The 43,610-nt window shown below is 67.4% G+C and carries 43 protein-coding genes, 4 tRNA genes and 1 pseudogene; 27 read left to right on the top strand and 21 right to left on the bottom strand.

Features of this window, described 5'->3' with window-relative positions; genetic code table 11:
* Positions 1–126 precede the first annotated feature (126 nt).
* Complete coding sequence (locus TU34_RS17840; protein ID WP_045824257.1) at positions 127–1,608, bottom strand: aminotransferase class I/II-fold pyridoxal phosphate-dependent enzyme; 1,482 nt, start codon at positions 1,606–1,608, stop codon at positions 127–129.
* Between the two features lie 138 nt (positions 1,609–1,746).
* Here TU34_RS17840 and TU34_RS17835 point away from each other — a divergent pair, with 138 nt between their 5' ends.
* From TU34_RS17835 to TU34_RS17825, 3 genes are read left to right on the top strand one after another with little or no spacing between them, the layout of a single operon-like run.
* On the top strand, positions 1,747–2,109 hold the full coding sequence (locus tag TU34_RS17835; RefSeq protein WP_045824256.1) for an ArsR/SmtB family transcription factor: 363 nt from the start codon (positions 1,747–1,749) through the stop codon (positions 2,107–2,109).
* A complete protein-coding gene (gene arsB / locus TU34_RS17830) occupies positions 2,106–3,191 on the top strand; it encodes an ACR3 family arsenite efflux transporter (protein ID WP_045824255.1) in 1,086 nt (361 codons plus the stop codon). The genes TU34_RS17835 and arsB overlap by 4 nt, the downstream gene beginning before the upstream one ends.
* A complete protein-coding gene (locus TU34_RS17825) occupies positions 3,188–3,595 on the top strand; it encodes an arsenate-mycothiol transferase ArsC (RefSeq protein ID WP_045824254.1) in 408 nt (135 codons plus the stop codon). The genes arsB and TU34_RS17825 overlap by 4 nt, the downstream gene beginning before the upstream one ends.
* Before the next feature lie 15 nt (positions 3,596–3,610).
* Here TU34_RS17825 and TU34_RS17820 read toward each other — a convergent pair whose 3' ends face one another.
* The 5 genes from TU34_RS17820 to TU34_RS17800 form a co-directional block, all read right to left on the bottom strand.
* Positions 3,611–5,071: an HNH endonuclease signature motif containing protein gene (locus tag TU34_RS17820; RefSeq protein WP_082080406.1), complete on the bottom strand. Its 1,461-nt coding sequence runs from the start codon at positions 5,069–5,071 to the stop codon at positions 3,611–3,613.
* A 158-nt stretch (positions 5,072–5,229) separates the two neighbouring features.
* On the bottom strand, positions 5,230–6,318 hold the full coding sequence (locus TU34_RS17815) for a phosphotransferase family protein (RefSeq protein ID WP_045824252.1): 1,089 nt from the start codon (positions 6,316–6,318) through the stop codon (positions 5,230–5,232).
* Positions 6,315–7,055 (bottom strand): SDR family oxidoreductase, encoded by a 741-nt coding sequence (locus tag TU34_RS17810; protein WP_045824263.1) that lies wholly within the window; start codon positions 7,053–7,055, stop codon positions 6,315–6,317. Before TU34_RS17810 ends, TU34_RS17815 begins: the two co-directional genes overlap by 4 nt.
* Positions 7,056–7,063: 8 nt before the next feature.
* The gene (locus TU34_RS17805; RefSeq protein WP_045824251.1) at positions 7,064–7,912 is read right to left on the bottom strand and encodes an SDR family NAD(P)-dependent oxidoreductase; all 849 of its coding nucleotides are present in this window, start codon (positions 7,910–7,912) and stop codon (positions 7,064–7,066) included.
* A complete protein-coding gene (locus TU34_RS17800) occupies positions 7,909–9,168 on the bottom strand; it encodes an acyl-CoA dehydrogenase family protein (protein ID WP_045824250.1) in 1,260 nt (419 codons plus the stop codon). Before TU34_RS17800 ends, TU34_RS17805 begins: the two co-directional genes overlap by 4 nt.
* A gap of 40 nt (positions 9,169–9,208) precedes the next feature.
* Here TU34_RS17800 and TU34_RS17795 point away from each other — a divergent pair, with 40 nt between their 5' ends.
* Complete coding sequence (locus TU34_RS17795) at positions 9,209–9,817, top strand: TetR/AcrR family transcriptional regulator (RefSeq protein WP_203225489.1); 609 nt, start codon at positions 9,209–9,211, stop codon at positions 9,815–9,817.
* On the opposite strand, the gene TU34_RS17790 is transcribed toward TU34_RS17795, so the two are convergent.
* From TU34_RS17790 to TU34_RS17780, 3 genes are all read right to left on the bottom strand, one after another.
* Positions 9,784–10,503 carry a GAF and ANTAR domain-containing protein gene (locus TU34_RS17790; RefSeq protein WP_045824248.1) on the bottom strand — a complete coding sequence of 240 codons (720 nt, stop codon included), beginning with the start codon at positions 10,501–10,503 and terminating at the stop codon, positions 9,784–9,786. The two genes, TU34_RS17795 and TU34_RS17790, sit on opposite strands and share 34 nt — an antisense overlap.
* Positions 10,504–10,603: 100 nt before the next feature.
* The gene (locus TU34_RS17785) at positions 10,604–11,053 is read right to left on the bottom strand and encodes an SRPBCC family protein (RefSeq protein ID WP_045824247.1); all 450 of its coding nucleotides are present in this window, start codon (positions 11,051–11,053) and stop codon (positions 10,604–10,606) included.
* A gap of 140 nt (positions 11,054–11,193) precedes the next feature.
* Positions 11,194–12,270: a spore photoproduct lyase family protein gene (locus TU34_RS17780; protein ID WP_203225488.1), complete on the bottom strand. Its 1,077-nt coding sequence runs from the start codon at positions 12,268–12,270 to the stop codon at positions 11,194–11,196.
* Between the two features lie 100 nt (positions 12,271–12,370).
* Between TU34_RS17780 and TU34_RS17775 the strand changes: the two genes are divergently transcribed.
* Both TU34_RS17775 and TU34_RS17770 read left to right on the top strand, forming a co-directional pair.
* Entirely contained in the window at positions 12,371–13,798 is a 1,428-nt protein-coding gene (locus TU34_RS17775; protein WP_238981371.1) for a Na+/H+ antiporter NhaC family protein, read from the top strand.
* A 121-nt stretch (positions 13,799–13,919) separates the two neighbouring features.
* Complete coding sequence (locus tag TU34_RS17770) at positions 13,920–14,810, top strand: alpha/beta fold hydrolase (RefSeq protein WP_045824245.1); 891 nt, start codon at positions 13,920–13,922, stop codon at positions 14,808–14,810.
* 168 nt (positions 14,811–14,978) lie between these two features.
* Here the strand turns inward: TU34_RS17770 and TU34_RS17765 are convergent, their stop codons facing one another.
* Positions 14,979–15,557: a TetR/AcrR family transcriptional regulator gene (locus TU34_RS17765; RefSeq protein ID WP_045824261.1), complete on the bottom strand. Its 579-nt coding sequence runs from the start codon at positions 15,555–15,557 to the stop codon at positions 14,979–14,981.
* Between the two features lie 177 nt (positions 15,558–15,734).
* Between TU34_RS17765 and TU34_RS17760 the strand changes: the two genes are divergently transcribed.
* From TU34_RS17760 to TU34_RS17735, 6 genes are all read left to right on the top strand, one after another.
* Complete coding sequence (locus TU34_RS17760; RefSeq protein WP_045824244.1) at positions 15,735–16,457, top strand: SDR family oxidoreductase; 723 nt, start codon at positions 15,735–15,737, stop codon at positions 16,455–16,457.
* Positions 16,454–17,335, top strand: coding sequence for an alpha/beta fold hydrolase (locus TU34_RS17755; RefSeq protein WP_045824243.1), 882 nt, complete (start codon positions 16,454–16,456; stop codon positions 17,333–17,335). The genes TU34_RS17760 and TU34_RS17755 overlap by 4 nt, the downstream gene beginning before the upstream one ends.
* On the top strand, positions 17,332–18,330 hold the full coding sequence (locus tag TU34_RS17750; protein ID WP_045824242.1) for an NADP-dependent oxidoreductase: 999 nt from the start codon (positions 17,332–17,334) through the stop codon (positions 18,328–18,330). The genes TU34_RS17755 and TU34_RS17750 overlap by 4 nt, the downstream gene beginning before the upstream one ends.
* A gap of 80 nt (positions 18,331–18,410) precedes the next feature.
* Positions 18,411–19,634 carry a sensor domain-containing diguanylate cyclase gene (locus TU34_RS17745; protein WP_160298548.1) on the top strand — a complete coding sequence of 408 codons (1,224 nt, stop codon included), beginning with the start codon at positions 18,411–18,413 and terminating at the stop codon, positions 19,632–19,634.
* A 48-nt stretch (positions 19,635–19,682) separates the two neighbouring features.
* Positions 19,683–20,174 (top strand): DUF2231 domain-containing protein, encoded by a 492-nt coding sequence (locus TU34_RS17740; protein ID WP_045824240.1) that lies wholly within the window; start codon positions 19,683–19,685, stop codon positions 20,172–20,174.
* Positions 20,175–20,307: 133 nt separating this feature from the next.
* Positions 20,308–21,300, top strand: a complete 993-nt coding sequence (locus tag TU34_RS17735; protein WP_045824239.1) for a GGDEF domain-containing protein — start codon at positions 20,308–20,310, stop codon at positions 21,298–21,300.
* Between the two features lie 6 nt (positions 21,301–21,306).
* On the opposite strand, the gene TU34_RS17730 is transcribed toward TU34_RS17735, so the two are convergent.
* Complete coding sequence (locus TU34_RS17730; protein WP_045824238.1) at positions 21,307–22,026, bottom strand: TetR/AcrR family transcriptional regulator; 720 nt, start codon at positions 22,024–22,026, stop codon at positions 21,307–21,309.
* 93 nt (positions 22,027–22,119) lie between these two features.
* Between TU34_RS17730 and TU34_RS17725 the strand changes: the two genes are divergently transcribed.
* A complete protein-coding gene (locus tag TU34_RS17725) occupies positions 22,120–23,676 on the top strand; it encodes an MFS transporter (protein ID WP_238981370.1) in 1,557 nt (518 codons plus the stop codon).
* A 10-nt stretch (positions 23,677–23,686) separates the two neighbouring features.
* Here the strand turns inward: TU34_RS17725 and TU34_RS17720 are convergent, their stop codons facing one another.
* Positions 23,687–23,989, bottom strand: a complete 303-nt coding sequence (locus TU34_RS17720) for a putative quinol monooxygenase (RefSeq protein ID WP_045824236.1) — start codon at positions 23,987–23,989, stop codon at positions 23,687–23,689.
* 57 nt (positions 23,990–24,046) lie between these two features.
* On the opposite strand from TU34_RS17720, the gene TU34_RS17715 reads away from it, so the two are divergent.
* The 4 genes from TU34_RS17715 (at position 24,047) to TU34_RS17695 (ending at position 27,442) form a co-directional block, all read left to right on the top strand.
* On the top strand, positions 24,047–24,766 hold the full coding sequence (locus tag TU34_RS17715) for an endonuclease/exonuclease/phosphatase family protein (protein WP_045824235.1): 720 nt from the start codon (positions 24,047–24,049) through the stop codon (positions 24,764–24,766).
* 14 nt (positions 24,767–24,780) lie between these two features.
* A complete protein-coding gene (locus tag TU34_RS17710; RefSeq protein ID WP_052689027.1) occupies positions 24,781–26,133 on the top strand; it encodes a hypothetical protein in 1,353 nt (450 codons plus the stop codon).
* 534 nt (positions 26,134–26,667) lie between these two features.
* Positions 26,668–27,003 carry a hypothetical protein gene (locus TU34_RS23950; protein ID WP_160298547.1) on the top strand — a complete coding sequence of 112 codons (336 nt, stop codon included), beginning with the start codon at positions 26,668–26,670 and terminating at the stop codon, positions 27,001–27,003.
* The gene (locus TU34_RS17695) at positions 26,957–27,442 is read left to right on the top strand and encodes an outer membrane protein assembly factor BamB family protein (RefSeq protein ID WP_150116587.1); all 486 of its coding nucleotides are present in this window, start codon (positions 26,957–26,959) and stop codon (positions 27,440–27,442) included. Before TU34_RS23950 ends, TU34_RS17695 begins: the two co-directional genes overlap by 47 nt.
* Positions 27,443–27,748: 306 nt before the next feature.
* Here TU34_RS17695 and TU34_RS23135 read toward each other — a convergent pair.
* Positions 27,749–28,861: pseudogene (locus TU34_RS23135) on the bottom strand (HNH endonuclease); the annotation flags it as partial.
* A gap of 184 nt (positions 28,862–29,045) precedes the next feature.
* Between TU34_RS23135 and TU34_RS17685 the strand changes: the two are divergent.
* Positions 29,046–29,999, top strand: a complete 954-nt coding sequence (locus TU34_RS17685) for a GTP pyrophosphokinase (protein WP_045824230.1) — start codon at positions 29,046–29,048, stop codon at positions 29,997–29,999.
* A gap of 41 nt (positions 30,000–30,040) precedes the next feature.
* Here TU34_RS17685 and TU34_RS17680 read toward each other — a convergent pair.
* The 4 genes from TU34_RS17680 to TU34_RS17665 form a co-directional block, all read right to left on the bottom strand.
* Positions 30,041–30,114 (bottom strand) — tRNA-Phe (locus TU34_RS17680).
* A gap of 66 nt (positions 30,115–30,180) precedes the next feature.
* Positions 30,181–30,254 (bottom strand) — tRNA-Asp (locus TU34_RS17675).
* 61 nt (positions 30,255–30,315) lie between these two features.
* Positions 30,316–30,388 (bottom strand) — tRNA-Glu (locus TU34_RS17670).
* Between the two features lie 114 nt (positions 30,389–30,502).
* Positions 30,503–32,017: an MFS transporter gene (locus TU34_RS17665; RefSeq protein ID WP_045824229.1), complete on the bottom strand. Its 1,515-nt coding sequence runs from the start codon at positions 32,015–32,017 to the stop codon at positions 30,503–30,505.
* A gap of 103 nt (positions 32,018–32,120) precedes the next feature.
* Here TU34_RS17665 and TU34_RS17660 point away from each other — a divergent pair, with 103 nt between their 5' ends.
* Complete coding sequence (locus TU34_RS17660; RefSeq protein WP_045824228.1) at positions 32,121–32,795, top strand: TetR/AcrR family transcriptional regulator; 675 nt, start codon at positions 32,121–32,123, stop codon at positions 32,793–32,795.
* Positions 32,796–32,839: 44 nt separating this feature from the next.
* Positions 32,840–32,912, top strand: a tRNA-Lys gene (locus TU34_RS17655).
* Between the two features lie 3 nt (positions 32,913–32,915).
* On the opposite strand, the gene TU34_RS17650 is transcribed toward TU34_RS17655, so the two are convergent.
* The 4 genes from TU34_RS17650 to TU34_RS17635 form a co-directional block, all read right to left on the bottom strand.
* Positions 32,916–33,206, bottom strand: a complete 291-nt coding sequence (locus tag TU34_RS17650; protein WP_045824227.1) for a hypothetical protein — start codon at positions 33,204–33,206, stop codon at positions 32,916–32,918.
* A gap of 76 nt (positions 33,207–33,282) precedes the next feature.
* Entirely contained in the window at positions 33,283–33,954 is a 672-nt protein-coding gene (locus TU34_RS17645) for a response regulator (RefSeq protein ID WP_045824226.1), read from the bottom strand.
* Positions 33,954–35,621 (bottom strand): sensor histidine kinase, encoded by a 1,668-nt coding sequence (locus TU34_RS17640; RefSeq protein ID WP_045824225.1) that lies wholly within the window; start codon positions 35,619–35,621, stop codon positions 33,954–33,956. The genes TU34_RS17645 and TU34_RS17640 overlap by 1 nt, the downstream gene beginning before the upstream one ends.
* A 65-nt stretch (positions 35,622–35,686) precedes the next feature.
* Positions 35,687–37,126 carry a CitMHS family transporter gene (locus TU34_RS17635; protein WP_045824224.1) on the bottom strand — a complete coding sequence of 480 codons (1,440 nt, stop codon included), beginning with the start codon at positions 37,124–37,126 and terminating at the stop codon, positions 35,687–35,689.
* Positions 37,127–37,311: 185 nt separating this feature from the next.
* Here TU34_RS17635 and TU34_RS17630 point away from each other — a divergent pair, with 185 nt between their 5' ends.
* The 7 genes from TU34_RS17630 to TU34_RS17600 form a co-directional block, all read left to right on the top strand.
* Positions 37,312–38,220, top strand: coding sequence for an alpha/beta fold hydrolase (locus tag TU34_RS17630; RefSeq protein WP_045824223.1), 909 nt, complete (start codon positions 37,312–37,314; stop codon positions 38,218–38,220).
* Complete coding sequence (locus TU34_RS17625; protein ID WP_203225487.1) at positions 38,199–39,038, top strand: endo alpha-1,4 polygalactosaminidase; 840 nt, start codon at positions 38,199–38,201, stop codon at positions 39,036–39,038. The genes TU34_RS17630 and TU34_RS17625 overlap by 22 nt, the downstream gene beginning before the upstream one ends.
* Before the next feature lie 91 nt (positions 39,039–39,129).
* Positions 39,130–40,602 (top strand): ABC transporter substrate-binding protein/permease, encoded by a 1,473-nt coding sequence (locus TU34_RS23130; RefSeq protein ID WP_082080404.1) that lies wholly within the window; start codon positions 39,130–39,132, stop codon positions 40,600–40,602.
* Entirely contained in the window at positions 40,599–41,414 is an 816-nt protein-coding gene (locus TU34_RS17615) for an amino acid ABC transporter ATP-binding protein (RefSeq protein WP_045824222.1), read from the top strand. The genes TU34_RS23130 and TU34_RS17615 overlap by 4 nt, the downstream gene beginning before the upstream one ends.
* A gap of 51 nt (positions 41,415–41,465) precedes the next feature.
* Positions 41,466–41,972, top strand: a complete 507-nt coding sequence (locus TU34_RS17610) for a nuclear transport factor 2 family protein (protein ID WP_045824221.1) — start codon at positions 41,466–41,468, stop codon at positions 41,970–41,972.
* A gap of 137 nt (positions 41,973–42,109) precedes the next feature.
* The gene (locus TU34_RS17605; protein WP_045824220.1) at positions 42,110–43,102 is read left to right on the top strand and encodes an acyl-ACP desaturase; all 993 of its coding nucleotides are present in this window, start codon (positions 42,110–42,112) and stop codon (positions 43,100–43,102) included.
* A gap of 139 nt (positions 43,103–43,241) precedes the next feature.
* Positions 43,242–43,610, top strand: a 369-nt coding sequence (locus tag TU34_RS17600; RefSeq protein WP_238981372.1) for a tRNA-dihydrouridine synthase, incomplete at its 3' end; no start/stop codon positions are given.

Genomic DNA, 43,610 nt, shown 5'->3' with positions numbered 1-43,610 from the left:
ACACGAGGGCCTCCTGAGGGACGAGCGGATACCTAGGCAGTTCCACTCCACCGCAGGAGGCCCTCCCGCGTCATCACTCAGATTGACGTGTCACAGCCACTCGACCAACGTCTCGGGTCAGTACAACTAGGTCCGGGCCGAGCGGAGCACGACGACGGTCGCGAAGCCGGGATCGCTCGCGCCGTGCAGGCGTGCTCCGCCCTCGACCACCTGCTGGAGGTAGGCGACTGCGTCGGCGGTGATCTCCTCACCGGGTAGGAGCGTCGGGACCCCCGGCGGGTATGCGGCGACCGCCTCGCAGGAGATGCGGCCGATGGCGTCGGCGATCGCGACCCGCTCCGACGCCCCCAGGAACGCGGCGCGCGGCGAGACCGACACCCCGTGACCGAAGATCCCCGTCCCCGCGGACAGGGGGCGCGTCGTCACCCCCGGCCGCGCCAGACGGGTGACCGCCTCCTCGATGTCGCCGGCCAGTCGCCGCAAGGCGGGTGCCGAGTCGCCGAGTCCCACCACCAGCACGATGGTCGCCTGCATCGGCAGCTCGACGTGGACGTCGTAGCTGCGGCGCAGTTCATCGGCGATCTCGTATCCGGTGCAACCGGTTCCGCGGACGTCGAGCACGATGCGCAGCGGATCGTAGGCATGCACCCCCATCCGCCCGACCAGTCGCTGGTCCACCAGGTCGACACCCGGGATCGTGCGCAGTTTGGCGTGGGCGAGTTCGATCGCCTCGAGCGTCTCGTGCAGCAGCTGCTCGCCGTGCATCGACAGTTGCCGTCGGGCGCTGTCGAGGGAGGCGATCAGCAGCGACGACGGGCTGGTGCTGCGCAGCAGGCGCAACACCCGGGCCAGTGCGTCGGCGTCGACACGCCCGGAGTTCCCGACGTGCAGCATGGCGCTCTGGGTCAACGAGCCGGCGATCTTGTGTGTGCTGGTGAGCATGGCGTCGGCTCCTGACGCCAGCGCTGGCGTCGGCAGAGCCGGGTGGAAGCCGAAGTGCGGCCCCCACGACTGATCGACGACGAGCGGGATGTCGCGGGCGTGCGCCACCTCGGCCAGTGCGGCGATGTCGGCGGTCATCCCGTAGTAGGTCGGCGACACCAGGAACACCGCCTGCGCGTCGGGGTCCGCGGCCAGCGCCGCGTCGAGTGACTCCGGCGTCACACAGTGGGCGATGCCCAGATCCTCGTCGTACTCCGGCGCGACGAACGTCGGGATCCCTCCGGAGAGCACCAGTCCGTCGACGATCGATCCATGCGAATTGCGTTGCGCGACCACATGGACGTCGGGTCCGGCCAGCGCGAGACACAGGGCGTGGTTGCCCTGGGTGGCCCCGTTGGTGAGGAAGAACGACCGGGCGGCGCCGAACGCATTGGCCGCCAGCGTCTCCGCTCGTTCGTACGCCGACGGCGACTGCCCGATGTCGATGCCGTGGATGTCCTGGGGGACGTCGGCCGCCAGAGCATCGACCCCGATCGCCTTTCGTAGCGCGGGATCTGCTCCGGGACCGCCCTTGTGGCCGGGGACGTGATAACGCGCCGGACCACGGAACGCGTATGCGACCACCGCGTCGAGATACGGCGCACTGTGCTGCGGTTCGGGAACCATGGCGGGATGGTATCCGTGCAACCGGACCAGCCGCGTGAAAGCGCAGCCGACCCGCGTTCGCGATCCTGGGTCACGGTGAACCCACGGGCGTGCCCCCCACGGTTTGACCGCTGCATCGACAGCCGTCAATATAGACAGATGTCGAAGCAACAGGCGCGCGGCGCCGACGGGTGCGACGGGCAGCTGGTCCGGGAGCCGCTGAGCGAGAGCGATTCCGCCGAGCTCGCGCGGATGTTCAAGGCCATCGGCGACCCCGTGCGGTTGCGGTTGGTGAGCCTCATCGCGAGCCATGACAACGGCGAGGCCTGCGTCTGCGACATCTCCGACACCTTCGACCTGTCGCAGCCGACGATCTCCCACCACCTCAGGGTGTTGCGCGACGCCGGACTCCTGGACTGCGAACGACGTGGCACCTGGGTCTACTACCGCGTGATACCCGTTGCGTGGGAGAAGCTGTCGGCCGCCGTCGACACCGTCGGCCGAGTCGCGGTGTCCGCGTGAGCACTGTCGAGGCCTCCCCCGCGATCGTCGCGAAACTCTCGGTTCTCGACCGCTTCCTCCCGGTGTGGATCGGCGTGGCGATGGTCGGCGGCATCCTCCTGGGCCGCGGCATTCCCGGCCTCGACGACGCCCTGTCGACCATCTCCGTCGACGGCGTCTCGCTGCCGATCGCGATCGGGTTGCTGATCATGATGTACCCGGTTCTGGCGAAGGTGCGCTACGACCGACTCGACTCGGTGACCGGCGACCGGAAACTGCTGCTCGGCTCGCTGGCCCTCAACTGGATCCTGGGTCCCGCGTTGATGTTCGCGCTCGCCTGGTTGTTCCTGCCCGACCTGCCCGAGTACCGCACCGGGCTGATCATCGTCGGTCTGGCGCGCTGCATCGCGATGGTCATCATCTGGAACGATCTCGCGTGCGGTGACCGCGAGGCCGCCGCGGTCCTGGTGGCGATCAACTCGGTGTTCCAGGTCGTGATGTTCGCGGTGCTCGGCTGGTTCTACCTGTCGGTGCTGCCCGGGTGGCTGGGCCTGGAGCAGACCACGATCTCGACCTCGGCCTGGCAGATCGCGAAATCGGTGCTGATCTTCCTCGGCATCCCCCTCGTTGCCGGCTACCTCTCGCGACGAATCGGCGAGAAGACCAAGGGGCGCGAGTGGTACGAGCGGGCGTTCATCCCGCGTATAGGTCCGTGGGCGCTGTACGGATTGCTGTTCACGATCGTGATCCTCTTCGCGCTCCAGGGCGATCAGATCACCTCACACCCAATCGATGTCGTGCGCATCGCGCTGCCGCTGCTGGTGTACTTCGCGGTCATGTGGGGCGGTGGATACGCGTTCGGTGCGGCCATCGGACTCGGTTACGAACGCACCACCACGTTGGCGTTCACCGCGGCCGGCAACAACTTCGAACTCGCCATCGCCGTTGCGATCGCCACGTACGGCGCTACGTCGGGTCAGGCGTTGGCCGGCGTCGTCGGTCCGTTGATCGAGGTGCCCGTGCTCGTCGGTCTGGTGTATCTGTCGCTGGCCCTGCGGAAACGGTTCCGTGCTGACGCGACGACAGCGGGATCGCAGCGATGAGCACGACGCCGAGTGTCCTGTTCGTGTGCGTGAAGAACGGCGGCAAGTCGCAGATGGCGGCCGGGCTCATGCGGAAGGTCGCCGGCGAGACCGTCGACGTCCACTCGGCGGGGACGAGACCCGGCTCGGTGGTCAATGCCCAGTCGGCCGAGGCACTGCTCGAGGTCGGTGTCGACATCTCGGCCGAGCGTCCGCGGGCCATCGACCCCGACCTGCTGGCGCGGATGGACGTCGTCGTCACCCTGGGCCGTGAAGCCACGGTCGATTCCGTGCCGGGGCCGGTGTTCGAGAACTGGGACACCGACGAACCGTCGACCCGCGGGATCGAGGGCATGGAGCGGATGCGGCTGATCCGCAACGACATCGCCGCGCGCGTGGACGACCTCGTTCGCCGTCTCGTCTAGCCCAGGGGCGACATCTCACGCTGCGTCGTCGATGACCATGTCTGGCCACGCGATGTCGAATCGCCGACCCACCACCGGAGTGGTGTCGGATGGGTTCCGATGTCGCTCGAGGAGTTCGTCGATGCGGTGTAGGTGGTTGGCGCGGAGCTTCTCGGGTGGGTCGGTGTTGCGTCGCCAGCCGTAGCGGCCCTTGTCGGGGCCCTCAGTGATCTTCTCCGTGATCCACTGATGCGGTTCGGATCCGACGGCCCGGTTGTGCCGTCCGCACGCCGGAGCCATGTGTGGCGCATCGGTGAGTCCACCGTCGGCCCAGTCCTGCTCTGCGTGGTGCATCTCGGTGTGCGCGAACGGTGTCGTGCAGTCATCCTTGCTGCAGCCCTTGTACTGCGAGAAGGCCATCAACCGCTGCGCTTGCGACGCGAGGCGCCGGCCGCGGCCGAAGAACAGTGGCTCGCTGGTGACATCGCTGAACACCGCGAGATGCGACTGTGCGTCGGAGGCCAGCTTGATCACGTCACTGATCGGGAGATCGCTACCGGCGGCAGTGCGCGCGACGCCGGCGTGCTCGCGCAGTTGGGCGTCGGTGATGGAGACGATGATCTGGGGCGGCAACCCACGATGTGAGCCGCCGAGGAGACCACCGTTCACCGCGGCGTCCAAGAGGGCCTTGAAGGCGTCGTGGTTGCGTTGGGACTGGCTGCGCCAATCCCGATCAGCGGCATCTTTGAGCAATTCCGGATCGGCGTCGCCGTGATCGCCTCTCGGGGATTGGTCGTCGTCAGGGTTGTTCATCCCGGGTGCGGCCCACTTCGCCAACACGACGTCGAACAGGGCGCGCGTGATCGGATCCAACGTCGCGGTCAGCTTCGACATCAACTGCGAGTCCTGGCACCCGACATTCAGTTTCCGGTTGCGTGCTCGATCGCGGTCGTCGGTGAGGGTTCCGTCCGGGTCAAGGTGCGCCAGGATCCGCACCCCGGCGGCGCCGATCTCTTTGGGCGTGAGTGTGGTTGCGAATTCGGCCAGGACTTCCTCGGCCCGCGCTCGCTGATCCGTGTCGACGGCTGACGGGATCTTCTTGATCGCGTCGAGTACCGCGTGGACGTGGTCGGGACCGATCGAACCGGCCGCGAGTTCGCGGGCGGTGTTCGGGCACGCCGGTGGCAGTTTCTCGCCGGTCATCGCGTGCATCGGTTCCAACGATCGGATTGCGTCGAGGCGTTTCTTGGGGTGGGTGATGCGCGATTCGGTGCGCAGGAACTCGGTGACCGTCACGGACCCGACTGTCTTGTGAGCATCCCGGTCGGAGACGTCGAGGATTCTGCGGTTGCCGATGGACTCCATGCGGCGGGCGATGCGTTCGTGGCGGATGGCGAGATCCGCGACGGTCTCGTCGGCGCATGAGTTGGATTCGGCGGCAGCAATTCTGTCCACAATCTGTTCCAGGGCAGCGTAATCCGACTCAGGATCATTCATCGCTGTCCCCCTCCCCAGGTGTGACTGTACATCTAGCCTAGCACATATGTTCGATGGGTGGGTGATTGATGTCAGTGAATAGTGTTGAGCGCTGGCATATTTCGGATCGACAGTCGTGGCGCACTGGCTGTGGCCTGGCTACGCCAGGCACTCTCCCGTCACCGACCGGCCTGCTTGATCAGCCGACGACAACGGAACTCGAGCAGGATGACCAGCTTCCCGAAGTGCTTGAAGGCGGGGTTGGTGGTCTGCTTGCGGTGGTAGCGGTACCAGATCTGGGCGATGATCACCGCGAGGCGGAACAGTCCGAAGACCTCGTAGAACGCCCACTCGCGGTCGGAGAGCGTGCGTCCGGTGCGTTCGCAGTAGTACGCGACCACCTCACGTCGCGTCATCATCCCGGGCAGATGCGTCGGCTGTCGCCGTGTCCCGCGGAACACCCGGCCGTCGTCGGCCTGCACCCAGTAGGCCAGTGCCCCACCGAGGTCCATGAGGGGATCGCCGATGGTCGCCATCTCCCAGTCGAGCAGACCGATCGGGTGGGTCGGATCGTCCGGGTCCAGCACGACGTTGTCGAGCCGGAAGTCGTTGTGGATGAGGCAACTCCCGCTGTCGGGGGGCTGGTTCTCGTCGAGCCACCGCATCACCGACTCGAAGGAACCGACATTCCACACCCGCGCCCGCCGGTAACGATCCGACCAGCCACTGACCTGCCGGCCGACATAACCGTCGCCGCGGTTCAGTCCGTCGAGACCGGCGGCCACCGGGTCGACCGAGTGCAGGTCGACGAGCAGGTCGATGACGTTGGTGCACAACGTACGAACCTCATCGGGATCCAGGTCGAGACCCAGTTCGCGGCGGGGGATGTGACCGACGAGTCGCTCCATCACGTAGAACTCCGACCCGATCACCGACAGGTCGTCGCACATCGCGACGGTCGTCGGGACGTGGGCGAACACCGGAGCCAGCTGCGTCTGGATGCGGTATTCGCGACCCATGTCGTGCGCATCCCTGGCCTTCTGGCCGGCCGGCGGACGACGCAGGATCAGGTCCTGATCGGGGTAGCGCAGCAGGTAGGTGAGGTTCGACGCGCCGCCGGAGAACTGCCGGACCTCGGGGGAGACGTCGAGACCTGAAGCATCACCGGCATTGTCGCGCAGCCAGGCCGCGACGGCGTCGGTGTCGAAGGCGTCCTCGTCGCGGACCGGGCGGGCGCCGGCGACCTCGCGGGAAGGCCCGTCGGTCACACCATTCTCCGCACCACCGACAGCGGCAGCACCTTCAAGGCCATCGACACCGGAAGCCACGGCCACGTCGGGACGTACGCCTTGTGGGCGCGCTTCTCGATGGCCGACACCATGGCCTTCACACCGGTCTCGGTGTCGACCATGAGCTTTGTCTTCTGCTCCACGTGGTCGTTCATCTCCGAGCGGATGTAGCCGGGGTAGATCACCGACACGTCGACGCCGCGAATGTTCTCCGACCGCACACCCTCGGCAAGGGCCGCGACACCCGCTTTGGTCGCGGCGTAGGTGGTCATCGCCTTGCGCATGCCACGCAGGGCCGACACCGACGAGATCATGACCAGATGTCCGTGTCCCTGCGCGCGGAACAGTTCGAGGGCGGCCTCGGTCTGGGAGAGTGCCCCCACGAAGTTGGTCATCGCGGTGCGTCGGTTCGCGTGCTGCTTGCCCGTCCCCAGTGCCGCGCCCGAACCCGATCCGGCGTTGACGATCACCCGGTCGATGCCGCCGAGACGCTCGGCCAGGTCATCGAACACGGTGAACACCGCCGCGTCATCGGTGACGTCCAGTGCGGCCAACTCGATCCGACGGCCGGGGTGGGCGGCGAGGATCTCCGCACGCAGCTCCTCGAGCCGGTCGGTGCGGCGCGCGCACAGCGCGAGATCGTGCCCGAGCGTGGCGAACTGGCGGGCCATCTCCGCGCCCAGCCCCGAACTGGCACCGGTGATGAGCGTGGTCATCGACGAGCTCACTGCTTGTTCTCCCCGTGGTCGGCAGCGGCGGGTGCCGATGCGGTGGCTCCGTGGATGCGTCGGGACATGCCCAGCATCTGGCGAGTGTAGAGCGGGCGGGCGAATCGCTTCGCGAAGAACGCTTTCCGGCCCGCGCGGTCGGTGAGGATCACCGGGCGTCGGGCGTCGACGCCGGCGATCACCGCGTCGGCCACCTCGTCGGCTCCGGTGTCGGAGCGATCGATGAGGCGGGCCGCGATCTGGTCGAGCATCCCGTCACTGCCCGCCAGCGACGACGACAGGTTGGTGCGGAAGAACGACGGGCACACCACCGAGGTGGTGATCCCCCACGGTTCCAGTTCGAACGACAGCGTCTCGCTGAGCGCCACCACCCCTGCCTTCACCACGTTGTACGAGGCCATCGCCGGCGGGTGCACGAGACCCGCCATCGACGCGATGTTGACGATCTGCCCTGCAGGCGAACCCTTCTGGGCTGCATCCCTGTGGGCCTGCTCCTTGAGCACGGGGACGAAGGTCTGGCACCCGCGGACCACGCCGAGCAGGTTGATGTCGATGATGCGGCGCCATTCCTCGAGGGTCACCACGTCGATCCGTCCGCCCGCGGCGATCCCGGCGTTGTTGACGACGATGTCGACACCACCCCAGGTGGCCATCACGTGGTCGCGGGCGTCGGCCCAGTCGTCGGCGTCGACGACGTCGAGACGCCGATAGGTGCTGCCCTGCGGACCCGAGTACTTCTCGGCGAGGTCGGTGACGAGAACCCGATCGCCGCGGGCGGCGAAGCGCTCCACCAGGGCTGCACCCAGCCCCGAGGCGCCGCCGGTCACGATGACGCGCCGGCTCATCGCTTCATCCCGTACGAACCCAGCTCGATGCGCGCGACCATGCCGAGGTGCACCTCGTCGGGACCGTCGGCGAGCCGTAGGGCACGGGCGTTCGTCCAGGCCGCGGCCAGCGGGAAATCGTCGGAGAGGCCTGCGCCGCCGTGCATCTGCATCGCGAAGTCGATGACCTCCTGCGCCATCCTCGGCGCGGCGACCTTGATCTGGGCGACCTCGCTCAATGCGTTGAACGGGCCGCCGGTGTCGAGTTTGTACGCGGCGTCGAGGATGAGCAGCCGGGTGGAGTTGATCGCGATGCGCGCCTGGGCGATCCGCTCGCGGTTGCCGCCGAGGTTCACGATCGGCTTGCCGAAGGCGAGCCGCTCGCTGCCACGACGACATGCCAGTTCCAGCGCCTTCTCGGCGAGTCCGACGACCCGCATCGCGTGGTGCACTCGACCGGGACCGAGGCGTCCCTGGGCGATCTCGAACGCCTGCCCCGGACCGGAGATGAAGTTCTCCCGCGGGACGCGGACGTCGGTGAAGGTGACCTCGCCGTGGCCGCCGGGCTCGTCGAAGAAGCCCATCGTGGGAAGCATCCGTGCCACCTCGACGCCCGGTGTGTTGCGCGGCACCAGCACCATCGAGTGCCGGTGGTGTCGATCGGCGTCGGGGGCGGTGAGGCCCATGACGATGAGGATCTCGCATTCCGGGCTGCCCACGCCGGTCGACCACCACTTGCGCCCGTTGAGGATGATGTCCTCGCCGTCGGCGACGGCGGTGAGTTCCATGGTCGTGGCGTCGCTGGAGGCGACATCGGGCTCGGTCATACAGAAGGCGCTGCGGATCCGGCCGTCGAGCAACGGGTCGAGCCACTCCTCGCGCTGGGCATCGGTGCCGTAACGCAGCAACACCTCCATGTTGCCGGTGTCGGGGGCGTTGCAGTTGAACACCTGCGGGGCGAGGAACGACCGACCCATGGCCTCGGCGACCGGCGCGTAGTCGATGTTGCTCAGCCCCACGCCGCCGTCGGTCCCGTACTTCGCCGCGTAGTGCATCTCGTGGCCGGCGGGCAGGAAGAGGTTCCACAATCCCTCGGCGCGCGCCTTCGTCTGCAGTTCGCCCATCAGGGGCAGGGGCTGCCACGGGTCGCCACCACCGTTGCGGAGACGGGCGATCTCCCGGTGATGATCGTGCTCCACGGGCTCTATGTGGGTCTCGATGAAGGAGCGGACACGATCGCGGAGATCGGTGGCCCGTGGTGAGTGGCTGAGGTCCATGGGTTGCACACTAGCGACTTGTTGAGCGATGCTCAATAGCGTGTCGACACCTTCACGGCGCCGGATGTCCCCCGAGGACCGCCGCCGTCAACTGCTCGGGCTCGGCCTCCGCATGCTCGTCGAACGACCGATCCACGAATTGTCGATCGACGCGGTCGCGGCCGAGGCCGGCATCTCTCGCGGACTGCTTTTCCACTACTTCCCCAGCAAGAGTGCCTACTACGACGCCGTCATCGAGGCCGCGACCCGTCGCGTTCTCCGCAACACCGCGCCCGACCCGGACGCCACCGCCGAGGAGGCGCCGACACAGTTCGTGCGACGGTTCCTGGAACAGATCCAGCGCCGCCGCGACTTCTACCTCGCGCTGGTCTACGGAACGGCCTCGGTGGCGCTCGGCGGGGACCGCGTGGTGAGCCTGCGCCTCACCTTCGCGCGGCAGATCGCCGAGTCGGTCGGCGCAACCGATACCGAGATCCCGCTGATCCACGCCTGGACGGCCTACGTGGAGGACCGGGCACTGCAGTGGTCGGATCCCGATCGCACCGACAGAGTCGTGATCGACGACGAGGTCGCCCACTGTGTCGCCGCGCTCACCGCCTTGCGAGGCATCGCCACTCAGGAGCGGGACGATTCCTCACGGGCGGGATGATCGGTCTCGACCAGTTGCCGGGCGAGCTCGGCGAGTTTGATGTTGCCGTCCTGGGACAGTCGGCGCAGCAGCTCGAACGCCTGCACGGCGTCGATGCCGAAGCGCTCCATGATCATGCCCTTGGCCTGGCCGATGATGTCGCGACTGGCCAGCGCACTGGTGAACTGGCTCTTGCGCTCCCGAGCCATCCACGCGTTGGCGACGTGGGCCGCGTACACCAGGCCGATCTCCTCCACGTCGGTGCCGAAGTTGCCGGGGGTGCGGGAGTACAGCGTGAGCGTCCCCAACTTCTCGTCGGCGGTGTAGAGCCGGAAAGACAGGATGGACCGGAACGGCACCGCGCTGCGCGCGTCGACGGCATACCCGGGCCAGCGGTCGTCCTCCCAGAGGTCGTCGATGCGGACCACGGCCTCGTCCCATGCAGCGGCCAGGCAGGGTCCCTCACCGTGCGCGGTCTGGATCTCGTTGTGCCGCGTCGCCAGCGGATCGGTGGAGAACTCCGTGGTCAGCGCGTTGCGGCCGTGCGTGATGGAGATGCTCGCGGCCTCGGCCCCCGGTACGTGGTCGATGGCCCCACCGACGACGTCGCCGAGAACCGCCTCCGCCGGCCGATCGTCCGCCGCGTGCAGACGCCGAGCGAGCTCGGCGATCGCCACGTGCACGTTCGTTGTCGTTTCCTCGCCCATCCCACATCCTCTGTCGATACAGCTCGCTGCAGCGAACTGTATCGACCGGTGCGGGTCAGGGGGTGGGCATCCCACCGTTGGACCGGGTGGGTCTCCCCGATCAACCCTTCTCGGCACCGGCCAATCCGTTGAGCACCTCGGTGAGCTGCTTCTCGGTGTCGACACCGACCTTCTCGAAGACCAGCTTCATCGCGGGGGCGCCGATCTTGGCGATCCCCTGCAGCTCGATCTCGTTGGTGTAGGTGACCTCACTGCCACTGCCGTCAGGGTGGACGGTGATGGTCTCGGTCGAGGTGGCGGTGTCGTTGGTACCGACCAGCACGATGGTGTCGTCGGTGAGAGTCGTCAGCTCGTACGTCAATTCGGTACTCACACCGGCGATCTTGGACTCGTTGTGCCAGTTCGACCCGACGCGGATCGGACCGTCGTCGTTGCGGGTGCAGGTCTGGGTGCCGGGATCCCACTCCGGCGCGTTGCCGAAGTCGGACAGGTACTCGACGACGCGGGCGGGCGGGGCGGTGACGGTAAAGGTGCGTGAGACCGTGGGCATGGTGCACTCCGATGAGAGGTGGGTCGGCGATCAGCCGATCGCCGGGAGCGGGCTGATTCGCTGAACCCACCGGTGGACCACCGTCCACAGTACGGACGCGGATCCTCGGCGTCAGTTGCCGCCGAGTTCGATGGTCGTCGTCATGTCCAGTAGAGAAGGTGCGCCTGGGGCAGCACCGCGTCGAGTTCGCGGGTGAACCAGGACTTCATCTCCGACATCGTCTCGCGGGGGTAGACGTATTTCGCGCCACCGAACTTCGTGCGCTTGACCGTTCGGAGGTCTTCGTCCATCTCCAGCTTCGTACCGGGGTACCAGCTCAGGAGGACGTCCTTGCTCGACGCGGTGAACCGGTGGGTGATGATCTCGGCGGTGAGGTCGAGGTCGTCCACGTCGCTGACAGCGTCTGCGACGTCGGCGAGCAGGCGGGCGTACTGCTCACGCCATCCGGGGATGGGCATGATCGGCGCGATCGTCAGTCCCACCCGATACCCGGCCTGCGCGAGCCGTCGGAGGGCGTCGATGCGCGCGGGCATCCGCGCCGTGCCGCCCTCGAATCGGTGCGCGATGTCGTCGGCGTTGACCGACAACCGCACTCGGGTGCGCCGACGGTGATCGAGCGCGACGAGGTCGGCGACGTCGTCGAACTTCGTGGTGAACCGCACCGACACGCCGTCGCCGTACTCCCCCGCCCCCACGCGCGTGATGGCCTCGGCCAGCGAGCCCGTCACGTGCTCGATCCCCAGGGGGTCGGTGTAGCAGGACAGTTCGAAGGTCGTGCCCTCGTGGCCGCGCTCGGCTGTGCCCGAGGTGATGCTGCCGCGACCGGCGTGCGTGCCGATGCCGGCGAGCACCTCGTCGAGGTTGGCGAAGACCCGAGTGACAGGCGGTCCGGAGAGCGAACCCGCCAGATAGCAGTACTGACAGTGCGCCGGACAGCCCTTCGCGAGGTCGATCCGCCAGTCGGCGCTCGGGGGGATGGGTTGGGGCCGAAGCACACTCGGCGGCGCGACGACCACGGCCAGGGTCTTCTTCGCGATCGCGTACGTCTCGCGTTCGGACTCACCGCGCAGGCCGGTCAGCCGGTCGCCGGACAACACGTCGATGTCGGACACACCCGCGGCCTCACACCGCCGGAGTATCTCGGCGGTGTGCGACAGTTCGGACGCCGAACGGGTCACGACGACACGCGACGGGGTCCAGATCCGGGTGGGGGTCACAAGCATCTCCCCTTCCGCAACGCCGGTCGGCGGTGGATCCTTCCTGGTAGGAAACGCCGACTGCCACGCCCATGACCGATTCGGGGGATATCGTCCTCGCGTGCAGAACACCCTCACCGGCTCGACACCGCGGTCTGAACTGCGACGAATGCCCCCTGTTGCCACCCTTGTGGCGACGACGGGCCTGATCGTCTGTCTGGTCGTCGGGGTGACCGTCGAGAGATCCACGCTGTGGGGGTTCGGACCGATCGTGCTCTACGGACTCCTCGCCGCACTGGGGATGCCGATCCTGCGGGCGACCGTCGTCTCGGTCGTCTCGGGACTGCTGATCCTCCTGCCCGGGGCTCGGATGGCGCTCGACATGGCCGGCGAGGCCGCCACCGATCAGGTGACGGTCATCGGTGTCGTGATCCTGCTCGGCGGGGCGCTCGCGGAGATCCTCCGCGCGACCGGCGCAGCGGCGAGCATCGTCGGCTCCGCCATGCGGTTCGCCGGCACCTCGAACACCACCGCCGTGGCGGCGGGGATCATGGTGACGTGCCTGCTCCTGGTGGGCGCGCTGGGGACGCTCGCCGGCGCACTCGCGGTCGCGGTGCCGGTGCTGCTGCCGATCGCGGCGCGGGCCGGGCTGACTCGCTCGGCCACCGCGTCGGCGATATTCATCGGCGGCTGTGCAGGTTTCGCGGTCGCTCCGTTCGCGTCGGGCAACATCGCGATCATGGGCGCGGCCGACATCGGCTATCTCCACTATCTGCTTCACGGCGGCGGCCCGCTCGCCGCGGTGTCCCTCGTCGTCGGGATGCTGGTGGTGCCGTGGATGCAGCGCCGTACCCGCGACCTCGACGACCACTACGCACCCGAGGAACTCGTGGCGACGGCCACCGACGACGACGCCCCGACCGACCGTCGCGCGCGCCGGGCCGCGGTCGCGTTCACCGTCACCCTCGGCGCTGTCCTCGTCGTCGCGACCCTCACCACGGCGGGCATCGTGTTGCCGATCATTGCGCTACCGCTCATGGCCGTGGCCACCGCTCTCGGGGGCGGCATGTCGCCGAAGGCGTTCGCCGCGAGTGCGTTCCGGGGTGCGTCCGCCCTCGCGTGGCTGTTCGTCCTGTTCTTTCTCCTCGCCGTGCTGTTCACCGCGATCGCCCGCATCAACCCGTTCTCGGTGGTGCTCGGCTCCTACGGCACCGACATCGCGCACCTGTCACCGTTCCTGCTCGCGATGACCGTCGCCCTCATCGGTTGGGTCGGCATCCCCGGCGCCTCGGCTGCGCAGGTCGTGTTGGTGGACAGGGTGTTCGGCGAGCTGGCCGCCGCAGCCGGGATCGGCGCGGGGGTCTGGGTGGTGGTGCTGCTCTTCTCGTCGAAGGCCGACACCTACGGCCCCCTCCCCAACGTGAACATGCTCGGGGTGATGGGACTGTGCCGGTCGGCGAACGTCCGGAACATCCTGATCACCGGCTGGGCGGTGCTCGTACCCGCCGTGATCCTCTACACCGCGATGATCTACCTCGGCACGAGTTAGCGACGCGGTTCCTGTGGCTCATCACTGACACGAGCCCGCGGTACACAGATCTGTTTACACGCGGCGATCGATGCGCTACCTTCGGCGGGTACACCGATCTGTTTACTCGAGGAGACCCGCCATGAACGGCCACGCATCCCAGAACAACCGCTCCGGATCACCGTCTGCGCCCAGCCCGGGATCATCGTGGCGCGTGGTCCCGACCCGCACGATCGCTGTCGACGACACCGAGTTCGCGTACCGCAGCTACGGGCGTCCCGGCGGCGTTCCGGTGGTGTTCCTGCATCACCTCGCCGCGAACCTGGACAACTGGGACCCGCGCGTCATCGACGGCATCGCCGCCGGCCACCACGTCATCGCGTTCGACAACCGCGGCGTCGGGGCATCCGGGGGAACCACTCCCGACACCATCGAGGCCATGGCGGCCGACGCGATCGCGTTCATCGACGCGATGGGACTCACCGAGGTCGATCTTCTGGGCTTCTCGATGGGCGGGTTCATCGCCCAGGTGATCGTCGCAGAGCGACCGGAACTGATCCGGCGGGTCATCCTCGCCGGGACCGGCCCCGCCGGGGGCGCGGGGATCGACAAGGTGACACGGGTGTCCTACAGCGACTCGATCACAGCCGTGCTGACGGGCAAGGACCCCAAGCAGAACCTGTTCTTCACCCGTACCGCGAACGGAAAGAGCCAGGCGAAGGCGTTCATCACGCGGCTGAAGGAACGCACCGAGAACCGGGACAAGGCCGTCACGGTGACGACCTTCCGCACCCAGCTGCGCGCGATTCACGCGTGGGGCACGCAGACGCCAGCCGACCTCGGCACCATCACGCACCCCGTTCTGGTGGCCAACGGCGACGACGACCGGATGGTGCCGACCAGCAACTCCCACGATCTCGCGCATCGCCTCCCCAACGCGACACTCCGGATCTATCCCGACGCGGGACACGGCGGGATCTTCCAGGAACACCGCCAGTTCGTGGCGACCGCGGTCGAGTTCCTCGACTCCTGACCGAGCAAGGCCGCCATCCCTCTTCGAACAGAAAGAAGTCATGACCAGAAAGCCACGCAGGCGCGGAACTCTCCCGGGCCTGCGACATCCGCATCATGGCTGACGGCGACCACGTGATCGGATTGTCGGAGGTGCTGCTCGCGCTCACACCGATCGCCGCCTGGCCTGTCACTCCAGGTCGAGGAGCATCTCCACCATCGCCCGCGCGCGCGCCCACGGCTCCACCGCATCGAGAGACGTCGACAGCGCGGCGGCGCCCTCGTAGACCAGGGCGATACGTCGGCCCAACAGATCGGCGTCGTCGACACCGAGATCACGACAGAGGTCGACGATCGCGGTCGCGAAGGCCTCCTTCTGTCGATGCACGAACTCCGCCACCTCGGGCATCACGGCCGCAGCCTCCACCGCCGCATTGTGAAACGGACATCCGCGCATGAGGCCCCCGTCGGCGACGGGGACCGTGAACAACGACATGATCTGCTCTCGGGGACCGGCCGTATCCGCTTCGCGCATCGCGAGGAACATGTCGAACATGCTGGTGAGATACTGCTCGACGAGATTGACCTTGCTCGGAAAGTATTTGTAGAGAGTCCTTTTCGACACACCCGCCCTCTCCGCGACCAGGTCGACGCCCGTGGCGTTGATCCCCTCTACGTAGAAGAGCCCCATCGCGGCGGCAAGGATCTTGTCGCGCACGCCCCACGAGGCACTGGGGACGGCGCCCGTTTCCGTTGCCGTAGAAGTCATGGTTCTCACCCGGTTCATTCGTGGTCTTCGCCAGTCTCACTCAAGGTACACCGACCTGTTTACGCGGTCGACCCGGTCGATAAACAGATCGGTGTACTTCGTCGCCTCCGTCATCTACAGTGAGCGAGTACACCGATCTGTTTACACCGGGGGTCACCCCCAGAAGAGGTCTTCACCATGACAAACCTGACCCATGCGGTCGTGCTCATCACCGGCGCCAACGGCGGCCTCGGCGAGCAGTTCGTGCACCAGGCCCTCGCACGCGGTGCGCGCAAGGTCTACGCGGCCGCGCGGACTCCGCGCGAATGGAGCGACGACCGCGTGGTCCCTCTGGCGCTGGATGTCACCGACGCCGCGTCGCGGACCGCTGCCGCTGAGGCCGCGTCCGACGTGTCCGTCCTGATCAACAACGCGGGAGTCACGCCGCCCACCGCCAGCTACGTCGAGCTCGACGAGACCGACCTGCGATCGACCATGGAGACCAACTTCTTCGCGCCGGTCCTGCTGGCCAAGGCCTTCGCGCCGATCCTGCGAGCTGCGGAGAACGCCGCCCTCGTCGACGTGCATTCGGTGGCCAGCTGGAGCGCGTTCGGCGGCGTCTACAGCGCCTCGAAGGCCGCGCTCTGGTCGGCGACCAACGCGCTACGCCTCGAACTCGCTCCCGATGGCGTCCACGTGGTCGGAGTGCACATGGGGTATGTCGACACGCCGATGGCGGCCGGCGCCCACGGGCCGAAACTGCGGCCCGAGGACCTCGTCGGCGCGGTGTACGACACCCTCGCCGAGGGTGGGTACGAGGTCATCGGCGATGACCTCACCACCTCTGTGAAATCCGCGTTGAGCGGCCCCATCGAATCGCTCTACACCGATCTCCCCACCCCCGCCGGAGCAACCTCATGACCACCTGGACCGACACCCCCACAGTGACCATCGACGTCCACGGCGTGCGCTTCGCCTACCGCGAACTCGGCCCGACCGGCGGAGTCCCGGTCGTGTTCCTCCACCACTTCACCGCCACCCTCGACGACTGGGATCCCCGCATCATCGACGGACTCGCCTCGGCACACCACGTGATCGCCTTCGACAACCGCGGTGTGGGCGGATCCGGCGGAAGAGTCCCCGCCACCATCGACCAGATGGCAGCCGATGCGATCGCGTTCATCCGCGCGCTCGGTCTCACACAGGTCGACCTGTTCGGGTTCTCACTCGGTGGCGGCGTGGCGCAGGTCGTGGCGCTGCAGGCCCCGGAACTCGTCCGGCGGATCGTGCTGACGGGTACCGGGCCGCGAGGCGGAGGCGGTATCGACAAGATGGCCGGCATCGTCGGTGGCGCCTACCTGAAGGCAGCGCTGAGTCGGAAGGACCCCAGGCACTTCTTGTTCTTCCCGCGGACCGCCGAGGGAAAGAAGGCGGCCGAGGCATATTTCGGCCGGCTCGCCGAGCGACGTGGCGATCGCGTCCGGACGATCTCCCTGCAGGCGCGGCTCGCACAGTTGCGAGCGATCGTGGCCGGCGGCCGGGCAACCCCCGACGATCTGTCGGTGATCACCCAACCCGCACTCGTCGCGAACGGAGACAACGATGTGATGGTCGCCAGTGAGCACTCGGTGGAACTCGCCGAGCGCATCCCCGACGCGCGAGTCATCATCTATCCCCGCTCCGGTCACGGCGGCATCTTCCAGTATCACGACGAATTCGTCCCCGAGGTGCTGGACTTCCTCGGCGACTCCGTCTCGAGCCACCTGACCACTTCTGCGCGAGAGGACCACGACCGGTGAAGGCGTTCGTGATCGACGAGTACAAGGGACCGGTCCACGCGGCCGAGATCCCCACGCCCACTGTGGGACCACACGACGTCCTGGTGAAAGTGGCTGCGGCGAGCGTCAACCCGCTCGACACGCTCATCCGCACCGGCGAGTTCAAGCAGCTGCTGAAGTACCGGATGCCCACGATCCTGGGACACGACGTCGCCGGAACCGTGACCGAGGTCGGCAGCGCCGTGACCGGCTTCGCCGTCGGCGACGAGATCTTCTCGCGCCCTCGCGATCTGCGGATCGGCACGTTCGCCGAACACATTGCGATCGATCACCGCGACGTCGCCCTGAAACCGTCGAACCTGTCGTTCGCCGAGGCAGCGGCAGTACCCCTCGTGGCTCTCGCGGCATGGCAGATGCTCGTCGACAAAGGTCGCGTCGGAACCGGGTCGAAGGTCTTGGTGCACGCCGGCGCGGGCGGCCTGGGGTCCACCGTCATCCAGCTCGCGAACTACCTCGGGGCGCGCGTTGCGACCACCGCCGGGACGAGTTCGGTCGATCTCGTCACGGCCCTGGGTGCCGACGATGTCGTCGACTACCGCAGGGACGACTTCGCCGAGGTGCTCTCCGGCTACGACCTGGCGATCGACGCCGTCGGCGGCGACAACCTCATGAGAACGCTGACCGTCCTGAAGCCGGGCGGACTCGCCCTCGGGGTGACCGGACCACCCGACGCGGGCTTCGCGAAACAGCTCGGTGCGCCCAAGCCGTTCGAGTTCGTGCTGTCGTTGCTCAGCAGGAAGGTACGGGCGGCCGCGAAGAAGCACGGCGTCACCTACGCGTTCTTCTACATGCACGCCGACGGGGCCACGCTCGCGACACTGGCCGCCCTCTACGAGGCGGGACATCTGCGCCCGGTGGTGGACACGACCTTCTCCTTCGACGACACCGTCGACGCGATCGCCTATGTCGACGCCGGCCGAGCGCGCGGCGGCAAGGTCGTGATCACGCACGAGTGATGCGGGCGCTCGCCACTTCGGCCACCTGACGGCGCGCTGTGGGATCATCGCCCGAGCGACGCTGACGGGTGGGGGTGCAGGTGGACGAGACCGGTTCCGACGCCGACATCCTGCGGCGGGTCATCGACAACGTCCCCGCGTTGATCGGGTACTGGGACGCGGACCTACGCAACCTCGCTGCGAACCAGGCCTACGTCGACTACTTCGGCCTGACCCCCGAGAAGGCCCGCGGGATGCACATCCGTGACGCCCTGGGGCCCGAGGTGTACGAGCTCAACCGGCTGTACATCGAGGCCGCACTCGCCGGCACACCGCAGCAGTTCGACCGGACGCTGATCGACGTGCACGGTACGGTGCGGCACACCCAGGCCACCTACGTTCCCGAGATCGTCGACGGCCGGGTGCGGGGCTTCTTCGTACACGTCGCGGAGGTCTCGCGGCGAGTGGAAGCCGAACGCGAGCGCGACGAGGCCATCTCGCTATTCGAGACGTCGATGCACCACGCCGCGATCGGCCAGGCGGTGGTCGGCACCGACGGTCGATGGCTACAGGTGAACCAGGCCCTCTGCGAACTCACCGGGTACACCGCAGAAGAACTGCAGGAGCTGTCGTTTCGCGACATCACCCATCCCGACGACGTGGCGGCCGCCGATCGTCACCTGGCCCAGTTGCTCGACGGCAGCCGAACCCACATCCAGTCCGAGAAGCGCTATCTCCGCAAGGACGGCAGCGTGGTGTGGGTACAACGCAACGCCGTCGTCGTGCGCGGCACCGGCACCGACGGCATCATCATCGCGCAGATACAGGACATCACCCGCCGTAAAGTGGCGGAGAACGAACTCGCGCGGCTCGCCGTCACCGACGCACTGACGGACCTGGGTAACCGACACCTGCTCATGACCGAGATCGACAGCCACACAACCGGTCCGCTCGGCCTGCTGTTCCTCGATCTCGACGGGTTCAAGCGTGTCAACGACACCCACGGACACGGCGCCGGCGACGAACTCCTCGTCGCGGTGGCGCGGCGTATCGCCGACGGCATCGACCCCGCAGATCTGGCGTGTCGGATCGGCGGCGACGAGTTCGTGGTGCTGGTTCGGTCGGCGACTTCGAACGACGACATCGAGCGGTATCGATCGTCACTCAAAGCCGCAGTCACCGGTGTCTATCGCCTTCCCTCCGTGCCGGGCCCCATCACCGTCACGGCGTCGGTCGGGTCGAGTTGGTCGGCCGACGGCGACCACAGCGCCCTGTTGCGCGCGGCGGACAAGCACATGTACGCCGACAAATCCGGCGCTTCGTAGGTTCGTTCTCAGCGTCCTCTCAACGGGGCGTCGCTACCGTCGCCGCTCATGGACAGCGTCAACGGGTTACCCCTACATCCGCTCGTCGTGCACATCGTCGTGGTGATGGTCCCCTTGGCCGCGGTGTTCGCCGTCCTCGGCGTCGTGTGGCCTGCGGCCCGACGCAAGCTCGGCATCGTCACACCGATCGTCGCGGCGATCGCGCTGGCCGCGACGCCCATCGCGACCAGCGCGGGCGAGTCGTTGGAGAAGAAGACCCCGCCGAGCGCGGTGTTGGAGCGGCACACCGAACTCGGCGACCAGATGATTTACTTCGCGGCCCCACTGTTCGTGCTCGCCGTGCTCTGGTGGGTCCAGACCAGTGCATGGTTCCGCGAGAACGACTGGGTCGCCGGTCGCGTTCCGGCCCTCACGCGGGGGCGCTCGCAGACCGTCATCACCGGAATACTTGCCGTCCTCCTCGTGGTGGTCGCCGTCGGCGCGGTCGTCTGGGTGTACCGCATCGGCGACGCCGGTGCCCGTTCGGTGTGGGGCGGCTGAGCGAGGCGCACCGCGAGATCACGGCCGTCTGATCGACCGGTCGCGGTCTCGCCGATTCGGTGTCGGCAGACGTGCGGGCTTTGTTATCTTTGGCCCCCGCTACGAGTACGCGCCACCGAGAACCCGGACCGCCGTGACCCCTGGAACCACCGACGATCGCGTTCCGGACCTGTCCGACCTCATCGCGGGAACGGCCACGGGCAGGGTGCTGCGCCGGAGTGTGGGATTCGGATCGGCCAACTTCGGGATCATCGCGGCGTGGGTCGCGCTGGACACCTCCATCGGACCGACCTCGACACCGCTTCGCGTGCTCGTGGGACTGTCCGCGGTGTTGGCCGTCGCGACCGGAGTGCTGTGGGCCGCGACCGACCGCATGCTGAACCGACTGCCCTGCACGCTGTTCGGCGTCTTCGCGGAGATCGGCACGGCACTGGTCGTGCTCGCCATCCCCGATCCCCGCAACGGTCTGGTGGGCTGCGCACTGCTCGCGGTCCTGGGCGCACAGTTCACGCTGCTGATGGCGAGCAGGTGGCTTTTCCTCCACCTGGCTGCGTACGTTCTCGCGGTCTCCATCCTCACGCCGTGGGGTGCACGGATCGTGTGGACCCGATTGCTGGTCTACGCCGCACGGTCACGCATCGACCCGCTCACGGGGCTGCTGAACCGGGCCGGCCTCGATCACGCGCATCAGCGCCTGCTCGAACAGGCCCGATCCGGCGGCATCGATCCACAGGTGCTCGCGGTCCTCGACATCGACGACTTCAAGTCGGTCAACGACAGTCACTGCCACGTGGTGGGCGACCGGGTGATCCGCGAGGTCGCCATGACACTGCGGCGATTCGCCACGTCGGGACGAGGAGTGGTGGCGCGCACGGGCGGCGAGGAGTTCACGCTGATGATGCCCGCCTCTCGCGGTACGCCGCTCACCGACGTGGGCGGTCGACTTCCGCTGACCACGGTCGGACGCGACGGGCCGTCGGTCACGCTGAGTGCGGGGGTCGTCCCGCTCGAATTCCGGGGCGCCGACAGGTTCGCACTCGCCCATGCCCTCACCGAGGCCGACCGCTTGATGTACGACGCGAAACGCCGCGGTGGCATGCGCGCCGCCGTCCACAGCGCCCGGTGATGACGGTCAGGTGATCGCGTAGGTCCCCGAGGCGCCGGGCCCCTCGCTGTTCCACCACCGCAGGGCGATGGCCGCCGACGTCTCGGCGCGCGCCCGCTCGTCGCCCATGCCCACGAACTGGTGGACCGCCATCGGGGCGAGCACCTCGAAAACCGGGTTGGCGAAGCGGGCGAAGTGCCCGGCACCCTCGAGCGTCACGAACCCGTGGACGAAGCTCCACAGTTCGGCGGCGACCTGGTGGCCGTCGGTGACCGAGATGCGGCCGGTCTCGACCAGCCGGTGGCATGCCCCGGCGAGGACGTCGTAGGCGGTCGCGAACCGCTCGGCGACCATGTTCTCGGCCGCGGGCGTCACTGATCGGTACGTCCCGCGCGTGGAGAGCCCGAACATCATGTCGTAGAGATGCGGGTTGCGCTGTGCGAGATGTCGATTCGAGAGAGCGATGCCGAAGAGCTGCGCACCGGGATCGTCGTCGCACCGCACCGCGTCCTCCATCGCCGCGGTGAGTGCCCGATACCCCTCGGCGACAACGGCGTTCAACAGCTCGGCGACGCCGCCGAAGTGGTGGTAGACGGTGATCGTCGACAGGCCGGCGGCCTCGGTGATCCGACGCACCTTGATCTCTGATGGACCCACCTGGGCCAGCAGCTCGATCGTCGCGGCGACCAGTCGCTCGGGGACGGTTTGCGGCCGGGCGTCGGTCGCGGCGTCGGGCTGTTCGGTCACAAAACAATGATGACACGGCCTCTGCGACCGTGATAGAACTTCGTTATGCAACTCCTCGGGGGACCTTCCGTTCGGACGACGAACAAGACCGCCGTGCTGATCGCACTGTGTTTCGCGGTGTTCGTCGTCAACGTCTCGACGACGATCGTCAACATCGCGTTGCCATCGCTCGTGACCGAACTCGGCGCCACGACGCGCGACCTGTTGTGGATCGTCGATGCGTTCAACCTGGCGTTCGCGGCCCTGGTGCTCGCCGCCGGATCGCTGAGTGACCGCTTCGGGCGGCGACGCTTCCTGCTCCTCGGACTCACCGTGTCGTTGATCGCCTCGCTGGCGGGGGCGTGGAGCCAGACCCCCGACATGCTGATCGCCTGGCGCGCGGTGGCCGGCGTGGCGGCCGCGGTCGTCTATCCGGTCACGCTGTCGATCCTGACCAACGTCTTCACCGCGCGATCCGAACGGGTCATGGCCATCGGCATCTGGGGTTCCGCGACGGGGATGTCGGTCGCGGTCGGCCCCGTCGTGGGCGGGGCCTTGCTCGAATCGTTCTGGTGGGGCTCGATTCTGCTGTTCGGCGCGGTGGCGGCCGGGGTGACGATCGTCCTGACCTTCCTGTTCGTCCCGGATTCCCGGGACCCGTCGACGCCCCCTCTCGATCTCGTGGGTCTCGTTCTGTCGACCGTCGCGTTGGGCGTCCTGGTCTACACGATCATCGAGGCGCCGGATCACGGATGGACCTCGACGGCCACGCTTGTCGGATTCGGTTGTGCAGCGGTTCTTCTCGCAGCGTTCGTCCTGCAGGAGATACGCGTGGAGCACCCGATGCTCGATGTGCGCCTGTTCGCCAACATGCGCTTCACGGCCGCGAGCGGCGCGGTGACCGCGGCCTTCTTCGCACTGTTCGGCTTCATCTTCCTGGTCACCCAGTACTTCCAGTCCGTTCGCGGTTACGGCGCTCTGGAGACGGGACTCCGCATGCTGCCGGTGGCGAGCTCGCTCGCGGTGGCCGCTCTGCTCGGCCCCCGGATAGCCGTCTTCATCGGCTCGAAGCTGGTGGTGGCGTTCGGGTTGCTCTCGCTCAGCGTCGCGTTCGTCTGGGCATCGACGGTGGGGACCGACACCAGTTACCTCGTGGTCGTCGGACAGATGATCTTCCTCGGCGCCGGCATCGGCCTCACCAGCGCCCCTGCGACCGAGGCCATCATGGGCGTGGTCGCCCCGGAGAAGGCCGGTATGGGATCGGCGGTCAACGATGCGACGCGCGAACTCGGGGGAACGTTGGGCGTCGCGGTGATCGGATCGGTCGCCCTGTCGGTCTACCGGGAGAAGCTCGACGGTCTCGCGCTACCGTCCCAACTGACCGATCCCGCACGCGATTCCATCGGCGCCGCGCTCGAGGCCTCGCGGATCGCCGCGGAGCGTTTCGGTGAGGCCGGCGCTCGAGCCGGTGATCAGCTCGCCGGTATCGCCCGCGCCGGATTCGTCGACGGCTTCGCCACCGGATGCATCGTCGCCGGTTGCGTGACCGCGGTCGCCGCGGTCCTCACCCTCGTCTTCCTCCCGGCCCATCCCGGCAACCCCGAGTCTGATGACCAGGCCACCGACGTCGCGGGTCAGCCGTCGGATTCGGCGAAGCAGCCGCTGGCGTGAGGCTCGGCCGTCAGTCGCGCAACGGGATCGTGGTCGACCAGATGGTCTTCACCGGCGCGGCGGCGACGATCTCCCGCAGCCGGCTTGCACCGTCGGGAGTCGTCCGCCACTGCGCGTAGGCAGCGTGATCGGCGGTGGTGGCCCATCGCTCGACGACCATCACGTGGCACGGGTCATCGTCGTCGACATGGACCTCGATCCCCTCGTTGCCGGGCCAGGCCCGGGTCGCGACGAGGGTCTCGTCGATGATGTCCGGCGCGGCGTCACGCTGGGCGGGATCGAGGTGCAGTTCGAGCAGGACGAGGATGGTCATTCCTCCATGGTGCCGTGCCGCGCTCCGCGGAGCGCGGTCGCGTCCTAGGGTTCCGTCATGCAGAGCGACTCGGAGGTCGTCGTCGCGACGTGGAACACCGCGTGGGCGACCACCGGAAGTCGACGAGGCCAGCTGATCCGTCGACGCCTGGCCGATGTCGACGCAGATCTTCCCGTCGTGACCGAGGGACGCCGGGGGCCGCTCCCCGAGGGCGGCCACGTCGCCGACGGTGGTTACGACTGGGGGTACGGCCGCGAGAGTGAACGCCGCAAGGTGCTGGTGTGGTCTCGTCAGCCTCTCGTCGACATCGGTCGCCTCACGATCGGCGCCGGGTCCGGACGACTCGTCACCGCCCTGACCACCACCCCCGAGGGGCAGATTCGCGTTGTCGCCGTCTGTATTCCGTGGAGCCATGCCCGCGTCAGCACCGGGCGCGGAGATGCCTCGGTGTGGTCCGAACATCTGGAGAACCTAGACCACCTCGATGCACTGCTGGCGGGCTTCGACGGAGATGTTCCGAGCGTGATCGCCGGGGATTTCAACCAACGCGTCCCCCGCGTTCGACAACCTGTCCGCGTCGCGTCGCGACTCGGCGAGGTGATGGACCGATGGACCGTCCACACGGCGGGCGACGTCGAACATTGTCCGCTGATCGACCACGTCGCTTCCGATCTCACCTGCACCGGACTCCGCACCTGGCCTGGTCAATCGGCAGATGCACGCCTCAGCGACCATTCGGGTGTCGCCTGCACGCTGACCGATATGTCCGGTAAGTAACGGTTACTGCCTGTATGTACGACATGCCGGACATGAAGGACAAGCGCGCCCGCCCGATGGGACACGATCCGGCGCGCGCTCGCGCCCAGCGTATGTGGACGCTCGGCCTGTGCGCGGTGTCCCTCTCCGCAGTCGGGGTGATCATCGGCGTGGTCCTCCCGTGGCCCGACGGCGACACGACACCCGCCGCGGCACCGGAACCACCGCTGTCTGTCGCGGCACCGGCGAGCACCTCCGCGGTACCGGCGCCGGCAGCGCCGACGATCGTCGAGGAGCCGTTCGACGCGAAGGCACCCATTCCCGGGTGCGCCACAGTCGAGCAGCCCAGCACCGGTGAGCGCTTTGCGATCTCGAGGCTTTCGTCCGGCACCCCGAGCTACGACAACCCCAGATTTCCGTGGTTCAGCGGCCCGAAGGCGACAGCGATGTCGAACGCGGTAGCCGAACAGCTTCCACCGACCGCGACGGTCGACTTCGCGAACCCGGACAGCTCTCTGGTCTTCGGACCCATCTTCGACCTCGACGAATCCGCCCCCGATCCGGTGGGTTCGACCATCGCCTCCGGATCGGTGACGAACGGCGACGCGCACGGATCGGTGTTTCTCACCGTGCAGAAGACATCGGCGTCCGCCCCGCCGTGCGTGGCCGGACAGCTCGACGCCCGACGGTCTTTGCCCGACGGCACGATCGTCGACGTCCACGACACGTGGCGTGAGGTCGACGGGGTGCGCACGAACACACGGTCCGCGGACGCGACCGCGACCGACGGCTCGCGGATCACCGCGAACGCCAGCGACACGCTCGGCAACACCCAGCAGACCCGCAGTAGCACAGTGCCGTTGACCATCGACGACCTCGTTCGCATCGTCGGCGACCCGAGACTCCGTGTGAGCACCCCGGTTCCCCCCGGCACTCCCCCGCCGGCGCAGGGCTGCAGCGACCGATCGTTCGGGACGTCGAACGGGCCTGCGGTCACACGCGACCAGGCACGCAGGCTCGACACAGTTCTGGCGACAATCGACTTCGGCGGCCGACGACCTGCCCCACTGCAGGTCGCCGAAGGTTCCTCGAGCACGCTGTGCACCATCGTTCCCGGTGGGAACGGTGCACCGGCTCGGCAGATCACGATCACCGGCGGGCAGTCCCTGCCGCCGCAGCCGCGCCCCGACCCGGTCTCGAACCCCGGCACGTGGCGCACACTGGCCGACGGATCGGTGGTCCAGACCCAGAACCTCGACACGGTGATCGTCACTCGAACCAACGGGACGCGCGTGACCGTGAGCAACGAGCGCGCACCGCCGGCATCGCTGACCTCTCCAACAACGGAGCTCGAATCGATCGCCCTCACCCCGGGACTGGAATTGTGAGAACTCTCGATCGACAGACGTGGGCGTTGGCGGCCGCAGCGGTCACCGCCGTCGTGACGGTGACTGTCGCGACGATCATCGGGTGACGAACACCGGCTCCGACACCGGCGGCTCGGCATCGCGGTCGGGACCGCCCGCTGTCGCGTGGACACTCGATGCGGCGAAGTACCTCGACCGTCCTTTCGGGCAGTTCTCCGACCCGCGCGGGGGAGCCTCGTTCGGGTCCGGCACGCCCGGGTTCGTCGACACCGGGGACACTCTGGTGACCCTCGCCGGTAGCCCGACGTCCGGGTACCACCTCGACGACGCGGTCATGATCGGCATCGATCCCGACACCGGACAGGTGCGATGGAGGTCGCCCGCCGCCGATCTCGAGGGATGCGGCTCGACGCCCGTCGGCGGCAAGCTCGTCTGCTATCCCTCGAACAGTGGCGGCAAGTACGAGATCGTCACCTACGACATCGAGTCCGGGACATCGTCGAGGGCAGCCCCGAGGAGGACGACGTCCGTGTCCCCTCGGGCACCGTCGAGGACGTGTCGGCCCACTGGACCCACGCTTACGACCTCGGCGCGGCGTGGGAGAGCGTGTACGAGGACCAGGTCCTGACCGTCATCGACGGTGTCGGCCTCCTGGACATCGGCGGGCAGATCGCCCAGTTCGCGGCCGATTCCGGCGCCGAGCGCTGGCGGAGTACCGACTACCGGGCGACCAACGTGACCCTCCGGACCGGCGGCGTGCTGACACAGGCCACCACCGACGCACCGTCGGGCCAGACGGACGGTGAGCCAGGAGCTACGGGGACCGGACGCGACGGTGCGAGCATTGACGAGGGTCCCGGCCGTCCAACGTCTCGACGCCGGACGCGATGACGACGCCGACCGCCCGGTGCTGATGGGTGACGCCGCCTACGACCGCAGCAGCGGGAAACGGCTGTGGCGCAGCGACGATCTGCTCGCCACGCAAGGCAACGGGTTCGGGACCGTGACTGCCGTGACCGAACACGTCGCCTACCTCCGCGACTCCGACAAGAGCGAAACCGGTCTCGACATCAACTCGGGAAAGAGGCTGTGGCGCACCACCTCGGCCCAGCAGTTCGCGCCACTCACGTCGCACGACGATGTGGTCGCCGGCGGCGACGGACAGGCCCTCGCGGCGTTCGACGCGAAGCGCGGTAGTGCGTTGTGGACGATCCCTTTCAGCGCGCTGGATCCCGACCCGGAGACGTTCCGCTCCGGAGGAGCGATGGTCTCCCACAACGACGGATGGGTGTACTCCTCGGATCGCAGGATCGTCGGCCTGGCCACGTGAGAGGTCTGCGCTCCGCGGAGCGCGGTCAGGCGGCGACCGGCGGCGCATGTTGTCCTTGGCGCCATTCCCAGGCCGCATAGAGGACTTCGAGGGTGTAGCCCAGATCGAGCGCCCACCGCCGACGGGTTGTACCGCATCTGCAGCGACGGCAGGGGCGGGTTGCCAGGCTGCGGGGGTCCGTGTGGGTGGCGCGGTCTCGATTCTCGAGCCGTCGGGTCGGTGGAAGGAGAACTGTTGGTTGCCGCGGGCCCGGATCGAGAACTCGCCATGGTGGAGAGCGCGGTGGTGGGTGGAGCACAGCATGATCAGGTTGTCGGGATCGGTGGTGCCGCCGTCGCGCCAGAACCGCACATGGTGTGCGTGCAGGTGCCGCGTTCGCCCGCATGCGGGGTGTCGGCAGCCGCGATCCCGTTCGAACACCAATCGCAATAGAGTTCTGGTCGGGAGGCGACGTTTTCGGCCCCACCGCAACACCACGTTCCTGCCACCTGAGCGCGTTCCTACGACGGCTCGCGTCGATCCACCGCACGACGCCTCATCCACCTCGGCCTCGGAAATCGCGGGTCCGGCATCGAGATGCGCCCCGGTGGAGGAATCGTCGGTTTCGGCATGGATGACGATCTCTGCGACGGGCGCGAACTCGGGCATCGATACCACTGTCGCCATGGAGTCGGCCATCGCGACGACCGCGTCAGCGATGTTCGAGGGCACATGGCGCCACAGATCGGTTCCGGTCGCGTTCCGCGGAACGTCGCCCTCGGTGATGCCGGCGGTGTCGGGGAGGGCGAGGTCGGGGTCATCGGCGGTGCGGGTCCGTTCGTACTCGCTGCGCACGACACCGGCGAGGAACCGCGCACCGTCGACCGGCGCGAGTCGCATCGTCACCGCCAACGTCCCGTCGTCGTTCCACCGCCACCGCGCACTCGATTCGATGTGCCCGCTTGCGGATTCATCCTCACTTCGGTCGATGTGCCTGACCGATCGGACGATCTTCTCGACCTGTGCCGCGGTCGCCGACAGCGCGACCGACACCAGCTCCTCTTCGCGATCCGGCGTGGCGACGCGCATCAGAGCGCGCACCTTCGAGTACGACAACCGACCCTCGGCGAACGCAGCGTGCATCTGCGGCAGCTCATCCAAGGCATGAGCGATGCGCAGGTGATCCTGTGCGGCACGCAGTGACAGACCGGTTCGCCACGACAACCAGTGCGCACAGGAAGCGATTCCTTCGCCGCTCCACACACCGCGATTGTCGAACTCGCGCAGAAGATCGAGAAACCGAGCTGTCAGCGCCGCGATCTGCGAGGCGTAGCCGACCACCCGCTCGGTCAGCTGATCGTCTGACAAACCCTCCGGACTCGACTGGTCGAACACATCGACCGACTCACACTGCGCCGACCTGATAGCGGTAACCGTCATGAATCCCCCGATGAAATGCGGTTATGTACTGACCCGACGGTATCGAGACCCTCCGACAATCGGTCGTGACCGCGCTCCGCGGAGCGCGGTCACGCGTCCGCGGCCGGGGTCGGGCTCGGAGTCTGCTGAGTCCTTCTAGAGTGTTCACAAACCTGGAGAGGGATCACGGCGGAAGGGAGCGGAGATGACCTCGGCCATCGAGCTCTATCTTCGCGACTTCACCCGTTTCCAGGATGTCACCGCAGAGATGGAACGTGCGGTGACGGCGCGACTCACGGAGTCCTTCATCGCGGTCCACGCGGTCCAGTCGCGCACCAAGGAGCCCGATTCCGCGGCGGGTAAGTTCGCCCGACTCGACGAGTCCGGGGTCCCGATCTTCACCGACCCGCTGCACGAGGTCACCGACCTGGTGGGCGTGCGGGTGATCACCTACCTCACGTCCGACATCGATCGCGTCGAACAAGCACTGACCTCGACCTTCGACGTGCGGCAGCGGGTCGACAAGACCTCGGTCACGCAAAGTGCGGGCACCTTCGGTTACGCGGGCACCCATCTGATCCTCCGCGCCGACGACGAACTCGACTTCGAGGTGCAGATCCGCACCGTGCTGCAACACGCGTGGGCCGAGATCGAGCATGGCATCCGCTACAAGGGCTCGCGCACAACGTCTTCGGCGCCCATCGACCGCGCGTTCACGCTTGCCGCGGGTCTGATCGAGCTGGCCGACGCACAGTTCGCGGAGGTCGACACACTCCACAAGAACGACCTCGCGCACGCCCGTGCGACGGAGGAGATCGAGATCGGCACCCTGCAGGAGGTGCTGACGACTGCTATGCCCGACATCAATCCGGCCCGCGCGAACGCCTACGAATGGCTCGTCACGCTGCTCGCCGCGAACGGCATCACCATGCGCGAGGATCTCGACGAGTTCCTCGCCGCCGCCGACGTCGAGGCCGTCATCAGTGCGATGGACTACAAGTTCGCGCCCACGCACGTGCGGTTGGTCGACGACCTCCTACTCGCCCGGTTCGGCAACGACCACATCGAGCGGACGGCCGGTATGACCTCGGACAGGGATCGTGAACCGAAGCTCCGCTACCGGCTCGGGCGGCTCACGCAGGACAGTCAACCGAAGTGATGATTTCGACGAGCAATGGCGTGTGCCTGGAATTCGAAGTGTGGCCAGAGTCGGGATCGAACCGACGACCTTCCGCTTTTCAGGCGGACGCTCGTACCAACTGAGCTACCTGGCCGTACGGCTTGCACCCAGTGGACCGGGCTACTTCGCCGCTTGCGGTCTTCTCGAGAGAAAACCAAAGCGACCCTGACGGGACTCGAACCCGCGACCTCCGCCGTGACAGGGCGGCGCGCTAACCAACTGCGCCACAGGGCCTTGCTTGTACTACACGTGCTCCGGCGTATCTCGAGTTGTCACCTCGAACGCCGAGTCAGCGTACCCCCTACGGGATTCGAACCCGCGCTACCGCCTTGAAAGGGCGGCGTCCTAGGCCGCTAAACGAAGGGGGCCAGTATCTCCGTGGGGAGCTAGATGAGCTTAGGACACTCCCCGATTATTTCTCAAATCAGCTCGTCGCGAGGGCCCGGGGCCGCCGAGCTCGGCAACCCCGGGTCCCGCTGCGATCAGGCGTGCACGACGAGCGCGTCCTCGGGCGTCGCCGGCAGCTTGCCGCTGCGGATGAGCACCGCCGCGATGATGCCACCGATGGCGAAGATGCCCGCGGCCCAGCCGAAGGCTGTGGTGTAGCTGTGTACTGCGGCCAGCTGGCCGGTGTACTGGGGGTTCGAGGCCATCTGCGACGCGTGGTCGGTGAGGTACGAGGTGACAGCGCTCGAGGCGATCGTGCTCAGCAATGCGGTGCCGACGGATCCGCCGACCTGCTGCATCGTGTTGACCGTGGCCGACGCGACACCGGCATCATCTGCCGACACTCCGGAGATCGCGCCCTGCATGGCGGGAGCCATCGACGCGCCGATCCCGAGGCCCATGATGATCAGGCCGGGCAGAATGTGCGCCGCGTAGGTGCTGGTCTCGGTGAGCTGTGTCAGCAAGAGCATGCCACCCGCGGCGACGAGCATGCCGACCGTCATCAGCCAACGCGGACCGAACCGCGGCAAGAATATCGACGTCGACAACGTCGCGGTGACCACCAGGGCGCCGATCATGGGCAGGAACGCCAATCCGGTACTGATCGGGCTGAAGCCCAGGTTCTGCTGCAGGTAGTAGGTGAGGAACAGGAAGATCCCGAACATACCGATACCGGTGATGAACACCATCAGGAACGACCCGCCTCGAGTGCGGTCGAGAACGATACGCAGGGGCAGGAGTGCGTGCGCGGTCTTCGACTGCAGGTACACGAACACCGCGAGGACAACCACACCCGCGATCAGCCAGGTGATGGTGGCCCAGTCGCCCCACCCATTGGTCTCGGCGTTGGAGAAACCGTAGACGATGGAGAACAAGGCGATCGAGACGGTCACGACGCCGGGCAGATCCAGGCGAGGACGCACCTGTGCCTTCTGCGAGCCGATGAACAGCAGCGCACCGACGATCGCGATCGCGGCGATCGCGAGGTTCACGTAGAGACACCAGCGCCAATCGGCCCATTCGGTGAGCACGCCGCCGAGCAGCAGGCCGATGGCGCCGCCGCCGCCGGCGATGGCACCGAAGATACCGAACGCCGTGCCGCGCTCCTTGGGGTCGACGAAAGAGGTGGTGAGCAACGACAGCGCCGCGGGCGCGAGTAGCGCGCCGAAGACGCCCTGACCGGCGCGGGCGATCACCAGCATGTCGAAGTTGACCGCGGCGCCCCCGACGGCAGACATCACAGCAAAGCCGACGAGTCCGATGAGCAAGGTGTTACGTCGACCGAAGATGTCCGACAGGCGCCCACCGAGCAACAGCAGGCTGCCGAACGCGAGGGCGTAGGCGGTGACGATCCACTGGCGGTCGGCGTTGTCGAATCCGAGGGATTCCTGCGCGTGCGGCAGAGCGATGTTCACGATGGTGGCATCGAGCACCACCATCAACTGTGCGAGTCCGAGGACACCGAGGATCACCCAGCGGAGCCGGTGGTGTCGGTCCCCTGCGCTCTCCTCGACACCCTGCGGGTCGACTTCCTTGCTCACTGTGGTCATGGGATTCTCCGTGTTCTGGAATCTAGCGGAGGAAGAACCTCCGGTTACGCAGATCACGGTAGCACTAAGCGGAGGATCAGGCTCCAGTTGATATGGTGTGAGTATGACCACTACCGGCTCGGCTGCAGAGACGGCCGCCCTCAAGCCACTGCGTGCAGACGCCGAACGCAACCGAATGCGGATAATCGCCGCAGCTCGGGAGCTGTTTGCTGAACGCGGGCTGGAGGTGACGCTCGACGACGTGGCCGCTCACGCCGGCGTAGGGGTGGGCACGGTGTATCGCCGCTTCGACAACCGTGATCAGCTGATCGAAGGCGTTTTCGTCGAGCATCTGCATGACGTCACGGCACGCGTGAGCGCTGCCTTGGAATCCCCGGACACCTGGAACGGTGTGGTCACGCTGTTCACATATGTCGGCGAATCGATGGCCGATGATCGCGGCCTCGCCTCGGTGATGATGCGTATCGATCACACCGCCCCGGCCATCGAGAGCGCGAAGAGAACGATGACGTCACTGATCGAGCAGATCCATCGACGCGGGGTCGACGAAGGCATTCTCCGGCCGGAGATCGCGCACGGCGACTTTTTTGCGTTCTTCACCATGCTCTCGGCCATCGCCGACGTCACACAGTCGACGGCCCCCGGCACCTGGCGTCGCTATCTCGAACTGATGCTCGACAGCATCCGCGCGGACGGGACGCGCCACCCGCTGACCGTCCCGGCCATGACCGATGAACAGATCCACGCCGCGCAGGCCGCGCGGTGCCGGACCCGTTGATGCGTCTGTAAACTCCCCCGTGCCGCGGTTCGCCGCAGGCATCAGCCCCTATAGCTCAGTTGGTAGAGCTACGGACTTTTAATCCGCAGGTCGTAGGTTCGAGCCCTACTGGGGGCACCCCTAGTGCGCGTGGCTGGGATGGCAGCAGTCGCAGAGCTCACCGCTCCAGCCGAAACCGCGACCGGCCGAGATCTCGTCGCAGAAGTAGCACGACATGTGGGTGGCGCCGTGGAAGGCCAGCCAGTCCGTCACCCACTCGACAGCGTCGTCGACGGCGCGATTCCAGCGGTAGAGAGTGCGCAGGATCGGCCGGTCGATGAGGGCCGAATGGTCACGATGCACGCGGTGCTCGCAGAGCGGGCAGACCTCGACATCGGACGTCGAGGGCTTTCCGAGCGTGATCAGGGACACATGCGGATTATGTCCCAATCTGCCGCGCTTTTGTACGGAACATTTGAGAAAGCATACGAACATGCGACATCTGCAATCACTCCTCCGGCAGCCTGTACTCCTGCTTCGGACGGCCGGTGGTTCCGTACCGCAGTCTCATCGACAGACGACCATCGGCGACCAGCGTCGCGAGGTGGCGTCGCGCCGTCGGCGGCGAGATGCCCACGGACACCGAGATCTCGTCGGCGAACACGGGCCCGTCGGCCTCGGTGACCGCCGCCAGGATCGACTGCTCGGTCTGTGACATCTCGTCCGAGCGGGGTGCGGCCATCCGTTCGCCGCGCATCGTGGCGATCGCCGAATCCACCTGCGACTGGACCAGATTCGACGCCTCGACGATCCTGCGGTACTGCGCGTACCCGGCGAGGCGGCGCGCGAGTTCGGTGTTCTCGAACGGCTTGATGAGATAGGCCAGCGCACCGGCGGTGAGCGCGTGACGCACGGCGGTGGCGCTGTCTTCCGCCGTGACCACGAAAGCGTCGCAACGCATCTCACGGATCAGCTCGATACCCGATCCGTCGGGCAGGTGGACGTCGACCAGGGCGAGATCGATCTCGGGATGGTCGGTCAGAGCGGTGCGCGCCTCGGCCACGCTCCCGACACGAGCGGTGGTGGTGAAGCCGATCATCGCGTCGGCGATGGAGGCGTGCAGGGCCGCGACGCGGAAGTCGTCGTCGACCACCAGCAACGACAGCTCGGTCCTCGCCATTACACTCCCCCTGACATGGTTCGCGCCGCCCGCAGCACGCCCGGTATGCGCGCCACCATCACCGCTCCACCCAACGGGTTCTCCCCCGAGACCTCACCACCGGGGTCGCCGATGGTCACGTCACCGCCGTGGCCGCGCGCCGACTGACGTGACAGTGCCAGACCCATGCCGCGGCCACCGGGGACCGTCGAGTCGCGGTGGCTGGTGACGCCTTCGACAAACACGTCGTCGCGGTCGTCGAACGCGATGCCGTCGCCGCTGTCGTTCACCGTGACGTGCACGGTGTCACCGTCGGCGACCACCTCGACCTCGACGGTCCGCGGCTCACGAGCACCGGTGGACGCGGCGTCGATCGCGTTGTCGACGAGGTTGCCGACGATGGTGATGACATCGACCGGCGAGGTGAGCTCCCCGTCGATCCACGTCTGCGGCCCGAGCACCAGCGTCACCCCGTGCTCACGCGCCGAGGCGGCCTTGGCGTCGAGGAACGCCCGGAGATGTGGTTCGGCGACGTTGTCGAGCCCGGGCGTCTCGATCGCGAACCGTCCGGTGCCGGCGACCTCGTCGAGGTACTCGAGCGCGGCGTCGGCGTGGCCCTGACGGATGAGGCCGGCCACCACGTGGATCCGGTTCGCCGACTCGTGTCGTTGGGCCCGCAACGCGTCGGTCATCGCCTTGATCGAGGCGACCTCCTGGGTGAGTCCCTCGACGTCGGTGCGGTCGATCACCGACACCACCAGGCCGAGGTCCCGGCCGTCGCGCCGCACCTGTCGCGAGCTGACCAACACGATGCGGTCGCCGACCGCCGCGGCGCGGGGTGTCTCGACCGGGTCGTGGGCGACCTCGAGAACCCGTGGCGTGAGCCCGATGTCGTCGATGCGGTCACCGACGTCACCGGTGATCGCGAGAAGGTCGCGCGCCCTGTCGTTGATGACCCGCACGATGCCGCGCGCATCCGCGGCCACCACGCCGTCCCCGATCGAGTGCAGCACCGCCTCCTGCTCGCGCACCAGCTCGGAGAGCTGGTCGGGTTCAAGGCCGAGGGTGAGCCGACGCCACCGTCGCGACAGCAACACCGATCCGACGATGCCGACGAGCAACGCGGCCGCGGCGAGTGCCGTGGTGGTGACGATGTCGCCGCGGATGTCCTGCCGGACCTGTTCGGTGGAGATGCCGACACTGACGAGCCCGACGATGCGGCCGTCGGACGCCCGGATCGGGGTCTTCGCCCGCACCGATTCGCCGAGGGTGCCGCGTTCGGTGGCGAGGTCGTCGGATCCCGACAGCGCTCGGAAGGGGTCGGTGGACAACGGTTGTCCGAGCTTGTCGACCTCGGGGTGGGCGAGGCGGATGCCGCGGTCGTCGGCGATCACGACGAACAGTGCTCCGGTGCGGGCTGCGACGGCCAGCGCCTGCTGTTCGAGTGGCCCGTTCTCCAGGGCGGCACGCGTCGGGTCGAGCGCACCGGGAGTCAGCCGCGAGTAGCGGGTGACCTCGGAGCGGACCTGTTGATCGCTGGCGACCGACCGCGCGATGGCGAGCGCGCGCTGGGCGTACTCGTCGCGCAGGCGGTCACCGGAACCGGAGATGAGGACGCCGAAGCCGACTCCGAGACTCAGCACGATGACGACGATCTGCAGCACCAGCACCTGGTTGCGCAGCTTCATCCGAAAAGGGTAGGCACCCGTCCTGCGACGGGTGCCCACCTTGGTCGAACTCGGTATCTCCTCGATCAGAACGGGATGACTCCCACGAGGACGCCGACCCCGAGCATCGACAGCGACACCAGGCCCGCCCGCCACAAGACCTTCTTGTGATGGTCGGCCAGCGACACCCCGGCCAGGGCGACGAGCAGCAGGATCGCGGGGACCAGCGGGCTCTGCATGTGGAACGGCTGTCCGGTGATGGAGGCGCGAGCGACCTCGGAGGGATCGATCCCGTACTTGCCGGCGGTCTCCGACAGCACCGGCAGCACACCGAAGTAGAACGCGTCGTTCGACATGAAGAAGGTGAACGGGATCGACAGAACGCCGATCACGATCGCCATGTGCGGCCCAAGGAACGTCGGCAGGACGCCGGTGAGCCACTGTGCGATCGCCTCGACCATGCCGGTTCCCGACATCACGCCGGTGAGGACCGCCGCGGCGAGAACCATCGCGACCACGGAGACGATCGACGACGAGTGCCGGGTGATCGCGGCCTGCTGCTCGGCCACGCGGGGGAAGTTGATGACCAGCGCGATGCCGGCGGCGATCATGAACAGCACCGGGATCGAGATGACGTCCATGCCGAGCACGGCGAGCAGGGCGACGGTGAGACCGGCGTTGACCCACAACAGCTTCGGGCGCAGGGTGGGGCGGTTCTCGTCGAGTGCGCCGCCGGTGAAGCCCGAGTTCGGGGCGGGGGTCTCGTCGATGTCGTCGGGGCCGTCGCCGGTGCCCATCGAGGGCCGGGCCGGCGGGGTGGTGCCGTTGCCGGTACCGGGGCCGTCGAGGACGGCGACCGAGGAGTCGCCGCCGGAACCCGAACGGGCGAGGACGGATTCGCGGATCTCGATCTTACCGATGCGACGACGCTCCATGATGCCGAGGTGGTAGCTGAAGATCATGACCACGATCAGGCCGACCACCAACGAGGGGATCATCGGGACGAACACATCCGACGGGGAGACGCCGAGAGCGGCGGCGGCGCGGGTGGTGGGCCCGCCCCACGGGAGGATGTTCATGGTGCCGTTGGCCAGGCCCGCGACCACGGTGAGGACGACCGGGCTGACGCCGAGCTTGAGGTACAGCGGCAGCAGCGCCGAGGTGGTGATGATGAAGGTGGTCGACCCATCTCCGTCGAGCGACACGATCATGGCCAGAACCGCTGTTCCGACAACGAGTTTGGCCGGATCGTCGCGCACGAGGCGGACCACGAGGCGGACCACCGGGTCGAACAGTCCGACATCGATCATGATCCCGAAGAACACGATCGCGAAGAACAGCATCGCGGCCGTCGGCGCGAGATCCTTGATGCCGTCGCTGATCATGTCGCTGATGCCGAGCCCGGCGCCGGCGAACAGACCGAACGCGACGGGGACCAGGATCAGCGCGACCACCGGGGTGGCGCGTTTGGTGATGATCAGGAACATGAACGTGACCACCATCAGGAGGCCGAGTACTACGAGCATGGCGTCTACCGCTTTCTCACCGGGCTGGCGCGGAGTGATCTCCGCTACATCTGGAGTCTCGGGGTCACGCAGATCACAGTCACGCTTGAGCGCGTAAGGCACGTTCTGCGCATTTCGCGCGGCCGGATGGTGTCGCCGTGGCGGAACGCCGACGACCGATACGGGGCCGGTGGCATATTCGAGAGGTGATCGACATCGACCGCCCGCAGATCGAGGGTTCCGTCGCCGTGCGCCAGGGGCGCCGGATCGGCTTCGCCGAATTCGGTTCCCCCCACGGACGTGCGGTGATCTGGCTCCACGGCACCCCGGGGGCGCGGCGGCAGATCCCGCTCGAAGCCCGACGGTGGGCGGGCGAGAACAACGTACGGGTGATCGGTCTCGACCGTCCCGGAGTGGGCTCGTCGACGCCGTACCGCTATCCGTCGGTGCTCGGTTTCGCCGACGACCTCCGCATCGTGGCTGATGCGCTCGGTGTCGACCAGATGGCCGTGATCGGCCTGTCGGGCGGCGGTCCGTACACCCTCGGCACCGCCTACGCGCTGCCCGAGCGGGTGGTGGTGGCCGGCGTCCTCGGCGGTGTCGCGCCGACGGTCGGACCCGACGCCATCGACGGCGGCGCGATGGGACTGGGCAAGTACGCCGCGGGGGTGCTCGAGGTGGCCGGCGCCCCGATCGGGCGGACGGTCAGTTCGTTCATCCGGGTGGCACGACCCATCGCGAGCCCCGCCATCGGCCTCTACGGGCTGCTCTCCCCCCGCGCCGACCGGCAACTGTTGGCGCGACCCGAGTTCAAGGCGATGTTCCTCGACGACCTGCTCAACGGCGGCAAGCACCGCATGGAGGCCCCGTTCGCCGACGTCGTCGTGTTCTCGCGCGACTGGGGTTTCCGCATCGGTGACGTCACGGTCCCGGTGCGCTGGTGGCACGGCGACCGAGACCACATCATCCCGTTCCGCCACGGACAGCACGTCGTCGATCTGCTCCCCGACGCGAAGCTCTACCCGATGCCCGGCGACAGTCATCTCGGTGGCCTGGGCATGGCCACCGACATCCTCACGGAACTGATGTCGGTGTGGGACAGCACCGGTCGCTGAGGGCGCTGCAGGGGGTACTCGTCCTGGTCACCCTCAGCGCGTGCGGTTCCGACGACAGCGCCGAGCGACCGATCGATTCGACCCCCTCCGCTGTCTCGGCCGTCACCCCGCCCCCGACGGACGGCGGCTTCGACTACCAACTGGGCGGCGCGTACCCGCCGCCGGACGGGGTGACCGTCGTCGAGCGCGACAGCACCGCCGACCCCGTCGACGGCACCTACTCGATCTGTTACGTCAACGGCTTCCAGACCCAACCCGGCGTCGACTGGCCGCGGGACCTGCTGGTGCCCGGCGACGACGGGACCCCGCTCGTCGACCCCGGCTGGCCCGACGAACACCTGCTCGACCTGTCGACGCCAGCCCAGCGCGACGCAGCCGCCGCTCGCCAGCAGAACACCATCGACGAGTGTGCGCGCAAGGGATTCCGTGCCGTCGAGTTCGACAACCTCGACTCGTACTCACGCTCACGCGGGGCGTTCACCCTCGACGACGCCGTCGCCTTCGCGACCGATCTCACCACCAGGGCCCACCGTGCGCGTCTGGCCGTGGCGCAGAAGAACACCGCCGATCTCGAGAGCCGCGGCCGCGACGAGGTCGGCTTCGACTTCGCCGTCACCGAGGAGTGCGACCGTTTCGACGAATGCGATTCCTTCACGGCCGTCTACGGCGGACAAGTCCTCGACATCGAGTACACCGACGATCTGCGTGGCAGCGTCGCCGATATCTGTGCCCGGTCGGCGACCCCGGCCATGACCGTGGTGCGCGACCGCGACCTGGTCCCGCGAGGCGACCCGGCGTACCGATACGCGCGCTGCTGAAAACTGCCCCGCTGCGAAGGGCCGAGGGGAATATGCCCTCGGCGCACGCTCAGGGGGCAGTTTTCAGCAGCGACCGGTGGTTGGATGAGCCATGACCTGCTCACCGTCGCTGTTCCGGCGCGCCGTCGGACTGGCGCTGATCGTGCTGGCGGCGACCGCGACCCTGCTGCTCGGCAGCCCGTCGACACCCCGCGCCCACGCCGCACCGACATTGACCACCGTCGAACCCGGGGTCCTCACCGTCGGCACCGAGGGCACCTACGCGCCGTTCACCTACCACGAGAACGGGACCGGGCCGCTGACCGGTTTCGACGTAGACATCATCACCGACATCGCGAAGAAGCTCGGCCTGCGAGTGAAATTCGTGGAGGCCAATTTCGACAGCCTGTTCCCCGCCCTCGAGGCCGGACGCTTCGATCTCATCGCCAACCAGATCTCGTACTCCGCCGAGCGCGCCGCGAAGTACGACCTGTCGGATCCCTACGTTCAGACGGCGAGCGTGATCATCGCCCGGTCGGATGACACCTCGATCCGGTCGGTCGACGATCTCCGCGGCAAGACCGCGGCGCAGTCGCTGACGAGCAACTACGCCGAGATCGCCAAGGCCGCCGGCGCGGTGATCGAGCCGGTCGACGGGTTCTCGACCGCGATCCGACTGCTCGACCAGGGCCGCGTACAGGCGACGGTCAACGACGAGCTGACCGCGAAGAACTACCTCACCTCCACCGGGGACACGAAGGTGAAGATCGCGGCGACGACACCCGACGTCAGCAGGCAGGTATTCGCCGCCCGCAAGAACTCCGGTCTCATGCCGGCGATCAACACCGAGATCTCGGCGCTGCGCGAGGAGGGCACGCTCGACAAGACCTACGCGAAGTACTTCGACGCGACGGCGAAGTCGCCGAGCTCGTGGGATGTGGTCCGCAGCAACCTGGTGCCACTGCTGAAGTCCGCGATCACCGGAACCATCCCCCTGACCGCCATCAGCTTCGTCATCGGTCTGGCGATCGCACTCGGGGTGGCACTGGCCCGGATGTCGAGCCGCCGGATCGTCAGCGGTGTGGCCCAGGTCTACATCTCGATCATTCGCGGGACCCCGCTGCTCGTGCAGCTGTTCATCATCTTCTACGCGCTGCCCGAGCTGAACATCGTGGTGAGTCCGTTCCCGGCGGCGATCGTCGCCTTCAGCCTCAACGTCGGCGGCTATGCCGCGGAGATCATCCGCGCGGCGATCGAGTCGATCCCCAAGGGCCAGTGGGAGGCGGCGTCGACGATCGGCATGAACTACACGACGACACTGCGCCGCATCATCCTGCCGCAGGCGGCGCGCACCGCGGTCCCGCCGCTGTCGAACACACTGATCTCGCTCGTGAAGGACACCTCGCTCGCCTCGACGATCCTCGTGACCGAGCTCTTCCGCCAGGCCCAGAACGCCTCGGCGGCCAGCTTCGACTACCTCGCGCTCTACAGCACCGCCGCGGCCTACTACCTGGTGATCTGCCTGGTGTTGTCCTTCGGTCAATCCACCCTCGAGACCCGACTGCGAAAGTACGTGGCCACATGAGCACACCCGTGATCGAGGCGACCGGCCTGACCAAATCGTTCCGCGGACCCAAAGGTGCGACGATCCCGGTCCTGCACGACAACGACTTCACGGTCGACCACGGTTCGGTGACCGTGATCATCGGTCCGTCCGGGTCGGGCAAGACGACAATGTTGCGTTCGTTGAACGCCCTCGACATCCCCGACGCGGGCGTGATCCGTATCGGGGAGGTGAGCGTCGATTTCGCGACTGTCGGGAAGCCGCGGCCCGGTCTCGGATCGGGACGCAAGTTCAGCCGTGCCGACAACGCACTCCTCGCGCGCTACCGGCTGCAGAGCGGCATGGTGTTCCAGTCGCACAACCTGTTCCCCAACAAGACGGTGCTGGCGAACATCACCGAGGGCCCGGTCATCGTGCAGAAGCGCGATGCCGAACAGGCTCGCGCCGAGGCCCATGAACTCCTCGACCAGGTCGGCCTGGCCGCGCAGGCCGAGCAACTCCCCCACCAACTCTCGGGCGGACAACAACAGCGCGTCGGGATCGCCCGAGCACTGGCCATGAAACCCACGGTCGTGCTGTTCGACGAGCCCACCTCGGCGCTCGACCCGGAGTTGGTCGGCGACGTCCTCGGCGTGATCAAGGACCTCGCGACCGCGGGCACCACGATGGTGATCGTCACCCACGAGATCCGCTTCGCCCAGCAGGTCGCCAACCAGGTGCTGTTCATCGACGGTGGCGCGATCGTCGAACGCGGAGCGCCGGCCGGCGTGATCGGTGCACCGAGCAACGACCGCACGAAGACCTTCCTCAAGCGCATCCTCGACCCGGCCTGACGCCGGCGCGATCGCGCACCAAGCGAGCGCTTGATCGCCTAGGGTGCGGTCATGTCCGCACGCTTCACTGCCGAGGAACTCAGCGCTGCGTTCGCCCGATTCGAGGCGACCACCGAGGCGTGCGCAGCGAGTGGCGACTGGAACCCGTGGGCCGAGCAGTTCACCGTCGATGCCGACTACATCGAGCACGCGATGGGGACCATGAAGGGCCGCGAGCAGATCCGTCCGTGGATCGCGAAGACCATGGGCACCTTCCCGGGCAACCACATGGTGGCGTTCCCGTCGCTGTGGCACGTCACCGATCCGGCGACGGCCCGGGTGATCTGCGAGATCGACAACCCGATGCGCGATCCGGGGGACGGTTCGGTGGTGTCGGCGACGAACATCACGATCCTCACCTACGCCGGCGACGGGCTGTGGTCGTGCGAGGAGGACGTCTACAACCCGATGGAGTTCGGCCAGGCCGCGAAAACATGGTGTGTGCGGGCGAAAGAGAGCGGCACCATCACCCCCGAGGCGCAGCGGTGGCTCGACACAACGGGCGCCTTCTTCCCCTGAGGTCAGCCGCACCGCGGGAGACCGTGTCTGTTATTCGTCACGACCGTGTTGCGGAAACTTGGGTCGCACAGGGAGAACCCGTACTCTGAAACACTGTTGAGAGTGGATCCACGCACGTCGAAGAGGGGCTGAAACACATGGCACGCGAGATGACCCAACTCGAACTCCTCCAGGAGCTGTCGCCGGCGGCCGAGGAGAACGTCAACCGTCACCTCGCCGTGGCCAAGGACTGGAACCCGCACGACTACGTGCCGTGGGACGAGGGAAGCAACTTCGCGATGCTCGGCGGCCAGGACTGGTCGCCGGAGCAGTCCGAGCTCGGTGACGTCGCCAAGGCGGCCATGATCACCAACCTCCTCACCGAGGACAACCTCCCCTCGTACCACCGCGAGATCGCCAACAACTTCTCGACCGACGACGCCTGGGGCCACTGGGTGGGTCGCTGGACCGCCGAGGAGAACCGCCACGGACTTGCGATGCGCGACTACCTCGTGGTCACCCGCGGTGTCGATCCCGTGGCTCTCGAAGAGGCCCGCATGATCCACATGACCAACGGGTTCACCTCCGTCGGTGTCGGTGGCGACCGCGCCGACGAGGTCGAGGCCCACGGCGGCGAACTGGGCCTGCTCTACACCGTCGCGTACGTCACGTTCCAGGAGCTCGCGACCCGCGTCAGCCACCGCAACACCGGCCGCGCCTGCAACGACCCCATCGCCGACAAGATGCTGCAGCGCATCGCCGCCGACGAGAACCTGCACATGATCTTCTACCGCAACATCGTCTCCGCGGCGATGGATCTCACGCCGGATCAGACCATGCGCGCGATCACCGACGTGATCTGCAACTTCCAGATGCCCGGCGCCGGCATGCCCAACTTCCGTCGCCACGGTGTGCTGATGGCCAAGCACGGCATCTACGACCTGCGCCAGCACCACGAGGAGGTCGTGCTCCCGATCCTCCGCAAGCTCAACGTCTTCGACCGCGACGACTTCGGCGCGCAGGGCGAGGCCGACCGCGAGCGGCTCGGCGAGTTCGTCGAGAAGCTCGGCGAGGACACCCTGAAGTTCGAGGAGATGCGTGATCGCGCGCTGGCCCGCGAGGCGGCCAAGCGCGAGGCCCGCGCGTCGTAGGCAGCCCTTGACCACCCTCCTGGATCCGGCAACCGCCGCCCCCGATTCCTCGGGTGCGGCGGTTTCGGCATCGGGATCGACCCGTCCCGCCCTGTCCATCGGTCGTTTCGCGCTCGGCAGTCCCGTGGTGCTGGCGCCGATGGCCGGCGTCACCAACGTCGCGTTCCGCACGCTGTGTCGTGAGCTCGAACTCGAGCGCACCGGCACCGTCTCGGGGCTCTACGTGTGCGAGATGGTGACCGCCCGCGCACTCGTCGAACGCCACGAGTCGACGATGCACATGACCACCTTCGGTCCCGACGAGAACCCGCGGTCGATGCAGCTCTACACCGTCGACCCCGAGTACACCTACGCCGCGGCGAAGATGATCGTCGACGAGGATCTCGCCGACCACATCGACATGAACTTCGGCTGCCCGGTGCCGAAGGTGACCCGCAAGGGCGGCGGCGCGGCGATCCCGTTCAAGCGGCGGCTGTTCGCCCAGATCGTCGCCGCGGCGGTCCGCGCG

The sequence above is a fragment of the Williamsia herbipolensis genome, assembly GCF_000964005.1.
In the GTDB taxonomy this organism is placed as follows: Bacteria; Actinomycetota; Actinomycetes; order Mycobacteriales; family Mycobacteriaceae; genus Williamsia_A; species Williamsia_A herbipolensis.
The sequence above is the reverse complement of the archived record's forward strand: the minus strand, read 5'-3'. Positions and strand labels throughout refer to the sequence as shown.

What these genes read in the sequence shown, in the direction of transcription:
- TU34_RS17660 (WP_045824228.1), top strand. Translation starts at nt 32,121, where the DNA reads ATGACCACTACCGGCTCGGCTGCAGAGACGGCCGCCCTCAAGCCACTG.
- TU34_RS17800 (WP_045824250.1), bottom strand. Translation starts at nt 9,168, where the DNA reads ATGGACCTCAGCCACTCACCACGGGCCACCGATCTCCGCGATCGTGTC.
- TU34_RS17835 (WP_045824256.1), top strand. Translation starts at nt 1,747, where the DNA reads ATGTCGAAGCAACAGGCGCGCGGCGCCGACGGGTGCGACGGGCAGCTG.
- TU34_RS17720 (WP_045824236.1), bottom strand. Translation starts at nt 23,989, where the DNA reads ATGACCATCCTCGTCCTGCTCGAACTGCACCTCGATCCCGCCCAGCGT.
- TU34_RS17790 (WP_045824248.1), bottom strand. Translation starts at nt 10,503, where the DNA reads ATGGGCGAGGAAACGACAACGAACGTGCACGTGGCGATCGCCGAGCTC.
- TU34_RS17810 (WP_045824263.1), bottom strand. Translation starts at nt 7,055, where the DNA reads ATGACCACGCTCATCACCGGTGCCAGTTCGGGGCTGGGCGCGGAGATG.
- TU34_RS17760 (WP_045824244.1), top strand. Translation starts at nt 15,735, where the DNA reads ATGACAAACCTGACCCATGCGGTCGTGCTCATCACCGGCGCCAACGGC.
- TU34_RS17770 (WP_045824245.1), top strand. Translation starts at nt 13,920, where the DNA reads ATGAACGGCCACGCATCCCAGAACAACCGCTCCGGATCACCGTCTGCG.
- TU34_RS17710 (WP_052689027.1), top strand. Translation starts at nt 24,781, where the DNA reads ATGTACGACATGCCGGACATGAAGGACAAGCGCGCCCGCCCGATGGGA.
- TU34_RS17635 (WP_045824224.1), bottom strand. Translation starts at nt 37,126, where the DNA reads ATGCTCGTAGTACTCGGCCTCCTGATGGTGGTCACGTTCATGTTCCTG.
- TU34_RS17755 (WP_045824243.1), top strand. Translation starts at nt 16,454, where the DNA reads ATGACCACCTGGACCGACACCCCCACAGTGACCATCGACGTCCACGGC.
- TU34_RS17615 (WP_045824222.1), top strand. Translation starts at nt 40,599, where the DNA reads ATGAGCACACCCGTGATCGAGGCGACCGGCCTGACCAAATCGTTCCGC.
- TU34_RS17665 (WP_045824229.1), bottom strand. Translation starts at nt 32,017, where the DNA reads ATGACCACAGTGAGCAAGGAAGTCGACCCGCAGGGTGTCGAGGAGAGC.
- TU34_RS17740 (WP_045824240.1), top strand. Translation starts at nt 19,683, where the DNA reads ATGGACAGCGTCAACGGGTTACCCCTACATCCGCTCGTCGTGCACATC.
- TU34_RS17605 (WP_045824220.1), top strand. Translation starts at nt 42,110, where the DNA reads ATGGCACGCGAGATGACCCAACTCGAACTCCTCCAGGAGCTGTCGCCG.
- TU34_RS17765 (WP_045824261.1), bottom strand. Translation starts at nt 15,557, where the DNA reads ATGACTTCTACGGCAACGGAAACGGGCGCCGTCCCCAGTGCCTCGTGG.
- TU34_RS17820 (WP_082080406.1), bottom strand. Translation starts at nt 5,071, where the DNA reads ATGAATGATCCTGAGTCGGATTACGCTGCCCTGGAACAGATTGTGGAC.
- TU34_RS17715 (WP_045824235.1), top strand. Translation starts at nt 24,047, where the DNA reads ATGCAGAGCGACTCGGAGGTCGTCGTCGCGACGTGGAACACCGCGTGG.
- TU34_RS17825 (WP_045824254.1), top strand. Translation starts at nt 3,188, where the DNA reads ATGAGCACGACGCCGAGTGTCCTGTTCGTGTGCGTGAAGAACGGCGGC.
- TU34_RS17645 (WP_045824226.1), bottom strand. Translation starts at nt 33,954, where the DNA reads ATGGCGAGGACCGAGCTGTCGTTGCTGGTGGTCGACGACGACTTCCGC.
- TU34_RS17840 (WP_045824257.1), bottom strand. Translation starts at nt 1,608, where the DNA reads ATGGTTCCCGAACCGCAGCACAGTGCGCCGTATCTCGACGCGGTGGTC.
- TU34_RS17805 (WP_045824251.1), bottom strand. Translation starts at nt 7,912, where the DNA reads ATGAGCCGGCGCGTCATCGTGACCGGCGGCGCCTCGGGGCTGGGTGCA.
- TU34_RS23130 (WP_082080404.1), top strand. Translation starts at nt 39,130, where the DNA reads ATGACCTGCTCACCGTCGCTGTTCCGGCGCGCCGTCGGACTGGCGCTG.
- TU34_RS17785 (WP_045824247.1), bottom strand. Translation starts at nt 11,053, where the DNA reads ATGCCCACGGTCTCACGCACCTTTACCGTCACCGCCCCGCCCGCCCGC.
- TU34_RS17610 (WP_045824221.1), top strand. Translation starts at nt 41,466, where the DNA reads ATGTCCGCACGCTTCACTGCCGAGGAACTCAGCGCTGCGTTCGCCCGA.
- TU34_RS17685 (WP_045824230.1), top strand. Translation starts at nt 29,046, where the DNA reads ATGACCTCGGCCATCGAGCTCTATCTTCGCGACTTCACCCGTTTCCAG.
- TU34_RS17640 (WP_045824225.1), bottom strand. Translation starts at nt 35,621, where the DNA reads ATGAAGCTGCGCAACCAGGTGCTGGTGCTGCAGATCGTCGTCATCGTG.